The organism is Flavobacterium sp., from assembly GCF_027483985.1.
Taxonomy (GTDB): domain Bacteria; phylum Bacteroidota; class Bacteroidia; order Flavobacteriales; family Flavobacteriaceae; genus Flavobacterium.
On sequence record NZ_JAIXTJ010000056.1, the window covers coordinates 173,015 to 225,685 of the forward strand.

Here is a 52,671-nt window from a genome sequence, read left to right on the forward strand (position 1 = left end):
TGAATAGTAATTAGTAAATAGTAATTAGTTGTGAGATTTATCGAAAAAATAACTTTTGTATCTTTATAAAAAAATAAAATGTCTGAATTCATCACTATTGCCACATTCAATTTTGCACACGAAATCATCGTTTTAAAATCTATTTTAGAAAATGAAGGCGTTCCTTATTTATTTCAAAATGAAAATTTAATTTCAATTGATCCACTAGCAAGTTACGCTTACGGCGGAATTGATTTAAAAGTACATCCAAACGATTTTGAAAAAGTAAAAGAAATTTTAGATAACTTAAATACAAGATTAACGATTGTTGATTAACGAATTTTGAAGAAAGAAAGAAATTCAAAAATCAAATTTCGTTAATCTTAAATCAAAAATCTAAAGAGTTTTCAACACATATAAAAAACAATAAAAAGAAAATTTAAATTTAAATTAATTTATGATGGTTATTATAGCGTGTTAATTTGTACAATAACTTTAAATTTTAAAAGTTGATTTTCAAGTTATACTTTTTTATACCGATTTATTAACATACTTTTAAGAAAGTAATTCGTTCATTTTTAAGCTCTTTTTAGAAACAATCAACAGTTGTTAACAACTAAAAAAACAAACATTTTGTAAATAACTTTGATTGTTAATTTCTGTTGAAAAAGTAGTTTTTTGTATTGATAACTTTTCTAAAAATTCACCAAACTAAATTTGGATTTTAAATACCAATTTTTGATTACAATTAATTTACATACGGCCAAGAAAAACTTCTAATTTTCTATTCAAAGTTGTTAACAATTGGTGTTAACTTAACGTTAACTGATTATCAACGAATTACAAATCGCTATTAACAATGTAAAATTTTAACATTTGAATTAAATAAAATGTAATGATTTACAGCTACTTATAAATATATCTTATTAACAATATTTCCTTAACGCAAGCAAATCAGAGAGTTATATTTTTATAAAAATCAAATGGAAATACAAATAAGATTAACTAAATTTGTTTCCACAACTACAACTCAAATTAATATGAAAATCTCAATCGGAAACGATCACGCCGGACCAGACTATAAAAAAGCAATTGTTGATTATTTAGTTTCAAAAGGACACGAAATTTTAAACCACGGAACTAATACTTTTGATAGTGTTGATTATCCAGATTTTGGTCATCCAGTTGCTACCGATGTTGAATCAGGAAAAGCCGATTTAGGAATAGTAATTTGTGGAAGCGGAAACGGAATCGCAATGACTGCCAACAAACATCAAGGAATTAGAGCTGCTCTTTGTTGGACCAAAGAAATTTCGGCGCTTGCGCGCCAACATAATGATGCAAATGTGGTAAGTATTCCGGCGCGATTTACTTCTATCCAACAAGCGATTGAAATTGTAGATACTTTTTTAACTACCGATTTTGAAGGAGGAAGACACGCAACAAGAGTTAATAAAATAAGCTGTTAAAAATTTGAACCTAAACGAAACATTACATAAGGATATAAATTTTGGAAGAAAAGTTTCTCTTTTCACTTTTTTAGTGGCAACATTACTTATGGTAATATTTTACGTGACAGAGTTTAAAGGAACTATCTATTTTGTTTTTTTATATTTTTTCACAGCTTTGGGTTTTAATAGCTATATCTTTTTGAAATTAGCCGTTTCCTTTTTTAAAGAAGTCGAAAAAAGAAGCACCATACTTTTTACTTTATTTCTTCTGTTAATAAACATTCCTCTTGGAATTCTTTACACCGATTTAGGATTTAAAATTTATAATTCTATAATGTCAAATTACTAAATTCATATTAATTCCGTCAACCAACTGACCGAATTAATGTTTTTTATCATAATATAGATTGATAATTGATATATTTGACTAAACATAAAAACCATAAATCTTTCGATAAACATAAAAACCACTGCATTAAATTAAGCATAAAATGACGAACATAAATTTCATTCAAAGCCAAGTAAACACGACTCCAAAAAACATTGAAGCAACTTTAAAATTGCTTTCTGAAGATTGTACCATTCCTTTTATTTCTCGTTATCGAAAAGACCAAACCGGAAATCTTGATGAGGTTCAAGTAGAGAATATTGCCAAACTATCGAAGCAATACGACGAAATTGTAAAACGAAAAGAAAGCATCCTTAAAACTATTGAAGAACAAGGACAGCTTACGCCAGATTTAAAATCTAAAATTGAAAAGTCATTCGATTTACAAGAAATAGAAGACTTGTATTTACCTTATAAAAAGAAGAAAAAAACGCGTGCTGATGTTGCTCGTGAAAATGGATTAGAACCATTAGCAACATTAATTTTAGCTCAAAAAAATGATGATGTAGATTTTCTTTCAACACAATATATCAATGAAAATGTTGAAAACGAAGAAGAGGCGTTGCAAGGCGCAAGAGATATCGTTGCCGAATGGATAAACGAAAATATTGCCGTGCGTCAAGGTTTGCGTCGTTTGTATAACAGAAAAGCAGTTGTTGAAACTAAAGTTGTAAAAAAGAAAGCGGAAGAAGAAGACGCACAAAAATTCAAACAATATTTTGATTGGTCAGAACCTTTGTCAAAAGCACCTTCACACAGATTATTAGCAATGCTTCGTGCTGAAAACGAAGGTTTTATTAAACTAAAAATCGAAACCGATATTGATGAAACTTACGATTTGATTGATGAAATCATAATCAAAAACGGAAATAGTCCATCGATTAATCACGTTCAATTAGCAATCGAAGACAGTTTCAAAAGATTACTTCATCCAGCTATATCAAACGAAACATTACAAGAAGCCAAAGCCAAAGCAGATATAAAAGCGATTGACGTTTTTGCAGGAAATTTGAGCCAGCTTTTACTTGCGCCACCATTGGGAGAAAAACGAATTTTAGCCATCGATCCAGGTTACAGAAGTGGTTGCAAAATAGTTTGTTTAGATGAAAAAGGCGATTTATTATACAACGAAACCATATATCCACATCAGCCGCAAAATGAAACAGCAATGGCGATGAAAAAGATAAAATCAATGGTAAACGCTTACAACATCGAAGCCATTTCTATCGGAAACGGAACGGCATCTCGTGAAACCGAATTTTTTATCAAGAAAATAGCCTTCGATAAACCAGTTCAGGTTTTTGTAGTTTCAGAAGCTGGAGCATCCATTTATTCAGCAAGTAAAATTGCGCGAGACGAATTTCCAAATTATGATGTAACGGTTCGTGGTTCGGTTTCTATCGGAAGACGACTTTCAGATCCATTGGCTGAATTGGTAAAAATTGATGCAAAATCAATAGGAGTAGGGCAATACCAACACGATGTGGATCAAACAAAATTGAAAGAAGAATTGGATAATACCGTAATTAGATGTGTGAATTCAGTTGGGATTAACATCAATACCGCAAGTAAATCTTTGTTGAGTTATGTGAGTGGAATAGGAGAGAAGATGGCCGAAAATATTATTGCTTATCGTCAAGAAAATGGCCCGTTTGAAGATAGAAAACAAATTAAAAAAGTGCCAAGATTAGGTGAAAAAGCGTATCAACAAGCTGCAGCTTTCGTTAGAATTCACAACGGAAAAAATCCGTTAGATAATTCGGCGGTGCATCCAGAAGCTTATCCAATTGTGGAGAAAATGGCAAAAGATTTAAAAATTTCGGTAAACGAATTAATAGCCAACAAAGAAAAAATTGCTTTAATAAAACCAGAAAATTACACCAACGAAACCATAGGAATTCTTGGTATAAAAGACATTCTGAAAGAATTAGAAAAACCAGGATTAGATCCAAGAAAAGCTGCCAAAGTTTTTGAATTTGATCCAAATGTAAAAACCATAAAAGACATTCGCACCGGAATGATTTTACCTGGAATTGTTAATAACATCACCGCTTTTGGATGTTTTGTAGATATTGGAGTAAAAGAAAGTGGTTTGGTTCACATTTCCCAACTAAAAGCTGGCTTTGTTTCGGATGTAAATGAAGTTGTTAAATTGCACCAACACGTTCAAGTAAAAGTTGTTGAGGTTGATGAAGACAGGAAGCGAATACAACTTACAATGATTCTATAAAAATAAAATCCCAAACTCTAAGACAATATAGAATTTGGGATTTTTTTATTTTAAAATTAAAAAGATTACTCTTTAGTTTCTTCTTTTTTAGAATCAGCAGGTTGTTCTTCACCTTTTGAAGCTTTTTTAAATTCATTTATTCCAGAACCTAAACCTTTCATCAGTTCAGGAATTTTTTTACCTCCAAAAAGCAATAAAACTACTACTATGATAAGTATCCATTCTGATCCTCCAGGCATAAACCCTAAAAATATAGTTAAAAAATTCATTTTTTTATTTATTAAAAATTAAATTCAGTTATTTACAAGATGCAAATGTAAAAATAAAATGGTCGAGTTGTAGTAATACTAAAATTATTTATATTTATTTTATGTTAAATAGCCTGTTTATGACGGTTTTTTTATTGTAAACCTGCAGTCTTATGAAATAAAGCAATAGAACAAATTTTCTATATTTGTATTATATTTAAAAGTATGTCAAAAAAGCGCCTCAAAAAACAAAAACTAAAGAAACATCTTTTCACTAAAAACCGTTTGGTAATTCTCAATGATGAGACTTTTGAAGAAGTTTTTTCATTGCGATTGACCTTGATGAACGTTTTTGTTTTCGCAACACTTGGTGCTATTTTAATCATTTTTGTAACTACTTTGATTATCGCATTCACACCATTAAGAGAATACATTCCGGGATATCCATCAGGAAAACTTAAAAGAGAAGCTACAGAATTAGCGCTAAAATCAGATTCGCTAGAGTTTGCAATCAAGAAAAACGAAGCTTACTTAGAATCCATCAAGAAAGTGTTAACAGGAAATCTTGACTATGCCAAAGTAAATAAAGATTCTATTTTGGCAATATCTGTTGATACTTTACCCGATTTGCAATTAACTGCAACCGAAGCTGAGTTAGAGTTGAGAAAACGAGTTGCGGAGGAAGAGAAGAAAGAAAATAGAAGAAACAAAACAGAAGAAAGAAAATAGAGAAATGGAAATTACAAGTGAATTTTTGGAGTTGCCATTGTTGTTTGGAATAGTTTCTCTTGTAGCAGGATTGGTACTATATTTTTTTCCACCAAAGAAAATCAATGTAATTTATAGGTATAAAACTTTTAATTCTATGAAATCGCCATTAACAACAAGTTTGTTGCAAACAAACACCTATTAAATAAAAGGCGATACCATATATGACCTCTAACAATTCAAATTTTACATATATGAAAACTCAAGAAAGATGGGATTTTGCTCAAAAATATTCTTCAACTCAAATGATAATAACTGCCTTAAAATTAGTTGTTCTTTCAATGATTTTACCTTGGTTTAATTCAAATTTTAAAACCTATCTGTTTCTTCAAATAGCGCTAATAATTGCAGCTTTAGCGTTTATGTTTTATAAAGTAGAAAAAGCAATAAAAATTAATTTTCCGACCGAATAAGTATGTCAATAAAATCAATTGCAGCCAAAATATTTGCCAAATCCATTCATAAAAAAACTCAAAAATGGGCTTTAAATCCTGTTGAAACGCAACAAAAAGTTTTCAATGAATTAATCCGTCAAGCGAAAGAAACGCAGTTTGGAAAAGATCATAAATTTAATGCTATTCAAACGTATGAAGATTTTGCAAAACAAGTTCCGATAAGAGATTATGAACAATTAAAACCTTATGTTGACCGCGTTGTTAAAGGCGAAGAAAATATTCTTTGGAAAGGAAAACCTCTTTATTTTGCCAAAACATCAGGTACAACTTCGGGTGCAAAATACATTCCGTTGACCAAAGAATCGATGCCTTTTCACATTCAAGCTGCGCGAAATGCCATTTTAAGTTACATTCACGAAACTGGAAACGCTGATTTTGTTGATGGCAAAATGATTTTTCTGCAAGGAAGTCCGATTTTAGAAGAAAAAAACGGAATTAAATTAGGTCGTCTTTCTGGAATCGTAGCACATTTTGTTCCAAAATATTTGCAAAAAAACCGAATGCCAAGTTGGGAAACCAATTGCATTGACGATTGGGAAACAAAAGTTGACGCTATTGTTGAGGAAACTTTCAATCAAGATATGGCGGTGATTTCAGGAATTCCTTCTTGGGTTCAAATGTATTTTGAAAAATTACACCAAAAAGCACAGAAACCCGTTGGAGAATTGTTTAAAAACTTCAATTTATTTATTTATGGCGGTGTAAACTATGAACCTTACAGAGCTAAATTTGAAAATCTAATCGGACGAAAAGTAGATTCCATAGAATTATTTCCGGCTTCCGAAGGATTTTTTGCTTACCAAGATTCTCAAAAAGAGAAAGGAATGTTGTTGCTCTTAAATTCGGGAATTTTCTACGAATTTGTAAAAGCCGATGAATTTTTCACAGAAAATCCTAAACGATATACGATTGGCGAAGTGGAATTGAATATAAATTACGTTTTAATTCTTTCAACCAACGCCGGACTTTGGGCATATAATATCGGTGACACCATTCAATTTACAAGTTTAAAACCTTATCGTGTTATCGTTTCGGGCCGAATTAAACATTATATTTCTGCATTTGGTGAACACGTAATTGGCAAAGAAGTCGAACACGCTTTGCAAGAAGCTATGGAAAACACTGAGATACGAGTAAATGAGTTTACTGTCGCGCCACAAATTGCACCAGAAACAGGACTACCTTATCACGAATGGTTTATCGAATTTGAGAATGAACCCAATAATCTCGATGAATTTGCGTTAAAAATAGACAATGCAATGCGCAAACAAAATGTGTATTACGATGATTTAATTGTTGGAAAAGTGTTGCGAACTTTAGTAATTACAAAAGTTTCTAAAAATGGATTTCAAGAATATATGAAATCTATTGGAAAATTAGGTGGTCAAAACAAGTTACCAAGACTTTCTAACGATAGAAAAATAGCTGATTTTTTTCAGAAATACTATTAAAATGACAGAAAGAATACAGGTTTGGGTTTTACTTTTACTTTCACAATTTACTTTTACTCAAATAAAAGGCGTTGTTGTTGACGAAAACAACAAACCCATTTCGTATGTGAACATTTGGATAGAAAACGAAAATAGTGGCACAACGTCCGAGCAGGACGGAAGCTTTACTTTAGACATCAAGAATCAGGACAAAAATTTGATTTTTTCAGCAATTGGTTACAAAAAAGCACTAACACCATTCAAGGAAAAAATCGTGTTAGAAAAAGAAGTTTATCAACTTGATGAGGTATTAGTTTCTAGCTTAAAGCAAACACAAGAACTCGAAATTGGATACTATGAATCTAATGGTTTTAGATACAGTATGGGATATTTTATTGACGCTATTTATTTCAAGCCTTTGTTAGATGAAAGAGAAAAGTATCCGTTTTTGAAAGAAATTAAATTTAAGACAAAATCAAAAAATAAAAATGCTAAAGTCAGAATATATCTTGTTGAAGTAAATAAAGATGGTTCGCCTAGCGAAAATTTACTTTCAGAAGAACTGTTTTTAGAAGTAAAAAAAGGAAACAGTAAAAACGTAATTGATCTATCAAAATTTAAAATATCAATTCCAGAAAATGGATTTTTTATTGTTTTTGAAAAGTTAAAAATAGAACAAAACAAACATTTTGAGGAGTATTATTTCAAAGATAAAAACGGAAAGAAGAAGTTTTCTAGCGGACTTTCTTATCAACCAGAAATTCCGCTAGTTCCAATTGATGAGCAAATAGGTTGGAATAAAAGAATCAATAACAAATGGGAAAAATCAGAAAAAACTACTATTCAAAATCCTAATAGTTTTGAAAATTTCTTGATGAAAAAATACCACAATAAATATTTGGTACCATCTGTAAACATAACGCTTACCAACTGATGAAATATTTTAAAATAGTTTTCTTTCTTTTTTCTATTTCTCTTTCAGCTCAAATAAAAGGCGTTGTAAAAGACAGCTTGACCGGAAATCCAATTCCTTATGTAAACATTTGGGTCGAAGGCGAAAATATTGGAACTACATCTGAAGAAAACGGGATATTTGAAATAAAGACATCAAAAGAAAAAAAACTTGTTTTTTCGGCGATTGGATTTCAAACTAAGATTTGTAGAGTATCTGAAACATCCGAAATTATTCTAAATTCAATTGTATATCAATTAGAAAATGTAGAAATATCAAAACTTAAATACACTAAAGAATTAGAAATTGGCGATTCTAAAAAAATTCACCACAAACATTTATCTGGAGATAAGCCTTGGATTTATGGCAAGTTATTCACATACGAACCAAACTATGCCGAAACACCTTTTTTAAAAGAAATAGTATTTTTGTCAGACAGTGAGAAAAAAGATGCCAAATTAAAAATCAGAATATTTCAACTAAAAGATTCTTTACCCGATGAAGATATGTTGTTCGAAGACGTCTTTGTTTCGGTTAAAAAAGGAATGAGAAAAAACGTGGTAGACATTTCAAAATATAAAATAAAAATGCCTAACAACGGCGTCGTTATTGGTTTGGAATGGCTTATCATTGAAGAAAATAAATATCTTTACGAATACACCTATAACAAAATAAAACAAAGTGCTATAAATTATGCTCCATCTTTGGTAGTCAATTATTCAGAAGTAGAAAATTCCTTTCGATATACTGGAGGAAAATGGAAAAAATCAAAAATTAATAAAATCAAGGTTAAAGAAAAAAATCCGTGGGATAATAAAGTTATGGTGCCTGCAATAAATATTATATTAACAAACTAATGAAAAAAATTACTATTCTATTTCTCTTATTTTCTATTTCTTTTTCAGCTCAAATAAAAGGAGTTGTAAAAGATAGCTTAACCGGAAATCCACTTCCTTTTGTGAACATTTGGGTAGAAGGTGAAAATAGCGGAGCAACATCTGAAGAGAATGGCACCTTTGAAATAAAAATATCTGAGAAAAGTAAAAACCTGATTTTTTCGGCTATCGGATTTGAAAAGAAAACCATAAAAATAGCCGAAGCTAAAGAAGTTCGATTGAAGTCTATCGAATATTTACTTGACGAAGTAGTGCTTTCAAACAGTAAAGAAACGAAGCAAATTGAAATAGGAAAAACCAAAAATGCAATTTCTCAAGCCTTTGATAATGGGCCAAAAATTGTGGTTAAGTTTTTTCCATATAAAACTTCTTATAAAGCAACCAAATACATAAAAAAAGTTACTGTTTTAACAGACAGTAAAATAGAAAATGCCACGATAAAACTTCATTTTTATGCTGTTGATTCTTTGGGATTTCCATCAAAAGAGTTATTAAAAAAAGATTTAATTTTAACAGTGACCAAAGGCGTTGTCAAACACACATTTGACATTTCAGAATTTAATTTAACAGTACCAAAATCAGGACTTTTTGTAGGATTTGAAAAACTTTTAATCGAAAGAAATAAGCTTGAAAAGGAAGTAACAGATTTAAATTCAAACACAAAAAAAATTCAGAAAACCTATTTTCCTTTTTTACTTTACAACTTTGTTGAAAGAGATTTTCAATTTGAATATTCTGGCGGAAAATGGAACAAAGAACAACGCTATACTATTGATGGTACGTTAAGTAAAATGAGGGTTAACGAACCAGCAATTAACCTTATCCTAACCAACTAAACTATAAAATCCTTATATTTGCAGGTTAGAAAACAAAATTTAATGAAAGAAATTAAAAACATTTCGCGCTCAAGAGCGCAAGAATCGTCGGCAGCTATCGAACGATTGTACATTACGATGAGACATTTATTTAACAGAGGTTTTTACAAACCAATGGGTGTTTCAGGAGAAACTTTAAGAGAAGCATTATTAGAACTTCGACCAGAAATATACGGAAGTATCGCAGAAGAAAAAGTAGAACTAAATGGTTTACTTTATGTTATCGAACGACTTCCTGTAGGAATTGAAGAATGCCGATACATCAACTTAACTTCAGATGAAGGGTATTCAAAATCGCATTTTCAAGCCATTGTTCCGCCAAAACGTAGAAGAAATTGCTACCGTATTGATGAAGAGCAAATGAACGTAGAAATCACTCGCGGAAGATCAGATATTTATGATATTTTGACGCATTTGACTTTTATTTTTATCGAATCTCACAAAATTAAAGACAGAGTTTTAATCGATGAAGAAGGAAGAATTTCGCGCGATTGGCAAAAACTAGAGCAAGCCGCTTTACAAACTAAAAAGCTAACGCAGATTGAAAAAGAGAAAGCGATTTCTCATGCAGCTAATGTGTTAGGAAGAACTTTTGTTGAGGTTTTAGATATTTATGATTCTTTTGCAACAAAAGAAAAACCAGATAGATTCCTTCACGTAATTTATTGGTTAGGAAAATTAGCTATTGAAGAGGTAGTTGACAATAATAAAAGAACAATTACTTTCAGTCCGATTTTAAGAGAGCGACTTGGACATCACATTCACGGTGAAATTTGGGCAAACAACATCAAAGAAGTTTTAAAAGAAAATAACTTATTGGTAAGACCAATTCATATTATTAGTGCGAATATGCACAGTGTTATGAATTCAATTTTTGCAACCCACGTTTTAGGACCAAAATTTAAAGGAAAATCAGATTTCGATATTTTCGAAGAATTGAGTCGTCAAGGTGCGCATGACGTTCGTGACAAAGTAGAAGAGTTTGCTTTAAAACACGGAATGATCTCACTTCCAGATCAATCAGGAACCAATATTGATGTGCAAATATTTGATACAGCAAAAATTGATTGGGTAAAATCGGCGTTTCCTAACGCTAAAATTGGCAAAGACAATCCGGTGATTATTGTAATGGATTATGCTTTTGGCGAGCAAGCATATGAAACCATCGACGAATTATTGAAACCTTACAAAAACGGAAAAGAGAAAGTTTTACTTAACGTAGAATCGGTTTCTATTATGGGTAAAGCCGGAATTCTTGAAGGTGGAAAAGGTGATATAATGATTCCGAATGCACATATTAACGAAGGAACAGCTGATAATTATTTCTTTGAAAATGAACTAACAGCCGAAATGCTTGCAGGCAACGGAATACCGGTTTTTGCTGGTCCAATGATTACGGTATTAGGAACATCGCTTCAAAATAAAGATTTACTAAAATTCTTTCACGAGTCAACTTGGGGTGTAATTGGTCTAGAAATGGAGGGCGCTTATTATCAAAAAGCAATTCAATCGGCTTCTAAAATTAGAAAAAGTATCAATCCCAATATAAAAGTGCGTTATGCTTATTATGCTTCAGACAACCCATTAGAAACAGGTAGCACTTTAGCTTCTGGTGGTTTAGGAACAACAGGAGTAAAGCCAACTTATTTGATTACAATCAAAATATTAGAACAAATTTTCAACGTAAAATAATTTTTGCATGAGTACAACACCCCAAAATAATGACAATCAAGAAATTGATTTATCTCAAATTTCTAACGGTATTGGTAAACTGTATGAAAAGATATTGACATCAATTTTTAACGTAATTCAATTTATTAAGAATAGAATAATTTGGCTTGGCTTATTGTTTATTTTAGGCGCAGGTTTGGGATTTTATTTAGATAGTGAACGCGTTTATGACAGTCAAATAATTGTTTCACCAGCTGGTGGTGGTGTTGATTATCTTTATTCAAAAATTGATCTATTAAGTTCCAAATTGGTTGAGAATGATCAGGCGTTTATTAAAGGTATAGGCATAAAAAATTCAAGTCAAATTCAAAGTATTAAGATAGAGCCAATTATTGACCTTTATAACTTTGTTAATAATAATACCGCTATAGCATCAAATGCTCAGAACACCCAAAATTTTGAGGTTATTAAATTATTAGCAGAAAGCAATGATATCAATTCTGTAATCAAAGATGAATTAACTAGTAAGAATTATCCTTATCACTCGTTAGTAATTACTTCAAAAGATAAAATCAGTCAAGATGAAATTATTAAACCCATCTTAAAATACTTGAATACTGACGATTATTTAAATCAAATTACAAAGATTACTAAAGAGAATATTTTAATTCAATTAGAAAAAAATAAAAACGAAATTGTTCAAGTTGATTCCCTAATAAACACCATATCTAGAAATATTGGCAAGAACGATAAAGGATCTAATTTAATTTATAATAACGAGAACAATCAATTAACCGGACTATTTGATTTAAAAAACAGATTAGTTGGTGAAATTGCTTCTGGTAAAATTCAATTGGTTAAAATAGATACATTTATTAAAGACGTTAGTATAACACCTAATGTAATAAATTCTAAAGGCTTAAACGGAAAACTGAAGTTAGTTTTGCCTTTTCTTTTTTGCTTTATGTTTATTTTTATATCCGTTTTTATCTCTTTTTACAGAAATCAAGCAGCTAAACAAAAATTATAAAAATTATTCCAAATACCAATAACTAATTATGAAAGGAATTATTTTAGCCGGTGGCTCAGGTACAAGGCTTCATCCATTAACATTGGCAGTAAGTAAGCAATTAATGCCTATTTATGACAAACCAATGATTTACTATCCACTTTCAACACTTATGTGGGCAGGAATTAATGAAATTTTAATTATTTCAACGCCTCATGACTTACCATTATTCCAACAACTTTTAGGTGATGGCTCTAAGTTAGGATGTAGATTTGAATATGCAGTTCAAGAAAACCCAAACGGTTTGGCCGAAGCTTTCATTATTGGAAAAGATTTTGTTGGAGATGATAAAGTGGCCCTTATTCTAGGAGACAACATTTTTTATGGTACAGGACTAGCCGAATTACTACAAGCCAATAACAATCCTAACGGAGGAGTTATTTATGCATATCACGTGCATGATCCTGAGCGATATGGTGTAGTTGATTTTGATAAAGAAGGAAATGTTCTTTCAATTGAAGAAAAACCAGAGCATCCTAAATCTAATTATGCTGTTCCAGGAATTTATTTTTATGATAATTCAGTTGTTGATATTGCTGCTAATATTGCACCAAGTCATCGAGGCGAACTTGAAATTACTGATGTAAACAAAGAATATCTTAACCGTGGAAATCTTAAAGTAAGTATTTTAGATCGTGGTACAGCTTGGTTAGACACAGGAACTTTTCAATCATTAATGCAAGCAGGTCAATTTGTGCAAGTTATTGAAGAACGTCAAGGATTAAAAATTGGAGCCATTGAAGAAGCTGCTTATAAAATGGGCTTTATCGACGCAGAACAGTTAAAAACACTAGCAACTCCTTTATTAAAAAGTGGTTACGGAGTACATTTAATGAGTTTATTGCAATAATCAGATTAATATGATAATTTTATAGCATGAGTAAATATTCTAAGTTTTTTAGTATTTTAAGCTATAAAATTATCTACTTTAATTTTAAGTATCTCCCATTTAATCAAGCGATTAAATTTCCGTTTTTTATTTCTAAAAATGTATATTTTAGAAGTTTAAAAGGAAAAATTACAATTGATAGTCCAATTTCGTCAGGAATGATAAAAATTGGATTTGGCGATGTAGGAATATTTGATGATAGACGATCACGAAGTATATTAGATATTAATGGTAGTTTAATTTTTAAAGGTTCGGCTAACATTGGTCACGGTTCCAAGATTTCGGTTTCTGAAAAGGGCACACTTACTTTAGGTGACAATTTTACAATTACAGCCGAAAGTTCTATAGTAGCTCATTTAAACATCGAATTTGGAAAAGATTGCCTTCTTTCTTGGGATACTTTAATAATGGATACCGATTTGCATAAAATCCACAATGAACTTGGTGAAAGAATTAATGAGGAACAACCAATTAAAATCGGCAATAATGTTTGGATAGGATGCAGAAATTTGGTTTTAAAAGGAGCTGTTATTCCTGACAATGCTGTTCTCGGCGCAAACTCAGTAGTTTCTAAAAAATTAGAAGTTGAGAATGCAATTTATGTAGGTAATCCTGTGAGATGCGTAAAAGAAAATATAAACTGGAAACTATAAAATTTATAATATAATACAATGGTATTTACTGAAACCAAACTTAAAGGTTGTTATATAATTGAACCAAAAATAATCAATGACGAACGAGGTTATTTTATGGAAAGTTTTAATGAACAAACTTTTGAAAAAGGAGTAGGACAAAGAGTTCATTTTGTTCAAGATAACCAATCGTATTCTTCAAAAGGTGTTTTAAGAGGATTACATTACCAAACAGGTGAACACGCTCAAGCTAAATTAGTAAGAGTTTTAAGTGGTGAAGTATTAGATGTTGCTGTTGATATTCGTCCTGAATCTGAAACTTATGGTCAGCATATTTCAGTTTTACTTTCAGCTGAAAATCAAAAACAGTTTTACATTCCAAGAGGATTTGCTCATGGATTTTTAGTTCTTAGCGATAAAGCTACTTTCTTTTACAAATGTGATAATTTTTACAATAAAGAAAGCGAAGGTGGTTTAATATATAACGATGTTGACTTAGCTATCGACTGGCAATTTCAAACGGATCAATTGATAATTTCAGAAAAAGATCAATTGCTTCCCAACTTAAAATCGGCTAAAAAAGTATGGTAGTTTTAGTAACAGGAAGCAACGGACAACTCGGACAAAGTTTACAATATATTGCTGCAAATTATCCAGAAATTAAGTTTATTTTTTGTTCATCAGCCGATCTTGATATCACGTCAATTGAAAGTTGCGAAGTTATTTTTGATAAATATAAACCTAATTATTGTATTAACGCCGCAGCTTATACAGCTGTTGACAAAGCAGAATCAGAACCAGAAAAAGCACATTTAATTAACGTTATTGGCGCAAAAAATTTAGCTGAAGTTTGTAAAAAATTTGAAACAGTTTTATTACATATTTCAACCGATTTTGTCTTTGATGGCACTGCTAACAATATCAGTTTGACCAAAGGATATACAGAGGAAGACGCACCAAACCCAACAGGTGTTTATGGACAAACAAAATTAGATGGCGAAAGAGCAATTCAAGAAACTTTTGAAAATTATTTTATCATAAGAACTTCGTGGGTTTATTCACAATTTGCAAATAATTTTATGAAAACAATGCTCCGATTAGCATCTGAAAGAGATAGTCTATCGGTAGTAAACGATCAAATAGGAACACCAACAAACGCAGTTGATTTAGCTGAAGTTTTGATTTCAATTATCACTCAAACCTACAACGCACAACCTACAACCTATAACAATTTCGGAATCTACAACTTCTCCAATGAAGGCCAATGTTCTTGGTATGACTTTGCTAAAAAAATATTCGAAATAAATAAGGTAAAAATAAATTTAAGCGCCATACCAACCACAAGTTTTCCGACGCCAGCAAAACGACCTGCTTATAGCGTTCTAGATAAAACCAAATTAAAATCAGTATTTAACGTTGAGGTCAAAGATTGGGAGGAAAGTTTAAAAACCGTTAAATATAGTTTAGACACACAATAAACGACGATAAAATCTCAAATGATAGAGCATTTAAAAAATTAGATTTTTTTTATGACATTATCAAATGATTAAATATAATTTTACCAAAAAAATTATCACTTTTGAGAACGAAATTAATAGTACTGGGTTTACTTTTTATAAATATAATAACTGCCTTTGCTCAAAAAGCAAGCACGATTGTTATAGAAAACTCCGATTTTTCAGATATTAATCAGTTTGAAATACCTGATGCGGTACTTTTAACCGGAAATGTTAGGCTTAGACACGATGGTGCGACAATGACCTGCAACAAAGCTTACTATTATCAAAAAGAAAATTATATCAAAGCTTTTGGTGATGTTCAAATGGTGCAAGGTGACACACTTTACCTAAACAGCAAATATGCTGAATATAACGGAAATATTAAAAAAGCATTTGCCTCTGGAAACGTAGTAATGACTTCGCCAGAGTCAACAATGACAACGGATACCATTCATTTTGATAGAAATACTCAAGAAGCTTATTTTAATTCTAATGGAACTATTGTGAATAAAAACAATACGTTAAAAAGCAAGGCAGGACGTTATTATTTAAAAGAAAAAAAATACCAATTTTTATCTGCAGTAGAGTTAAAAAATCCAGAATATACTATAAAGACAAATCATTTAGACTATAAAACAACCCAGGGTAATTCTGACTTAAAAGGACCATCGACAATTGTTAGTAAAGAAACATTTATCTACACCGAAAACGGACACTATAACAGCAAGAACAATACGGGTTATTTTTTGCAAAAGTCATATATAAAGTACAAGGATCGATTAATCGAAGGTGATAGTTTGTATTATGATAGAAAAATCGAATATGCCTCTGGAACTAATAATGTTAAAATTACAGATTCCATAAATAAAGCCATCATCAAAGGTCACTATGGCGAAGTTTTTAAACAAAAGGATTCTGTTTATATGACCAAACACGCCTCAATTCGATATAAGGTAGAAAACGATTCAATGTTTGTTCACGCTAAAAAATTATTTTTAACAGGAAAGACAGGAGAAAGAATTGTAAGAGGACAAAAAAATGTACGATTTTTTAAAACCGATTTAAGCGGCAAATGTGATTCCATTCATTCCGATCAAAAAAGAGGTTTAACACAATTGATTAACAAACCAATTCTTTGGAACTTTGAAAACCAACTTACTGGTGATGTTATGCATTTGATAGGTAATAATAAAACCGAAAAACTCGATTCCTTAAAAGTTTTAAATAACGCTTTTATAATATCCAAAGACACTATTGGAACTGGCTATAATCAAGTAAAAGGGTTGAATTTATATGGCAAATTTAGAGACAGTAAACTTTATGAAGTTGATGTTGTAAAAAATACCGAAGTCATTTATTTCATGCGAAATGACAAACAAGAGCTCATCGGAATCAACAAAAACAAAAGCAGTAGCATTAACATGACAATGGAGGATAATGTGGTAAACACCATTACTTTTTTTAAAGAAGTTGATGGCGACATTTATCCCGAAAAAGATTTACCGGAAAACACACGAAAACTTCGCGGATTTGTGTGGCGAGGCGATGAACGAATTAAAACAAAAGAAGATATTTTTCCAGAAGATGAGGTGGAGTTAGACAAAAAGATTGTTGAAGAGAGTAGGGAGAAGTATAAAAAAGAAAATTCAAATGTAAACGAAATATTAAATAAAGAAAGCGAAGAACTCGCTAAATATAAGGTTTTAGATTATGTTTTAGACACCAATTTTAAACCAAATTATTCTAATACAAATAATAAAATAACTTTAGATCTTGTTGTTCAAAATGATGATCAGTTTCAATTATTTTATACTAATGACAATACATTTAATTTTTCAGAAGGAAATTCGGAAAAAATCAATATCGTAGGAAATACTGCCGAACAAAAGGTTATATTTTATCTGCCAGAAAATTTAAGTATTACCAATTTAAGGCTTGACTTAGGAGAAAATCCTAATCAAAAAGAAATCAATATAAAAAGTATTACAATTGAAAAAAATGACAAGAAAATCAATATTTCTAGAAAAGAAATATTAGACTATTTTGTTATAAATAATGATTTGTTTTATAATGAAAGAAATCAAACTTTTATTCATAAAAGCAAGGATAAGTCAAAAAAAATTGACCCTAATTTAAATTGCAGTTTGAAGTTAGTGAAAGCTTTAAAAATTTTAAAAAAATAATTAAGGTAAAGTTAGCAGTCGAAATAGCATTTTTTGAGAAAAAATTAAATTTAGAAAGTAATGAAAATAGTTATAACAGGTGGAGCAGGATTTGTTGGTTCAACACTTTGTATTCAACTTAAAAAAAAATATCCGAGTTATGAAATCGTCGCTTTTGATAATTTAAAGCGAAGAGGTTCTGAATTAAATTTAATTGATTTTCAAAAACAAGGGATAGCCTTTATACACGGAGATATCCGTAACAATGAAGATATCCTTGCCATTGGAAATTTTGATGTTTTAATTGAGGCATCAGCTGAACCATCGGTTACAGCGGGTTTAGATTCTGATCCGACTTATGTTATTAATAACAATCTTTATGGTTCAATAAATTGTTTCAACGCATGCGTAAAATACAAAGCCAAACTTATTTTTCTTTCTACAAGTAGAGTTTATCCGATTGAAGTAATTGAAGAAGCAGCTTTTACTGAAAACGATACTCGATTTGTATTTAATGAAAATCAAAAAAGTGATGGAATTTCTCCAAAAGGAATTTCCGAAAAATTATCGTTAGAAGGTGCACGTTCTTTTTATGGCACAACAAAACTTTCTTCAGAATTATTTATTCAAGAATATGCTGCTTTTTATGGTTTAAAAGCCTCTATTACAAGATTTGGCGTTATTGCTGGTCCAAGACAAATGGGCAAAACCGATCAAGGAGTTGTAACTCTCTGGATGGCAAAACATTATTGGAATCAATCATTGAAATATATTGGATATGGCGGAACAGGAAAACAAGTTCGTGATATTTTGCACGTTGATGATTTAGTAGATTTAGTAGATTTACAAATCCATAATATAGAAAAATTTGAAGGTAAAACCTACAACGTTGGTGGTGGATTAGAAAATAGTGCTTCATTAAAAGAAATGACCGTTATTTGCGAAAAAATATCTGGAAACTCAATTCAAATTGATGAAATTCCCGAAACACGAACTGCCGATTTAAGAATTTTTGTAACAGATAATTCTAAAATTGAGTCTGAAATTGGCTGGAAACCAAAAAAATCGGTTGAAACAACATTTCAAGATATTTATAATTGGATTAAAGAAAACGAAAAACAATTAGAAACAATATTGAAATAGAAAATGGAAACAATTAAAAAAGCATTTTTAAATAATAGTTCTGTTTTTATTTATATCATTTTATCGCTTCTTGTAGCAACACTTTTATTTCCTAATAGTTTCGAAATGAAAGTTATGCCACTTGATATTTCAACTCATTTATCTTCATCTTTAGATATCTCTTGGGCTGTTGCTCAGAATTATGCAAATTTTCATAATCTTATTTGGGGTAAAGAGTTTGTTTTTACTTTTGGACCTTTGGCACCGCTGGCAATTAGAATAACTTGGGGAGAATCTAAAATAGCTTTTATTTTATATGATTTATTTTATTTTATAAATATTTTTCTAATAACTTTTTTCAGTTTAAAGGCCGCAAAGAATAAAATTTTTGTTGTTTTAAGTATTATATCATTCCTTATACTTTTCCCACCAAACCTTGGAGGTTCCTATGCAGTTGTTTATTTTTTTATTCTTATTTTTTGGATTTTTAAAAGTATTGAATCGCCAAGTAAGTTGTCATTTTTAATGCAATTTATTATTCTATTAATATTATTTTACACAAAATTTAATACCGGATTAATTTCATTTTTAATTTACTATTTAGCTATTTTTTTAATGTTGTTTGATAAAAAAATAAATTTTAAAAAAGCAATAGTGTTAATAATAATTCCAATTATTTTAGTCGTTGTTTCGTCTTTTTATTTAAATGTAGAATTATTAAAATACATATATTATGGATCAGAAATGGTCTCAGGATATAATGAAACAATGTATATGAGAGCTGAAAGTTTTTCTAATGAATTAGAGAAAGTTTTGATTTTTGTTTCGATAATAATTGTTTATTTTATTTGGAAATTATTTAGGGAAAAAAATATAAGAATCAATATCAAAAATTTGATCCTGATGGCAATTTTTTCAATTGCAATTTTTGTTTTGTACAAGCAAGCTTTTGTTAGAGCAGATATTGGTCATATGAATGGTTTTTTTATGTATGCTACTTTTTTAATATTTTGCACCGGCAGTATGTTTGATAATAAACTAAAAGAGATTTCTAATATATTATTGATTCCGTTAATCACACTTCCTGTTTTTTTTAGTTCAACTGATGTAATGTCAAACGTTAACTCACTTTCGCTTTCTAAAAAAGAATATTTTAACGGATTGAATAATTCTAACTATGATTTTGCAACAACTTTATTTCCAAATTCTAATAGTCTACCAGCATCTGTACTGAATGAGATAGGAAAGCAATCAGTAGATGTTTACCCTTGGGATATAATGATGCTTTTAGAAAATGATTTGAATTATGCTCCTAGGCCAATAATTCAATCCTATTCTGCTTATACAAAAGAACTTGAAAATTTAAATTTTGATTTTTATAATTCGAAGGATGCACCCAAATACATTATTTATGATTACGAAACAATAGATAACAGATATCCATTATTTGACGAATCAAAGGTTAACTTAGCAATACAACTGAATTATCATCCAGTTGAAAAATTTAAATTCTCAAATAAGGAATTAATTTTGTTTGAACAAAATTCAAATTTCAAGCCAATAAAATTGGAATTAATTGATCAATACGCCATAGTAATTAATTCAGGAATTGCACCCAAGAAAAATGTGTTTTATGAAGTTGAACTATATAATACGTTATCTGGCAAATTATACTCTATTTTAGCCAATGCTCCCGAAGTCAACATAAAAATAAAAACTAAAAACAACAAAATAATTGATCATAAAACATCAAATTCTCTTTTAAAATCAGGTATTTTTTCTGAAACCTATTTCAAAACTACAAACGATATTTTTGATAGCTATTTTGACAAAAACATTGATCCCGATTTTTTAATAAAAGAATACCAATTTGTTCCAGTTTCTTCAAATTATTTTGAAGATAAAATTAAAATTACAGAATATAAAATAACACAATAATATGAACATTTGTATAATTACCGGCTCATCAGGTTTGATAGGTAGCGAATCGGTTGCTTTTTTTGCTGATAAATTTGATAAAATCATTGGAATTGATAACAATATGCGCGAAGTGTTTTTTGGTGCTAATGCGTCAACCCAATGGAATACTCAAAAATTAGTAAGCGAAGTAGCTAATTTTGAACACCACGCTATTGATATTAGAAATGTTCAAGAACTTGAAAATTTGTTTTCAAAGTATAATTCAGACATAAAATTAATTGTTCATACTGCGGCGCAACCAAGTCACGATTGGGCTGCACGTGAACCATTAACCGATTTTACCGTAAATGCAAATGGAACATTAAACATGTTAGAAATGACACGTTTATATGCGCCTAAAGCCACTTTTATTTTTACATCAACCAACAAAGTTTATGGTGATACTCCAAATTATTTACCTTTAGTTGAGTTAGATAATCGTTGGGAAATTGATGAATCGCATCCATATTTTAAAAATGGAATCGATGAAAATATGAGTATTGATCAAACTAAACATTCTTTATTCGGTGCGTCAAAGGTTGCTGCTGATATCTTAGTACAAGAATATGGAAAATATTTTGGAATGAATACAGGTGTTTTTCGTGGCGGATGTTTAACAGGACCGAATCATTCAGGTACTCAGCTTCACGGTTTTCTTTCTTATTTAATGAAATGTGCAATTACTGGAGATAAATATACTGTATTTGGGTACCAAGGAAAACAAGTTCGTGATAATATTCATAGTTGGGATTTAGTAAATATGTTTTGGCATTTTTATCAAAATCCGCGACAAGGTGAGGTTTATAATGCTGGTGGCGGAAGGCATTCTAATTGCTCGATGGCAGAAGCAATAGCTATGTGTGAACAAATTACTGGCAAACCAATGAACTACGAATATACAGAAGTAAACCGAGTGGGTGATCATATTTGGTGGATTAGCGATGTTTCTAAATTTAAAGAACACTACCCAGAATGGACATGGAAGTATAATATTAATGACATTCTATCTCAAATATATATAGCAACAATTGAAAAAAATTAATGAAGTTAAGTATCGTAATTCCAGCCTATAACGAAGAAGAATCAATTACTGAAACGATTGATCAAATTGAAGAAGCATTTTCCAAAGTCAATATAGATCACGAAATTTTTATTGTTAATGACAATTCAAAAGATGGTACACTAAAAGTGCTTGAAACTTTAGCACAAAAATATCCTTCGTTGAAATATGAAACTAATTTTGGACCTAATGGTTTTGGATATGCGGTGCGTTATGGTTTAGAACGATTTTCAGGTGATTGTGTTGCGGTAATGATGGCAGATTTATCCGATTCACCCTACGATTTAATTCGTTATTATACCACAATGGTTGAAGGAAATTATGACTGTGTATTTGGAAGTCGATTTATTAAAGGTGGGAAAGTAGTAGATTATCCTTGGGTAAAAAAAATCATAAATCGAGTAGCAAATTTCATTATTAGAACAGTAATGAGAATCAAGTATAACGATACAACAAACGCTTTCAAATTATATAAAAGAGAAGTAATTGATGGCATAAAACCAATACTTTCTCCACATTTTAATCTCACAATTGAATTGCCATTGAAAGCTATTATAAGAGGATTCTCTTACACGGTAGTTCCAAATTCATGGACTAACAGAAAGTATGGCGAGTCTAAATTAAAAATTAAAGAAATGGGAAGTCGTTATTTCTTTATTTTAGTTTATTGCTTTGTAGAAAAGTATTTTTCAAGAGGAGATTTTAAAAAAGCTAACAACAAATAAATAATTTTAAATAATTTGTTTTTATAAATCCAAATAATAGATATTTATAAAAATCGTTATATTTGCCAAAAACTTTAAAAAATGAAAGCACAAATTGCATTTTTATTAATTAGTTTGTCACTAATTAGTTGTAAAAACGACAAATCAGTTGATGATTTAAAAGTTGTAGAAACTAAAATAGAAAAAAGTAAGGTTACCCTAGAACTAGACATGATTGTACCTGAAGATGATACTTTTCAAATTTATTACACAGAAGACGGCCTACCTAATTGTACAGAAGAAAATTCAGTAAAAGCAGAAGTAAAAGGAAGCTCAACTAGCCAAAAAATACTTTTTGAAATACCAGAAGATAAAGCTATTAATTATATCCGAATTGATATCGGTAGAAATCCAAAACAAGGAGAATTAAAAGTAAATCGTTTTGTTTATACTTATTTTGATAAAAAACTTGACTTAAAAGGCAATGCTTTTTTTCAATATTATTCTCCCAATCAGTTTTTTACTCTAGATTTTCCTAATTCAACACTAATTCCATCTAAAGATAAAAAGGATTATGATCCTATACTTTATGCATTAGAACCGCTATCTCCAGCACTGGAGAAGATGTTGACAAAAAAATAATTTAAATAAAAAGTTACCAATTAAAAGGTAGCTTTTTTTGTTAAAGGCAAATGAAAATTAAAGAAGAAAATCCTTTTATCGTTGTTATTTTTAGAAGTTGCGATATTGTTAACGCTGTTAATAATGCGCCAAGACCATTTGACTTAGACAAAAAAACAATGATTAAAATTTGTTTTAAAAGTTTATGGAATGCTCTTCAAGGATATAATTACAAAATAATAGTTCTTGGTGATAATCTGTCGCAAGAAATGAAAGATTTCTTTGCTAAATTTGATATCGAACTTCAAGAAGGAATTTTTGGTAACGATAAATCAATTAGAGAGACTATTAAAATAGCACAACAATTTAACGATACCGATTGGGTATATTTTTGTGAAGACGATTATTTACACAAACCCAATAGTTTTGAAAAAATTGTTGCGCTAATTAAGGAAAAAGAAACTATTTATCCCGGTACAATAAAATGGAAACAATTACTAAGAAAAAGGCATCTAACTCTTTTGTCTATTCCAAGATTTTTTTCTAAACCAGGATTAGTAATTCATCCTTGTGATTACCCAGATCGTTATGAAGAACAGTATTCTGAGAAAAATTTTATCTTCCATACCAGCAATTCACATTGGAGACAAATTTCCGACACTACTTTTACTTTTTTAATGCAGGTGAAAGATGTTAAAGACAAAAGACGAATATTAGTAAAATCCTCTTTCAGGGCTAATGATAGGTATTTAAGTACAACATTATACGGAAAATCTTTTTTCTTTAAAAAAATGCTCTGTGTCTCACCAATTCCAACCTTGACATCGCATATGCATACCCAAACTTTATCTCCTTTCTTTGACCATTTAGAGTTAATTACTCAATTAAAAAAAGAGATTTAAATATAAAAAATGCTTAAAAAAATATTTCTTGATAAAAAAATCATCAATGACATTTTAAAAAGAGGTGGAATTACATTTCTTTTTAGAATGATCGCTATGGCATTAAGTTTTATAACAATGTCTTATATAACTAATTTTTTTGGAAAAGATATTTTTGGAAACTATTCGCTGACATTAACGGTTCTTCAAATTGTAGTAATGGTTTTCGCTATCGGCACGCCATATGCTTTTATATCATTTACTGGAGGCTTTGAAAACAATGAAAAAGCAAAAGGCTTGTTGTTTAAAGTTTCTAAAATTGTATTGGTATTATCAATTCTTCCTGTAATTGTGTTTTTTTTTGGCGCCCAATTTTTAGCTGAATTTGTGTTTAATAAAGCAGAATTAACAGATTATTTCTTAATAATTTCTGCCAGTATTCCTTTTATGATTTTACACGAATTACTATGTTATTATTTCGTTTCAATCAAAAAGACATTGTTCTATTCGCTAATAACATTTATTTTTCCTAATGTTCTGTTTTTGATATTTTTAGTCATTGTTTTTTATTTTAAGTTGCCAACTAGTTTAGTGCTAGCGTGCTACACATTGGCTTATTTAATTTCTGTTTTAATTGGTTTTATAAATGTTTTTTCTGGAAAGAAAGCCATTTATCCCATATTGTCAACTAGAGCAATTATAAAAAAATCATTCCCAATGATGGTTAGTGGAATATTTTTAATCTTACTAAATTGGACCGACATATTAATGCTTGGAAAATTAGAAACATCTTCTAATATAGGAATTTATAATGCAGCATTCAAAGTAGGTTATCTTGCCTTATTTTTTGTGGTGTCGATGAATGTTGTTATTATGCCCAAGATATCTGAATTATTTCATCAAAAAGACCATTTAGAATTAAAAAAAGTAGTAAATCGATCCACTCAAATAGTGATAATTTTAACGATTCCTGCAGCTTTAATATTAATATTTTTTAGTAAATCTATATTGCAGTTATTTGGCGAAGGATTCGAGGTTGGTAGTACAACATTAATATTGATTACATTAGGTGCGCTTTTTAATGCGATGACAGGTAATGTTGACCAAATTTTAAACATGACGGATAATCAAAATATCGTGAAAAATATTTTTTTTATCGGATTTATTTTAAACGTTGTTCTAAATTTATACTTAATTCCAAATTATGGTATAGAAGGTGCTGCTACTTCAAGTTTGATTACCAATATTTTTGTAAACAGCATTTTTGTCATTATCATTAAAAGAAAGCTCGGTTTCTATACTTTTATGTAATTTTGTGATTCTTAAATAGCAACAAATGCAACCAGAACTTTCGGTAATTATTGTGAATTATAACGGATTAATTTATCTAAAAGATTGTTTAGATTCATTAGATGATAAATTAAAAGGAATTTCTAGTGAAATTATTATCATTGACAATAATTCAAAAGACGAAAGCTGCAATTATATAAGAGTTAATTATCCCAACGTAAGGCTTATTGATTCTAAAATAAATTATGGTTTTGGAAAAGGAAATAATGAAGCAGTAAAAATAGCTCAAGGTCATTATCTACTTTTGATTAATAACGATACAATTGTACTAGATAATCTTAAACCAGTTCTTGATTATCTTAAAGAAGATGAAACCATTGGAGCTGTAGGTATAAATATGCTGAATGGTAAAAAGGAATACCTTCCTGTTGCTGGAGTATTTCCAAATGCTTCGAATATGTTTCAAATGAAAAAACTGCTAGAAATTAATGACGAATTTAAGTCGGGCGTTTTTTCAAAACATGATTATTACGTTGATTGGCTGAGTGGTTCTTTTTTAATGTTGAAAAAAGAAACTTATCAAAAGATAAATGGTTTTGATGAAGCGTATTTTCTTTATGTTGAAGATGTTGATTTTTGTAAACGAATCGCTGGTATTGGTCTAAAAAGAGTTTTTTTACCCAATTTTAACTACATCCATTTCGTTGGCTTTAATACCTCTAAAAATCCATTATTGGTTAAAGGATACGAAATTTATATTTCAAAACATTTTAATGGAATTAACAAATTAATAGTTACTGCAGCATTGCAAGTAAATAAAGTTGTAAAAAAAGTCAAAAGCCTACTTAAACTAGATTAATTCCATTATTTTTGAAAAATAAATTGGAACCCTTGAATGAAAATTAATAAATCAAAATTTTACAATTTTATTTTTGCAGCCGTTCTGCTTTTACAAATATTTCTTCCTTCATTCAGAACTAATATTTTATTGCAAGTAGGTGTTTTAGCTTTTTTCTTTTTACAAGAAAGAGTTTTTTTTACCAGAGCATCTTTAAAAATTATTCTACCAATTGTTATCCTTTTTTTGATGGGTTTTTTGGGTTTTTTAATCCATAGATTTAGTTTTTTTAATGCATTAAAAGATATTTTTCATTCTATAAAACCCATATTAGGATTGCTAATTGGGTATCTCTTTTTTAAGAAAATAGACGATTTTAAACTTTTCGTAAAAACAATTGTCATTTGTGGCTTAATTTCAGCAACCATTCACTTTTCAGTGCTCTTTATTTCAGGAGATATTTTTTCAGGTTCTATAAATGATATTAGAGATTTTAATAAAGATAGTTTTTTAGAATTATTTTCACTATTCCTATTGTTCTACTACAAAAAATTTGAACAAAAAAATTTATTTGATTCTGCATTAAACTACAGACTTGCTTTATTTTTTCTACTCTTTTCTTGTGTTTTGTATTTTTCAAGAACAATGATAGTTACAGCAATAATCTTATTTTTTTCGATAAAAGGATATACTCTAATAACTGCCAAAAGCATTAAAGTTATTGTTTCATTACTTGTTTTTGTAGCATTATTTTATGTCTTTTTATTTTCAATTAAGATTGAAAGAAATAAACCAGGATTAGAAACTTTATTGTTTAAAATAAAAATCGCACCAAGCGAAATTTTGAAAACAAAAGTCGACAGAGAAAACCATAAAGATTTATGGGATCATTGGCGAGGATATGAAGCCAAACAAGCATTTGAATTAATGAATAATAATCCAAGTAGCTACGTTTTTGGTTGTGGTCACGGTTCTTTAGTTAATTTAAAATTCTTTGCTCCATTGAGTGGTCCAAAAAGTAAGGGAATGAAATTCATTTCAGAACTTCATAATGGCTATCCTTATATTTTATATAAAACGGGAATTCTTGGAATGATTTTGTACTTAATATTTCTTTTTAGATTATATAAATATGCCTATAAAACAAGAACATTAAATAATATTCTTATTTCATCCATTGGATTGTTCTTCTTTTTTTCGACCTTAACCATTACTGGAATATATAATTTTGGCGATATAGTTATTTTCATACTTGGAGGCGCATTGGCATCTTCAGAAAAGAATTATGTTAATTTAATTTCTAAACCAGTATAGCATATGAATCCGTCCAATCCATTATTTTCAATTATAATATTTGCAATAGCTTTCGCAACGGCATATAGTATCAATTTGAAATTTAAGATGGTTGCTACTTCTGGACGATATGAAAATATTGATGGATTAAGAGGCTTTCTTGCACTAGGTGTGTTTATTCACCACGCTAATATTTGGTATCAATATATAAATGATGGAGTTTGGAAAGAACCTAATTCAAATTTATACAACCAGTTTGGACAAACAAGTGTAGCTTTGTTTTTTATGATTACAAGTTTTTTATTTGTTACAAAGCTTTTAGATACTATTGATAAACCATATAATTGGAATAGATTTTTTATTTCAAGAATTTTTAGATTGGCACCAATGTATTTTTTTTCACTGTTACTAATGATTTTTTTTATCATGATAATCAGCAACTGGAAAATTAACGTTGGTATATCTGATTTTTTTATATCAATTTTTCACTGGTTAGCCTTTACAATTACTACAACCAAATTTATAAATGATAATCCTTTGACCGTTATTATAAATGCGAATGTAAATTGGTCGTTACCATTTGAGTGGTTATTCTATTTTGCACTGCCATTAATTTCGCTACTTATATTAAAAATAAAACCAGCTAAAATATATTTAATAATTAGCTTTGGTTTTGTTGCTCTTTTTATTTTAGTTCATGGTTTAGAAATGCATCACATAAGTTCATTTATTGGTGGTGCTATTGCGCCGATAGTAATAAAGTACACTTCTTTTAAAAAGAATGCAAATACGCTATTACTAAGCATTGTGGTTCTTGTGTGTGCGTCGTCTATTCTGTTTTTTAGAACATCTGAAAGTATTTTGTGCAAACTATTAATATCAATTATTTTTACCATCATTGCCTTAGGAAATTCTATGTTTGGATTATTAAGAAATTCTGTCCTCAAATTTTTGGGTGAGATATGCTACAGTACTTATTTGCTGCATGGAATAATACTATTCACCACATTTTATTTCGGATTTGGAATAGATAAAGCTAAACAGTTATCAGAATCTCAATACTGTTTAATTATTTTTTCTATTACACCAATAGTTGTTGTTGCAAGCTTTTTAGGATATAGATTTATAGAGAAACCTTTTATGGATTTATCTAAGAAAATTAAAATTTAATCTATAGTATTTTTGCACTTAAATCGTATTTTTAACTTTATGAAAACAGTAAATATTCTTGTCGATTGCCACGTTTTTGATCAATCACTTCAAGGCACAACAACCTATTTAAAAGGGATATACCTTGAATTAATTAAAGATAAGACAAAGACTTTTTATTTTGTTTCGCACAAATACAATCTTGAAGAAATTTTCGGTAAACAAGAAAATATCAAGTACATAAACTACAAGTCAAAAAACAAATTTTATCGTCTTTTAATTGAGCTGCCACAAATAATTAAAAAACACAAAATTGATTACGCACATTTTCAATATATTGTTCCGCCAATAAAAAATTGCAAGTATATTGTTACTTTACACGATGTTTTATTTTTAGATTATCCAAGTTATTTTCCTTTGTTATATAAAGTTTCTAAGAAATTTTTATACAAATTCAGTGCAAAATATTCGGATGTTGTTTTAACTGTTTCTCAATTTTCCAAACAAAGAATTGAACATCATTTTAAAATTAAAAATATCTATATAACACCAAATGCTGTCGAAGAATCTTTTTTTGAATCCTATAAAAAGGATGAAGTTCAGCGATATGTTTTAGAAAAATTTGGAATAAAAAATTATTTTCTATTCGTAAGTAGATGGGAACCAAGAAAAAACCACCATTCTTTACTTAAAGTCTTTGTTGAAAATCAATATTACAAAAACTACAGTTTAGTGTTTTTAGGTGATGAAGCTATTCAAAACAAAGAGTATAACAACTATTATCTAGATTTATCAAACGATATAAAAAGTAAGATTTTTAAATTAAACAAAATTGATTTTAATGATTTAGTTCAAATAAATAGAGCTGCAGAAGTTTCTATTTATCCATCAATTGCAGAAGGTTTTGGAATACCACCTCTTGAATCAATAGCTTGTGAAACACCAACAGTTTGCTCAAATACAACTGCTATGGCTGATTTTGATTTCATGTCTGATTGCTTGTTCAATCCTCTTGATACAATTGATTTAAATAGTAAAATTCAAAAAGCTTTATCAGAAACTAATATTAAAGAAAAAAAAGAGAAGGTTTTTAAAAAATATAAATGGAGTTTGGCAGCAAAGCAAGTTCAAATAGCTATTTCAGAAAACGAGACAAATAATAATTAATTCCAACAAATTTATTTATTTTTGCACTCCTAAATGAATTAAATCTCTATGAAAATAGCCATTCTCGGAACACGTGGAATTCCTAATTATTACGGAGGTTTTGAACAATTTGCCGAATTTTTTTCGGTATATCTTGTAGAGCAAGGTCACGAAGTATATTGCTACAACTCGCACAACCACAAATTTCAAGAAAAAACATTTCACGGAGTAAACATCATTCATCAAAATGATCCCGAGCACAAATTTGGAACTTTCGGACAGTTTATTTACGACTACAATTGCATCATCGATTCTCGAAAACGAAATTTTGATATAATTCTTCAATTAGGTTATACAAGCAACTCTGTTTGGTTTTTTCTTTTACCCAAAAAGCCAATAATCATCACCAATATGGATGGTTTGGAATGGAAAAGAACTAAATATTCTAAACCGGTGCAACAATTTTTAAAATTTGCCGAAAGACTCGCAGCCATTTCAAGTGATTATTTAGTATCAGACTCTATCGGAATTGAAAAGTTTTTAAAAGAAAAATACAATAAAGAGTCGACCTATATTGCTTACGGAGCTTATCCTTTTAATTCACCTAACGAAGATTTTCTAAAAGAATATAATGTTGAAAAGCAAAATTTCAATATGATTATGGCTCGTTTTGAACCTGAAAATAACCTTGATATGGTTCTAGAAGGTGTTGCTCAATCAATCGATAAAACACCAATTTTAGTCATAGGAAAACACGAAACAAAATATGGTGACTATTTAAAAAACAAATTTAAAAATTACGATAACATTAGATTTCTAGGCGGAATTTATAATTTAGAACATTTAAACAATCTTCGTTATTTTTCAAAATTATATTTCCACGGACATTCTGTAGGAGGAACAAATCCATCACTTTTAGAAGCAATGGCTTCGCAGGCACTTGTTATTGCTCACAATAATGACTTTAATAAAGGTATTTTAAAAGATAACGGAATCTACTTTTCTAACCCTACTGAGGTGAAAAATATTTTAGAATCTGTTAAAAAAAGTGATAACTTGCAACGTGTTCAAAACAACTACAACGCCATAGTTAACGAGTTTAATTGGAAGAAAATTAATGGTCAATATTTACAATTATTTGAAGAGTGTTTTTCAAAACATAAAACAAGAAAGCGATAATAGTTCCTTTATTTTCATAGCACTTTTATTAGCAACTATTCCATTATCGTTGGCTGTAAATAATACTGTTTTAATACTTTTAATTTTATCAGTTTTAGTAAATTTTAAAAAGACTAATTTTCAAATAAATTGGGTTCTTATACTGCCAATACTCGTGTTTTTATTAATGTCAATTTCCTATTTTTGGAGTATTGATAAAACTCAAACGTTAAAATCTATTCCGAAAGAACTTGGATTTTTACTGCTTCCATTACTGTTTATGAAAGTACAAATTTCTAAAACAGATAAAGAAAAACTATTGAAATATTATAGCTTTTCAATGGTAATTCTGGTTGTTTTTTTTCTTTCAAGAGCAATAATTAGATTCTCAATAAACCAAGATACACGCGCTTTTTTCTATCACGGAGAAAACGATGATGATTTTGGATTGGTGCCTAAATTGTTAAATGCAATTCACGTTTCAGTTTTTGTTGCTGTAGCATTTTTTTATTTTTTCACAAAAGAGTTGAAATCAAAAGTTGATATTTTTCTGTCGCTTTTGCTTGTAGGTTTTCTGATTTTACTCTCTTCTAAAAATATAATTTTAGTGTTCATAATTTTAGTTTTAGGATATTATTTGTACAACACTAAATCATCCAACAAAATTAGAATAAGAAATCTAATGATTTTTATCGTTGTTATTGCAGTCGGACTTTCGTTTGGTAAGATTAGAAATCGATTTCAAGAAGAGTTTAGAAATAATTTAAGTTCAAAAACTTCTGCAACTTTGCAAAACGGAGTTCACAATATCAGTATTTATGAAGCTTGGAATAATGAAACTTTTTCTCCAAACGATTATTTTCCAGGAACTGCATTCAGAGTTTATCAAATAAGAATGTTTTTTGAACTGTTAAAAGAAGAACCGATTTTACTCAAAGGATTTGGCTTAAATGCCTCGGAAAAAAAATTACTTGAAAAAGAAAAAAAGTATAATCTGTACAATGGTTATGGATCATTTAATTTTCACAATCAATATATTCAGTTTTTCGCCGAACTTGGAGTAATCGGATTATCGCTTTTACTGCTTATTTTGGCAAAAAACATTAAAAACGCAATTAATAACAAAGATTTTATACATTTTTCTTTTGCAGTTCTAATGATAAGTTTATTTTTGACAGAGTCATTTTTATCACGACAAAGAGGAATAGTCTTTTTTGTAACAATGTATTGCATTTTTAATGCTAGAGTTGATTCAATTAATTCTAAAAGTTAACCAAAACAAACTATGAAAAGAATATTAATAACAGGAGCGGCGGGATTTTTAGGGTCACATCTTTGTGATCGTTTTATCAAAGAAGGATATTTCGTTATCGGAATGGATAACTTGATTACAGGAGATTTAAAAAACATTGAGCATTTGTTCAAGCTAGAAAATTTCGAATTTTATCACCATGATGTAACTAAGTTTGTACATATTCCTGGAAATTTAGATTATATTCTCCATTTTGCTTCGCCAGCATCACCTATAGATTATTTAAAAATTCCTATTCAAACCTTGAAAGTTGGATCTTTAGGAACACACAATTTGTTAGGTTTGGCTCGTGTTAAAAAAGCTAGAATTCTAATTGCATCAACTTCTGAAATTTATGGCGATCCTTTGGTTCATCCACAAACGGAAGAATATTACGGAAACGTAAACACTATTGGTCCAAGAGGAGTTTATGATGAGGCCAAACGTTTTCAGGAATCCATAACAATGGCTTACCATACTTTTCATAACGTAGAAACAAGAATTGTTAGAATTTTTAATACTTATGGACCAAGAATGCGACTAAATGACGGTCGTGTTATTCCGGCTTTTATCGGTCAAGCATTACGTGGTGAGGATTTAACTATTTTTGGAGATGGTAGTCAAACACGTTCTTTTTGTTATGTTACAGATCAAGTGGAAGGAATTTTTAGATTGTTACATTCTGATTATGTTTATCCTGTAAATATTGGAAATCCTGATGAAATCACAATTAAAGATTTTGCAGAAGAAATAATCAAACTTACAGGAACCAACCAAAAAGTGGTTTATCATCCTTTGCCAGTTAATGACCCAATGCAGCGCCAACCTGATACTACCAAGGCAAAAGAACTTCTTGGATGGGAAGCCAAAGTTAAGCGTGACGAAGGAATGAAATTGACCTATGATTATTTTAAATCTCTTTCGTTAGACGAACTTTTAAAAGAAGAACATAAAGATTTTAAAGGTTACATCCATTAATATATGGTTGCTCAGCAAACAGGCCGATATTCCAAATACATTAGACCATTAAGCACTGTCCTAGATGTTTTGGTCCTAACCATTCTAAGTTTATATTTCTTTAGAGATTTAAACTTAGAAATGGTCTATTTTGTGGTATACCAGTCTTTAGCTTGGATTTTAATTGCTTTTCTAGTAAAGTTTTATGAAGTTTTTAGATTTACTACTCCAGTTGAAATTATATCTAAACTTTTTAGACAATTTAGTATATTTCTTTTAGTCATAATAGCTTTCTTTCCTTTTGCTAAAACAGCGATATTTAGCGGAAAAGCAATTGCAATTATGATGATTATTAGTTTTATTTTAATTGCAGGAATAAAATATTTTTTATTTTTTTACTTAAAGAAATATAGAATTACCACTAAAAATAATTTTAGAAACGCGATCATAATTGGTTTTACACCAGAAGCAATTCGTTTAAAAGAAGTATTTGATAACCGACAAGATTATGGTTATCGTTTTCAAGGTTATTTTTCAGATAAGAAGCAAAATCCAGAAATAAAAGGAAAAGTTGATGATATCAAAGACTTTGTAGTAGTTAACAAAATCGATGAAATTTATTGTTCTTTAAACGAAATTTCTAACGAAAAACTAAAGGACTTAGTGGAATTTGCGGATGAAAATAATAAAACAATAAAATTCATTCCAGACACCAAAGAGATATTTTCTAAAAATATGAAAATTGATTATTACGAACTTTTTCCAGTTTTATCTCTTCAAAAAACACAATTGCACAACCCAACAATAAAAGGAATTAAGAGAGGTTTCGACGTGATTTTTTCACTATTTGTAATCATCGTCGTTTTATCTTGGTTGATGCCATTAATTGCTATTCTTATTAAATTAGAATCTAAAGGACCTATTTTTTTTAAACAAGGAAGGCCAGGTTTAGACGAACACGAATTTTTTTGCTACAAATTTCGTTCGATGCAAGTCAATGAAACCACTGAAAAAGAAGCTTCTAAAAATGATCCTAGAGTTACCAAAATGGGTAAATTTATGCGTAAGACGAGTATCGACGAACTACCTCAATTTTTTAATGTTTTACTAGGTGATATGTCAGTTGTTGGTCCAAGACCTCACTTATGGTCACAAAACAAATCTTATGCTAGCAAGATTAAACGCTATATGGTGCGTCATTATGTTAAGCCAGGAATCACAGGTTTAGCACAAGTAAAAGGTTATAGAGGTGAAATTGAAACCGATGAAGATATGATAAACAGAATCAAATTTGATGTTTTCTATATCGAAAATTGGTCCATCGTTATGGATATAAAAATCATTATTCAGACGGTTGTAAACATTTTTAAAGGCGAAGATAAAGCCTATTAAAAAACGTCTTTTTTAATTAAATCACTCATTTGATTGTCTAAATTAAAGACTAGTTGCGATTGAGTGAAAATGTCATTTTTCATTTTAAACAAGTCCGATTTATTGAGTTTAGAGATTTCTTTTACTTTATCATTTAAATCCGTATAGTCACCAACTGCTGCAACCCAACCCATTTTATTTTCATAAACAATAGTTTCGCCTTCACCGCCACCAAAGTATAAAATAGGAAATCCAAGTGCACCATATTCAAATATCTTTGAAGGAACCGAACCATAAATCCTAACTTTCAGCGGAACAATGGCAATATCAAATGATTTTAATTTTTCGTGTAAATGGTTACGTTCCATCATGCCGTGAAAAAAGATATTTTTACCTTTTTCACTTGAAATTAAAGCTTCTATTTGACTTTTTTCAGCACCATCACCAAACAGATGTAATTCAATGTTTAAGCCATTTAAATTTATTTTTTCACACAAATCATAAACACCTTGTGCAATTCCTAAAAGTCCGGCATAAAATATTTTAATAGGTTGATTTTCCTCAAATTTTAAATCAAAATTTTCGACTTTATGATCTGGAAAATTACGATATAAATAACATTCTTTTCGAGGAAATAACGAAGTTACGTGAGTGATAATTTCATTAGATTGACCTATAATTATAGTTGCTTTTTTATAAATAAATCGTTCTAAAAACAAAGAGAATTTATGTGAAAAAGAGTTTTCTTTCAAAGCGTTCAATTCAATCGCAGCCAATGGCCAAAGATCTGAAATGTTGAGAATTATCTTTTTATTTTTTAATGAAAGTACAAAAACAGAGATAAAAGAAAGCAATAATGGAGGTGATTGAACCACTACTTTTTGAGGCGTTTTTTTAAACAACAAATAGAAAAACAAACTCAATGAAAATGACAGAACAGAAATAATTCTAACAATCAAATTTTTGCTCACACTAGGATAAATCCAAAGACGCTTTACTGTAATATTATCACGATTTTCAGTAACCGAAAATTTACCTTTATACTCAGGAAACAATTCACCTTTAGGATAATTACCTAACGGACAAATTACAGAAACCTTGTAATCATTTTGATGCAATTTCAAGGCCAACTGCTCAATTCTATTGGCTGCAGCGCCTTTTTCCGGCGGATAATAATTGGATATTATTAGGATTTCTTTCATTTATGCTGAACTTGTTTACACTGAATTTATTTCAGGGTTTCAGTATCTGTTTTACACGAATATTTATTTTCACACGAATTTCACCAATTTACACGAATTCTTAATGTTTATTTATCAAAAAATTCGTGAAATCTTAGTAGTCAGAATTCGTGCTAATTCGTGAAATTCGTGTCGCTTTTTTTTAATAAAATATCAATAATTCTCTCAGATGCTTTTCCATCCCAAAGCTCAGGTATTCCAGCTTCTTTCGCACCATTTTGAAGAAACTCTCCAAATAAATTCTCCAGATTTTCAATAGAAATTCCAACTAAATTATTAGTTCCAATTTCAATAGTCTCAGGTCTTTCGGTTGTGGTTCGCATAGTAAAACACGGAATTCCTAAAACCGTAGTTTCCTCAGAAATTCCTCCAGAATCTGTAATAACTGCAAAACTATTTTTTATCAAATACATAAAATTCAAATAGCCTTGTGGCTCTACAAATAATATGTTTTTCAAATTCAAATTGGTTTCACCTAAAATAGCTTTCGTGCGCGGATGAATTGGAAAGATTATTTTTTTATCTCCAACCATTTTATCAATTCCTTCCAATAAATTGATTAACGATTGTTCTTCATCAACATTGGATGGTCGATGCAAAGTCAAAATGATATAATTTCCAGTTTCTAAACCATATTCAGTCCAAAAACTCGGAGCGGAAATTCGATTTAAATTCTGATGTAAAGTATCTATCATCACATTACCAACAAAATGAACATTTGAGGAATCAACGCCATTTTTCAACAAATTTTCTGATGCAGATGTTGACGTTGTGAAGAAATAATCCGTGATGCTATCGGTAACGATTCGGTTAATTTCTTCTGGCATTGTCATATCTCCTGATCGAATTCCGGCTTCAACGTGAGTTACTTTTATGTTCATTTTCTTAGCTACAATAGCACAAGCCATTGTCGAATTAACATCGCCAACAACCAAAACCATATCACACGGATTTTGAAGTAATTCTTTTTCAAAAGCAACCATTATTGCACCAGTTTGCTCAGCTTGTGAGCCACTTTTTACTTCCAAGTTAGCATCAGGATGCGGAATATTTAATTCTTCAAAAAAAGTATCACTCAGGTTTTTATCATAATGTTGACCTGTATGAACCAATCTAAATGAGAGATTTTCTTCTTCAATTTGTCGTTTTTCAATCGCTTTTATGATTGGTGCAATTTTTATAAAATTAGGTCTTGCTCCTGCAATTATGGTTATTTTCATTTATACTGAACTCGTTTCAGTATCTTTTGAATTTAAAGATACCATTGTTATGTTAATTATTTTTTATAACCAATTTTTGTTCTTGGCTTTGTATTCTCTTTTTTATCAGTTAATTCATCCAAATAACTAAAAACCAACTCAATATTCTTCTCGTGATTTTCAAGTTTTTTCTGAATTTGGATAATATCAATTTTCAAATCGGTTGTATCCAAAAGCATTTGACGCACTTTGGTAAATATCCTCATAATTTGAATATTGGTTTGAATAGCTTTGTCACTATTCAAAACACTTGATAACATTAGAACGCCGTGTTCTGTGAAAACTGAAGGCAGATATTTTTGGTGTTGACCTCGTCCTTTCTTTAAGGTCGCAATTTGCGACCTTAAAGAATTGTATTCAATTTCGGTTAATTCAAACATAAAATCCTCAGGAAATCTTGAGATATTTCGTTTAACTTGCTCTTTTAATCTTTTAGTTTCAATGCCATAAAGCGTTGCTAAGTCGCTATCAAGCATCACTTTTTGATTTCGGATAAAGTAAATTTTATCTGAAATCGTTTCTTCTGAAATAATTAAATTTTGGCTCATATAGTTTTTTAATGGTTTATATTTTATTTCATCATCGAAACAAACTGCTTCAATTTTCCGCTTTTACTGCGTTGTAATTTTTCTTTTCTTGTAAATGTAAACGTCAAACCACTTTCTAAATAAGTTGTAATTGCTTTTTCAATAGTTAAAATTTGACTTTCGGTTAATGCATTTTCACTTACATATTCCACTTCAAAAGTATCGATTTTTGTTTGTTTAATTACAAATTCTTTTACATTTCCGTCGTCTTCAATAATGCTTTTGGTTACGTAGTAAAACGTCAATCCTGGTGCTTTTTTTCCGCTTGGAAGAATGGCAATATCGTTGGTTCTTCCAATTAATTTTTTCAAAATTGGCTTTTTGATAGTGCTTTTTTCGTCAAGAATTCCAACATCGCCAATATCATATCTTATAAACGGATGCGCTTTGTTGTACAACGAAGTAATCACAATTCGGCCTTCTTTTCCGTTGGGAAGAACGTTGTTATTTTCATCTAAAATTTCTACAAATATGGTTTCCGAATTCACTTGCCATTCATCATTTGGATTTTGAAAAGCAATCAAATCCAATTCGGAAGCACCATATTCATTGATAACTGGAACTCCAAATTGTTTTTCCATCAATAGTTTATCTTCTTCAAATAACATTTCGGAAGTAACGACACAACATTTCAACGTTGGACAAACAGAAGTTAAAACAATGTTTTTCTTTTGAAGAAATTTGGCAAATAAAACGATGGAGGAAGTATAACCATTTATGTAATCGAACTTTTTATTCTGAAATTTTAGCAACACTTTTTCAAGAATTTCATCCGATAAATCAAAAATGGTAAATCGATAACTGTTTTTCAAAACGTCTTTTAATCGTTCTTTTTTATTTCCAATAAAATCTAGTGGAATTCCGTAAAATCTTGCTTGTTTAGACGAATTAAAATCAATGTTAAACCATCCAAATTTTGTGATAATATTTGCCCAAGTCAAGGCGTGACAAAATTTATCTTTCGCAAAAACAAACGGATCACCACTTGAGCCCGAAGTTTTATTGACATAAACGTTTTTAATTGTAAATCCGGTAGAAAGTCTTTCTGATAAAGGCTTCTGAAATTCTTTTTTAGTCATTATCGGAAGTTCATTCCAATTTTCTATTTCAGATTTTCCAACAAATTCTTGATAGGATTTATTGTTTTTTAAATGGTAGTCAACAATTTCTTTTCGTTTTAAATCGATATAATTTTCATATTCAGCATCAGAAATGGCCTGAATTTTTTCAAATTCAGCAGTTGCTTCCTTCATCGGAAAACCATTTGCCTTGAGCGATAAATTGAAAAGGTTGAACACAAAAAATCTATTTTGTTCAAAAATACTAAAAACAAAAACTTTTCGGTCAATTAGCTTTAAATTCTTTTGAAAAGAAACTATTTTTGCACAACAACTAAACAGAACAAGTTTTAGAAAAGATTTCTTTATAACAAAAACAATCAGTTTAAGTTAAGAAGAGATTCTGAAACAAGTTCAGAATATACAACACAATGACAATTTTACTACTTGGTTCTGGCGGACGCGAACACGCATTGGCTTGGAAAATGCTGCAATCTTCAAAATGTTCTAAATTATTTGTTGCTCCAGGAAATGCTGGAACATCGCAAATTGCAATAAACGTTTCTTTAAATATTTTAGATTTTGATGCCATAAAAACATTTGCTTTGGCAGAAAAAGTGGATATGGTTGTTGTTGGCCCAGAAGATCCATTGGTTCACGGAATTTATGATTTCTTCAAAAACGATACTGCTTTAAATCATATTCCAGTAATTGGTCCGTCAAAAGTTGGTGCGCAATTAGAAGGAAGCAAGGAATTTGCCAAAGAATTTTTAGTAAAAAATAATATTCCGACTGCTGCTTACGACAGTTTTACAAAAGAAACGGTAGAAGAAGGATGTAAGTTTTTAGAAACATTACAACAGCCATACGTTTTAAAAGCCGATGGTTTGGCTGCTGGGAAAGGCGTGTTGATAATTCAAGATTTGGATGAAGCTAAATCAGAATTAAGAAATATGTTGGTACACGAAAAATTCGGAACAGCTAGTTCTAAAGTAGTTATCGAAGAATTTCTTGACGGAATTGAATTAAGTTGTTTCGTTTTAACCGACGGAAAAAACTACAAAATTCTTCCAACAGCAAAAGATTATAAACGAATTGGCGAAGGTGATACCGGTTTAAATACTGGCGGAATGGGCGCAGTTTCTCCAGTTCCATTTGCAGATGCAGTTTTGTTGGAAAAAATTGAAACCCGAATTGTAAAACCAACAATTGCAGGTTTGCAAAGCGACGGAATTGAATATAAAGGTTTCGTTTTTATCGGATTAATAAACGTGAAAGGCGAACCAATTGTTATTGAATACAACGTAAGAATGGGCGATCCTGAAACGGAAGTTGTAATTCCGAGGTTGAAAAGTGATTTGGTAGAACTTTTTCAAGCGGTTGGAAATCAAACATTAGACCAAGTTTCTTTAGAAATTGACGAAAGAAGTGCTACAACAATTATGGTAGTGTCTGGCGGATATCCAGAAGATTACGGCAAAGGTTTTGAAATTTCTGGCCTAGAAAGCATCGAAGATTCAATTGTTTTTCACGCTGGAACAAAGTTAGAAAACGGAAAAGTGGTTACCAATGGTGGTCGTGTTATTGCCATTACATCATTTGGCGAAAGCTTTCAAGAAGCCATAAAAAAATCTTACCAAAATATAGATAAACTAAATTTTGATAAGATGTATTTTAGAAAAGATATTGGTTTCGACTTATTTTAAGAACGAATGTGCCGTTGTATCTTGGTTTTCGGTTCCTGCTTCGTCAAAAATACGCAATTGCTTAATCCAATAAATCATAAAGTAACCGCAAATTCCCATAAAAATCCAGTTGATAGCATTAGCTCCAAACCATGAAGTAAGCTCTAGTTCTCTTAGAAAATCTTGTGGTACAAATAAAAAATCTACAAATAGTGTCTGTATTCCTTCAAAAAATGCTTTCATTTTTAAACAAGTATTATATTTACATCCACAAAAGTATAAAATATCCTTATGATAACAAGCGTTTTTAAAAAATCTACACCAATTAATTACTCTTTTGTAGGGATTTTGATTGTTTTTTTCTTTTTTACCTATCAATTGCAGGATACAAAATGGACAAATTCATTATTTGAAATAATGATTAAGGTAGGTTTATTGTTGATCTTGATAGCTTCTTTTTTTATTTCTAACTTTATTGTAAAAAAAAACGGATTGACTAAAGACAGTGCTTACACTATATTTTTTCTTCTGATTTTTTTTATGTTTTTCCCTAATGTTTTAAACAATTATAAACTAATTCTATCCAATTTTTTTATTTTACTGGCGATAAGAAGATTAGTGTCTCTGCAAACTTTGAAAGCCCCTAAAGAAAAAATATTCGACGCATCACTTTGGATTTTCATCGCTAGTCTTTTTCATTTTTGGTCAATTTTGTTTGTATTATTGGTTTATGTCTCGATAGTTTTTCACGTTTCAAGAGATTATAGAAATTGGTTAATTCCTTTTGTAGCTTTTTTTACCACGGTAATTATTTTCATTTTTTATGCCTTATTACTAGATAAAAATGCGATTGAGGTTTATTTACAATCCGAGGTCATTAATTTGCAAGTGGATTATTTTACCAATACCTATCAAAATATTGCTTTTTCTATTTATTCGGTATTTGCCATTTTCTTTGTACTACCGTATTTAGTTACGTTAACTAATAAGCCGCTGAATTTGCAAGCATCTTACAAGAAAGTGTTGTTATCCGTTTTTATTGGAATCGTTATTTTCTTTATTTCTGCCAATAAAAGCAATGAAGTGTTGATTTTTACTTTTTTACCATTAGCAATAATTGCAACTAATACAATAGAATATTTACAAAATAAAATACAGCAAGAACTTATTTTATTTGTGTCAATTATTTGCGCTATTTTTTGTTTCTTTTCGCAGTTATAATTTGCTTCCGTAAGCTAAATCTCCAGCATCTCCTAGACCTGGAATAATGTAATTTTTTTCGTTTAGTTTTTCATCTAAAGCAGCAACCCATAAATGACAATTTTGAGGAAGATGTTTTTGTAAATATGCAATTCCTTCTGGCGCGGCAATAACTACTGCAATATGAATTTCTTTAGGAGTTTGTTCGGTCATTAATTTATTAAAAACGGCTACAATTGATTGACCTGTTGCCAACATTGGATCAATTAAAATCAGATTTTTGTTTTCAAAAGATGGCGCAGCTTGATATTCGACAAGAATTTCAAAAAAATCATCTTGGTTCGGATGATGTCTATAAGCAGAAACAAAGCCGTTTTCAGCATTATCAAACATAGTCATAAAACCGGTATGCAAAGCTAATCCAGCTCTAAGAATTGAGCATAAAACCACGTTATCAGCAATAGTTGTCGTGTGTTTTATTCCTAATGGTGTTTGCACATCAATTGCTTTATATTCTAAAGTTTTACTCAGTTCATAAGCCATTATTTCTCCAATTCGCTCAATATTTTTTCTAAAACGCATGCTGTCTTTTTGAATAGTAACATCGCGAATTTGAGCTAAAAAATGATTGAGAATACTATTATTTTCAGAAATATAATGAATTTGCATTTTTTTGTTGATTTTGAATTACTAGTTCTAAGTTTTAACCTTTAAACTTTTTTAAACCTTTAAACTATTTTCAAAAGTATAAAAACTATCTTTGCAAATAAAATTATTAATTATGTTTTCAAAATTTGCCTATTCTATATTTGAACAAAGTATCAAGGATTATCACGTTTACGATAATGTAAACCAACCGATTAACAATCCTTATCCAAAGGAAAAAATCGAGCATTTATTATATTTTAAAAATTGGATTGATACTGTGCAATGGCATTATGAAGACATTATTCGTGATCCAAATATTGATCCGGTTGCGGCATTAACTTTGAAAAGAAAAATTGATGCTTCTAATCAAGAACGCACGGATATGGTTGAGTATATTGACAGTTATTTTCTTCAAAAATATGGTAATGTTGAAGTAAAACCAACCGCTAAAATCAATTCAGAATCACCTGCTTGGACTATTGATAGATTGTCAATTTTGGCCTTAAAAATTTATCATATGAGTGAAGAAGCAACCCGTGCTGAAGCTTCGCAAGAACACAGAGATAAATGTCAAGAGAAATTAAATGTGCTTCTTGAACAAAGAACTGATTTATCAACTGCAATTGACGATTTATTATCTGATATTGAAAATGGCGACAAATTCATGAAAGTGTACAAACAAATGAAAATGTACAACGATGATGACTTAAACCCTGTTTTGTATCAGAATAAAAAATAAAATTTCACATTTCGAACTATTAAGGTATTAAGAAAAATTAAGAAAAGACTTAATGAAACTTAATACCTTAATGGTTTAAAAAATTAATTAATTGTCAAAAAAGATTCAACATATCGCCGTGATTCGTCTTTCAGCAATGGGCGATGTTGCTATGACAGCTCCTGTTATTAGAGCTTTTGTTGAGCAAAACAAAAACGTAAAAATCACTATAGTTTCGCGTCCGTTTTTTAAACCTTTTTTTGACGGAATTGATAATGTAAATTTCTTTGCAGTTGATGTAAAAGAACGTCACAAGGGTTTTATAGGATTATTGAAATTATACTCCGATTTGAAACAATTGAATATCGATGCTGTAGCTGATTTGCACAATGTTTTGCGTTCTAAAGTTGTCAGAACATTATTTGCCTTGAGCGGAAAAAAAGTGGCTTTTACAGACAAAGGAAGAAAAGAAAAAAAGCAATTAACTAGCACCGAAAATAAGATTTTTAAACCATTAAAGTCAATGTTTGAAAGACACGTTCAAACTTTCACAAAACTTGGTTTTGCTATTGATTTGTCCTCACCTAATTTTCCAAAAAAAGCTGTTTTGTCGAGTGAAATTTTAAAAAACTTTGTTGACAATGGCAAGATTTCCGATTTCTTGGGAATTAAAATAGGAATTGCGCCTTTTGCACAATACGAAAGTAAAGTGTATCCAAAAGATTTAATGCAACAAGTGATTGATAAATTAGCAGCTGATAACAATAATAAAATCTTCCTTTTTGGTGGTGGAAACAGAGAAATTGAAATCCTAAATCAATTTGCTTCAACTAAAAAAAATGTAATTGTTGTAGCCGGAAAATTAAATTTAAAGCAAGAATTGCAACTCATTTCGAATCTGAACGTAATGCTATCAATGGATTCTGGAAATGCTCATATCGCAGCAATGTTAGGAATAAAAGTCATCTCACTTTGGGGCGCAACGCATCCGTTTGCTGGTTTTTCACCATTTAATCAACCTATAGAAAATTGCTTGGTTTCTGATAGAGAAAAATACCCATTACTACCAACTTCGGTTTATGGAAATAAAAAAGTTGAAGGTTATGAAGATGTAATGCGAAGTATTTCTGTGGAAAGTGTTGTTGAGAAAATTGATTTGAAATAATTAACATTCATTTTTCTAATGAGTTATTAGAAAAATGAATTAAGGAATAAATCTTAAACTGATTATTATAAAACTGTTTTAGAATAGTTTAATTAACTTCTAAAAAAACATCATCTGCACGGAATTCTTTATCTCCAATTTTGTATATTATATTTTTAAAATTAATTTGATCACCCTCTTTTAAAGTTAGTAACTCGTCTCTAACATTATTTGGAATATTTGTACTATTGCTTGTAAATTGTACTATTCCATCAATTGTTTTTATTGTAATATCACATTTGAATGAAGTGTCGGAAAAATCAGAACAGATTAAATCTGGAAAATAAATATAAACACTATGAATTTTTAATAAGTCAGATTTTGAAACAATATTTTGTTTAGTTTCTATTGACGGAAAAGATAAGACTGGCTTAATATCTTTGACTTTAAATATCTTTTCAAATATTTTTAGTTTTTTTTTAAAAACCATTATTTTTAAATTACCGATAACTTTTGGGCTAACGATAATTCGGTCATCTCTCAAAGTTAGTATACTTCCATTGTCTGTTTCAAATCTAAGCTTTTTTAAATCCTTACTACTTACGGTCAAATAATTTGGAAATCCGTTAATTAGTTCAGATTTAGAACTTGAAATATCGATTTCTTGCCCAAATGATTGAACAAGAATTAGAAAAGGAACTATCTTTAGAAGAAATTTTATCATATAGATTTGCTCGATTTTACAAATATATCTGATTATCTCTACAAATTTCTAAAATATAACTCTTTAAATTTGAAATAGTGGCTTGATAGTTTGGTGCTTCGTAGCCAAAACGCTCGTGTTCCATTTGCTCTTTTTCTACAGCATTGCAACCTTTAAGAACCTCCTTAATCATATCGAGCAAGATTAATTCTTTGTTTTTGTTTTTCTCAAATTTGAAATCCACCAACTCATCTTCTAACTTTTCACAATACTCTAAAAGCTCTTGAACTTCTGGTTCATCCAAAAGATCTTGAACTTTTTTAAATATTTCGAGTTTGTTTCGCATTTTAAGTTTTCGAGTTTCGGGTTTCGAGTTTCGGGTTAATCGTAGCTACAAAAACTCGCAACTTTCAACCCGAAACTCGCAACTAATTAAACATCATCAAAATCAACAAATATCTCACTACTAGTTGGATGCGCTTGACAAGTTAAAATCAATCCTTCAGCAACTTCTTTATCGGTTAAAATAGAGTTCTTTTTCATTTCGGCCGTTCCTTTTGAAATTCGTGCTAAACAGCTACTGCAAATTCCGCCTTGGCAAGAATATGGAGCGTCGATGCCTTGTTTTAAAGCAGCTTCAAGCAAAGTTTGCTTCTGACTCATTTCAAATGTTGCTTCGTCACCATCAACTAAAACGGTGATTTTGGTATGACCATTTTCTGAAGTTGCAATTTCTTTCTCTGCAGAAGTTGATGTTGAAAACAATTCAAATTTGATATTTTTATCGGCAACATTATGTTCTTTTAAAACATTGGTAACCAAATTAATCATTTCTTCTGGACCACATAAATAAAATTTAGAAAACTCTTTTTCTTTGTGTTTGTTGTTTAAAACAAAGTTTACGTTGGCTTTGTCTATTCTTCCAAAAAGTTCATTTTCAACTTTAATTTGCGTGTAAGCATAATGCACAAAAAGTCTTCCTACATATTGTTGTTGCAAATCGTGTAATTCTTGATGAAATATAGTTTCGACGTTATTTTTATTTCCATAAACTAACACAAAAGTGCTGTCTTTTTCGTTGTGTAAAACCGATTTTAAAATTGACATCACTGGAGTAATTCCACTTCCAGCAACGAAAGCTGCGTAATTTCTTTGTCTGTCAATTTGTGGTTCAAAAGTAAACTTACCTTCAGGTTGACCAACTTCAATGATATCGCCAACTTTCAAGTTTTCGTTAGCGAATTTTGAAAAATGTCCGTTTTTAACCGATTTAATTGCAATACGTAATTCACCACTTTCTGGCGAAGAACAAATAGAATAAGCACGGCGAATTTCTTGTCCGTCAAGCGTAAGTTTTAGATTAATATATTGACCAGCAATAAATTGATAAGCAGATTGTAATTCAGAAGGAACATTAAAAACGACAGAAACAGCACTTGGCGTTTCACGTTTTACTTCTTTGATTTGTAATTTATAGAATTGTGACATCGTAAGTAATTTTTACAAAGGTAATAAATAGCGATTAGTTACATTTATTCTATGTTTGAAAAAATTTGTAACATTTTTTTAAATTTAACATCTAATAAGTTCAACCAAAACAATCAACTATGTTCAAACATTTTATAATGCTCGAATGGAAGGCATTTCTTCGTTCAGCATCTTTAGGAACTAATATTGCAATGAAAATCTTTATAGGTTTTTTTGCAATTTATTTTATGGTGATTTTTATTGCTGCTGGCGTTGGAGCCTTCTTTATTTTAAAAGAATCTGGATTGGAACCACTTTCAACAGTAAATAAATTTATGATTTATTACTTAGTATTAGATTTAGTTATAAGGTATTTTCTTCAAAAAATGCCTGTGATGAACATTCGACCATTATTGACTTTGCCTATTAAAAGAAATACGATTGTTCATTTTACCTTGGGGAAAACCGCTTTATCTTTTTTCAATTGGTCGCATTCTTTGTTTTTCATTCCGTTTTCTATTGTTTTAATGGTTAATGGTTATTCCGTTTTAAATGTAATTCTTTGGCATTTAGGAATTATGGCGCTGTTTTATTTTAATAATTTTGTGAATGTTTTAATCAATAATAAAGACAGTGTTTTCTACTCGGTTTTGGCTATTGTTGCAGGTTTAGGATTAGCGCATTATTACCAATTATTTGATATTACACTATATACGCAGCCATTTTTTCAAGGAATGTACGAAACGGTTTTTGTGTTTTTGATTCCGATACTTTTGGTTATTGCGACCTATTATTTTGCTTTCAACTATTTTAAAAGTAATTTGAATTTAGACGAAGGTTTAGCAAAGAAAAGTGAAATTGCAAAGACACAAAACTTTTCTTTCCTCGACCAATTTGGAACTCTAGGAACGTTTTTGAAAAATGATCTTAGATTGTTGTTAAGAAACAAGCGTTCTAAAACTACGCTCACAATGAGTTTCTTATTCATTTTTTATGGATTATTGTTTTTTACCAATTCGATAGAAGTTTACAGAAGTCCGATGTTCCAGATTTTTGCCGGAATTTTTGTCTCTGGTGGATTTCTTTTCACTTTCGGACAATTTGTACCAAGTTGGGATAGCGCTTATTATCAATTGATGATGAGTCAAAACATCCAATATAGAGAATACATCAGTTCAAAATGGTGGTTGATGGTTATCGGAACTTTAATCTCAACAATTTTAGCATCGTTTTATTTATTCTTTGGCGTTCATACCTATTTATTAATTGTGGTTGGTGCGATTTTCAATATCGGAGTAAACTCTCATTTGGTAATGCTTGGCGGCGCATTTGTGAAAACACCAATCGATTTATCTACAGGAAAAGGAGCTTTTGGTGATAAACAAGCGTTCAATTTTAAAACAATGTTAATTACCATTCCAAAAATGCTTGTTCCAATGGCGCTTTATGCAATAGGAAATTACTTTTTCTCTGCTAATATTGGTTTAGTACTAGTTGCTGTGGCAGGAATTATCGGATTTGCTTTTAGAAATTATGTTTTTAATCAAATCGAAAAAATCTACAAAAAAGAGAAATATGCAACCATTGCAGCATACAAACAAAAAAACTAGTTTTAGACTACTTACTATTTACTAATGACTAATCACTAAAAAAATGATACAAGTAAACAATCTTTCAAAAACATATAACAACGGAGTAAAAGTATTAAATATCACTAATCTTGAAATTCCAAAAGGACAAAGCTTTGGATTAGTAGGAAATAATGGCGCAGGAAAAACTACTTTTTTCAGTTTGCTGTTAGATTTAATTCAACCTTCAACAGGATTTATAAAAAACAATTCGATTCAAGTAAACACAAGTGAAGCTTGGAAACCTTTCACAGCGGCATTTATTGACGAAAGTTTCCTTATCGGATATTTAACGGCTGAGGAATATTTCTATTTTATTGGCGATTTGCGTGGTCAAAATAAAGCCGATGTCGATGCACTTTTAGCAAAACACGAAGAGTTTTTTAACGGAGAAATTCTTCAAAGAAAAAAATACTTGCGCGATTTATCGAAAGGAAACATGAAAAAAGTCGGAATCATTGCCACTTTAATCGGAAATCCTGAAGTGGTAATTCTTGACGAACCATTTGCCAATCTTGATCCAACAACTGTAAATAGATTAAAGAAAATTATCAAAGAATTGTCTGATAATCCTGAAGTTACGGTTTTGGTTTCCTCACACGATTTGGTTCATACCGTTGAAGTTTGTAACCGAATTGTAGCTTTAAATAAAGGTGAAATTGTAAAAGATATTGAAACTTCACCAGAAACATTAAGAGAATTAGAAGCATTTTTCGCAGTATAATTTGCTATTTTTTTTGATAAGAATCCGTAAAACATTAAGTTGTTTTGCGGATTTCTTTTTTAAAAAATCATCAATTTATTTTCACTTATCAAAAAGAAACGTATTTTTACCAGTTAGTTATACTAAAATTAACCTTTTAGAGTTACTTATTAAAACGTTTTACATTGAAATCAAATACTATAAAACATCTTTTTCTGCTTGGCGCTGTTATTTTTTTTGTAGCATGTTCTACAAAGAAAAACACCTTTTTGGCTAGAAATTCTCACGCATTGAGTACAGAATTTAATATACTTTATAACGGTGGAATTGCTCTTGATAAAGGAATAGCAGATTTAAAATCACAATATAAAGACAATTTTTGGGAAACGTTACCTGTAGAGCGTATGCAAATCACTCAAGATCAAATGCTTCCCGGACAAGCAAAGAATGCTAATTTTGAAAGAGCAGAAACCAAAGCAACGAAGGCAATTCAAAAACATTCTATGAACATTGAAGGCGGAGAAAAAAATCCGCAGATGGATGAAGCGCACTTAATGTTAGGAAAAGCGCGTTATTATGACCAACGATTTGTTCCAGCTTTAGAAGCGTTTAATTATGTTTTATATAAATATCCTAAAAGTGATAAAATTTATGAAGTAAAAATTTGGCGTGAAAAAACCAACATGCGAATGGATAATGATGCCTTAGCGGTAATCAATCTTAGAAAACTTCTTAAAGAAATTAAATTTAAAGATCAAATTTTTGCCGATGCTAATGCAACTTTAGCCCAAGCTTTTCTTAATTTAAAAGAACAAGATAGTGCTGTTGCCAAATTAAAATTAGCCACAGAATTTACAAAATCTCAAGAAGAAAAAGCTAGATACCAATTTATTCTTGGTCAAGTTTATGAGCAAATGGGTTACAAAGACAGTGCTTTTGTTAAATATCAAAACGTGATTGATATGAAAAGGAAAGCTGCTCGTCAATATGTTATTCAAGCACATGCAAGACAAGCGCAACAATTTGATTTCAAAAAAGGAGATACTTTAGAGTTTATAAAAAAATATAAAAGCCTTCTAAAAGATAGAGAAAACCGTCCGTATCTAGATGTACTTAATCATCAAATGGCTTTGTTTTATGATAAATCGAACCAACCTGAAACAGCTAAAAAATATTATAATAAATCATTGAAGTCAAGATCTCAAGACGAATATTTGATAGCTTCAAATTACAGAAATCTAGCCGAAATTAATTTTAATAAAGCTAAGTATGTAACTGCTGGTAAATATTATGATAGCACATTAACGGTTTTAAACCCAAGAACACGTGAGTTTAAATTGATTACCAAAAAGAGAGAAAATCTTGAAGACGTAATTAAATTTGAAGGTATTGCTCAACGTAATGATAGTATTTTAAAGGTAGCATCAATGTCTTCATCTGATAGAGAAAGTTACTATAAAAATTATATTGACAATCTTAAAAAAGAAGAGAAAAAACAACAAGAGTTAGCTGCAAAAGAAGCTAAAATTAAAGAATTAAATGCTTTAAACTCCGCTGATGGAGATGTTTTAGGAAAAAGTGGCGCTAAGGAAATAGCCCAACTTGACGACGTTGTTTCTAAACAAGTCCAACCTAAAGCAATTACGCCAACTCCTTCTATTTCAAGTTCGGGCGGAAATACGTTCTATTTTTATAATCCTTCAACTGTGGCTTTTGGAAAAGTTGAATTCAAGAAAAAATGGGGAAACAGACCGCAAGTTGAAAATTGGCGATGGTCAAAAGATATCGCTAAAGATGACAAAAATCCTGAGGATGCTAATGATTTAGCAGACAATGGAGATAAAAGCGAAGCAGTTGATGAGCGTTACACCACTGATTTTTATTTAAAACAAATTCCTTCATCAGAAAAAGATTTGGATAGTATTGCCAAAGAAAGAAATTTCGCCTATTATCAACTTGGTGCTATCTACAAAGAAAAATTCAAGGAATACAAACGCGCGGCAGAAAAACTAGAAACGTTACTTCAAAACAAACCAGAAGAGCGATTGATTTTGCCATCAATGTATAATTTGTATAAAATTTATCAAATTATTGATCCAAGTAAAGCATTGGCGATGAAATCTAAAATTACTGCTCTGTATCCAGATTCGCGTTATGCTCAAATTATTAATAACATAAATAATTCAGGGCAAATAAGTTCAACTCCCGAAGTTGCCTACGACTTGCTTTACAAAGACTATGATAAAGGCTTGTTTAGAGAAGTCCTTCCTAAGGTTGAATTAGCTATTGAGCAATTTACAGGAGAAGAAATGGTGTCTAAATTTGAATTATTAAAAGCCAATCTTCTAGGAAAACTTAAAGGATTAACTGAATTTAAAAAAGCATTAAATTATGTTGCTCTAACTTATCCAAATAGTGAAGAAGGAAAATCAACAGAGGTATTTTTAGCCAAAAAAATGCCTTATCTGGAGTCGCTTTCATTTAATTCTGAATTTCCTTTATCGTGGAATATACTATACAAAGCTGATAATTTAGAAGATAAGAATACCAAAACATTGTTAGAAAAATTAAACAAATTTGCGGCAGAACGCACTATTGAAAAACTAACTATTTCAATAGATATTTATACAATTGACAAAAACTTTATAGCCATTCACGGAATTAAATCTTTAGATAATGCAAAAGGAATTGCTCAAGTGTTGAAAGAATTTAAAGAATATAAAATTACTGAACCAGCTATAGTTATCTCTAGCGAAAATTATAAAGTAGTTCAAATCAAAAAAAATATTGAAGAATATAGTGCTGGAGATTGGTTGAACAAAGAAATTGTTCCGATTCAAAGAACTCTCGAGATAGAACAACCTAAAGAACAGATTGCTAAAAAACCTACAGAGTTAACCAAAGATGAAGTTCTTACAAAACTAAATCAAACTCCAGAAAAAGGAAAATCAGCTCCAAATCAAAAAACAACTAATCCAATTGAAACTGAGGATGCAGCACCAAAAGGGATGATGCCACCAACACCTGAATTGCCAAGAAAACCATAAAGTTATGTTCGATAAAAAACCAAAATCATATACAGATCTTTTAGGAAAAACCAACAGAATTGTTGAAGGAACTATTATTAAAGGTGATATTTCTTCGCCAGCTGATTTTCGGTTAGACGGACATTTGATTGGAAATTTTGAATGTAAAGGAAAATTGGTAATTGGTCCAGCCGGAAGTGTTAAAGGAGATGTCGTTTGCAAAAACTGCGATATTGAAGGAAAATTTGACGGTAAAATTCAAGTGGTAGAAATGCTTAATTTAAAATCAAAAGCTGTTATTCACGGTGAAGTTATTTGTGGAAAATTAGCTGTCGAACCAGGTGCTGAATTTACAGCAACTTGTGTAATGAAACCTCAAGTAAAAAATCTTCAAAATAATGGACAACCAGTCGAAGAAAAAACAGCGTAACAAATGGCTGGCGCTAATCAATATTCCAATTCAAATGGGTATGGTTATCTTTTTATTTGCCTACTTAGGAAGATGGTTGGATGATAAATTTGTTAATGAAAACAACATTTATGTGAAGATCTTTGTGCTAATCGGCGTAGCATTGGCATTCTATAATTTGAATAGACAGTTAAAACAGATCAACGAATCGGAAGAAAAATAACTTAATGAAACGTTCAATATTCAAACCATTACTATCTGTTTTAGGTTTTTCAATTCTTTGCTTTTTCGTTCATTACTGTATTCTTATTTATTTAATAGGACAAGAGGCACTTTCTAATTTTTATTTTTCACTAAGACAGATTTACGTTTTCTTCACCATATCTTCATTTTTAATAATCACTACATTAATTTTTGTCCGAAAAAGAAATCTAGATATTGTAGGTTATTTTTATATGGTATTGACTATTCTTAAAATGGGCGTTGCTTATTTTTTTCTGCATCAAATAAATAAAAACCCTCACGATTTTTTATCCTACGAAAAGAATAGTTTTTTTCTGTCATTTATTCTTTATTTAGCAATAGAGACGTTAATAACTGTCAGAATATTAAATAAAAATCAGTAAATCTAAAAAATATCTGTAAAATCGATTATTTTTTTTTCTTATCCACTTGGAATATTAATAAAAATTGTACTTTTGCACCAAATTTTAGAAACCTTAAAATTTAAGAAAAATAAAGTTATGGTGATTTCAAAAAAA

At 30.1% G+C, this 52,671-nt stretch carries 51 protein-coding genes; 41 read left to right on the forward strand and 10 right to left on the reverse strand.

Going from position 1 to position 52,671, the window contains the following annotated elements:
- Positions 1-78: 78 nt before the first annotated feature.
- The 3 genes from Q0050_RS14640 (at position 79) to Q0050_RS14650 (ending at position 4,048) form a co-directional block, all read left to right on the forward strand.
- Entirely contained in the window at positions 79-315 is a 237-nt protein-coding gene (locus tag Q0050_RS14640) for a DUF2007 domain-containing protein (protein ID WP_298397515.1), read from the forward strand.
- Positions 316-1,019: 704 nt separating this feature from the next.
- Positions 1,020-1,448, forward strand: coding sequence for a ribose 5-phosphate isomerase B (rpiB, locus tag Q0050_RS14645; protein WP_298397632.1), 429 nt, complete (start codon positions 1,020-1,022; stop codon positions 1,446-1,448).
- A 473-nt stretch (positions 1,449-1,921) separates the two neighbouring features.
- Positions 1,922-4,048: a Tex family protein gene (locus tag Q0050_RS14650; protein ID WP_298397518.1), complete on the forward strand. Its 2,127-nt coding sequence runs from the start codon at positions 1,922-1,924 to the stop codon at positions 4,046-4,048.
- A 65-nt stretch (positions 4,049-4,113) separates the two neighbouring features.
- Here Q0050_RS14650 and tatA read toward each other — a convergent pair whose 3' ends face one another.
- A complete protein-coding gene (gene tatA, locus Q0050_RS14655) occupies positions 4,114-4,317 on the reverse strand; it encodes a twin-arginine translocase TatA/TatE family subunit (protein ID WP_298397521.1) in 204 nt (67 codons plus the stop codon).
- Between the two features lie 204 nt (positions 4,318-4,521).
- On the opposite strand from tatA, the gene Q0050_RS14660 reads away from it, so the two are divergent.
- The 29 genes from Q0050_RS14660 (at position 4,522) to Q0050_RS14800 (ending at position 34,455) form a co-directional block, all read left to right on the forward strand.
- Entirely contained in the window at positions 4,522-5,025 is a 504-nt protein-coding gene (locus Q0050_RS14660; RefSeq protein WP_298397523.1) for a peptidase, read from the forward strand.
- Between the two features lie 4 nt (positions 5,026-5,029).
- Positions 5,030-5,209, forward strand: coding sequence for a hypothetical protein (locus Q0050_RS14665; RefSeq protein ID WP_298397526.1), 180 nt, complete (start codon positions 5,030-5,032; stop codon positions 5,207-5,209).
- A 49-nt stretch (positions 5,210-5,258) separates the two neighbouring features.
- The gene (locus Q0050_RS14670; protein ID WP_298397529.1) at positions 5,259-5,477 is read left to right on the forward strand and encodes a hypothetical protein; all 219 of its coding nucleotides are present in this window, start codon (positions 5,259-5,261) and stop codon (positions 5,475-5,477) included.
- A gap of 2 nt (positions 5,478-5,479) precedes the next feature.
- A complete protein-coding gene (locus Q0050_RS14675) occupies positions 5,480-6,970 on the forward strand; it encodes a GH3 auxin-responsive promoter family protein (protein WP_298397532.1) in 1,491 nt (496 codons plus the stop codon).
- Position 6,971: 1 nt separating this feature from the next.
- The gene (locus Q0050_RS14680; protein ID WP_298397534.1) at positions 6,972-7,883 is read left to right on the forward strand and encodes a carboxypeptidase-like regulatory domain-containing protein; all 912 of its coding nucleotides are present in this window, start codon (positions 6,972-6,974) and stop codon (positions 7,881-7,883) included.
- The gene (locus tag Q0050_RS14685) at positions 7,883-8,758 is read left to right on the forward strand and encodes a carboxypeptidase-like regulatory domain-containing protein (RefSeq protein ID WP_298397537.1); all 876 of its coding nucleotides are present in this window, start codon (positions 7,883-7,885) and stop codon (positions 8,756-8,758) included. Before Q0050_RS14680 ends, Q0050_RS14685 begins: the two co-directional genes overlap by 1 nt.
- Positions 8,758-9,633, forward strand: a complete 876-nt coding sequence (locus Q0050_RS14690; protein WP_298397539.1) for a carboxypeptidase-like regulatory domain-containing protein — start codon at positions 8,758-8,760, stop codon at positions 9,631-9,633. Before Q0050_RS14685 ends, Q0050_RS14690 begins: the two co-directional genes overlap by 1 nt.
- Before the next feature lie 42 nt (positions 9,634-9,675).
- On the forward strand, positions 9,676-11,364 hold the full coding sequence (locus Q0050_RS14695) for a hypothetical protein (protein ID WP_298397541.1): 1,689 nt from the start codon (positions 9,676-9,678) through the stop codon (positions 11,362-11,364).
- Positions 11,365-11,371: 7 nt separating this feature from the next.
- A complete protein-coding gene (locus tag Q0050_RS14700) occupies positions 11,372-12,373 on the forward strand; it encodes a hypothetical protein (RefSeq protein WP_298397543.1) in 1,002 nt (333 codons plus the stop codon).
- Between the two features lie 28 nt (positions 12,374-12,401).
- Positions 12,402-13,262: a glucose-1-phosphate thymidylyltransferase RfbA gene (rfbA, locus tag Q0050_RS14705; RefSeq protein WP_298397545.1), complete on the forward strand. Its 861-nt coding sequence runs from the start codon at positions 12,402-12,404 to the stop codon at positions 13,260-13,262.
- Positions 13,263-13,288: 26 nt separating this feature from the next.
- Positions 13,289-13,954 carry an acyltransferase gene (locus Q0050_RS14710; RefSeq protein WP_298397547.1) on the forward strand — a complete coding sequence of 222 codons (666 nt, stop codon included), beginning with the start codon at positions 13,289-13,291 and terminating at the stop codon, positions 13,952-13,954.
- Between the two features lie 18 nt (positions 13,955-13,972).
- Entirely contained in the window at positions 13,973-14,524 is a 552-nt protein-coding gene (gene rfbC / locus Q0050_RS14715) for a dTDP-4-dehydrorhamnose 3,5-epimerase (RefSeq protein ID WP_298397549.1), read from the forward strand.
- A complete protein-coding gene (gene rfbD, locus Q0050_RS14720; RefSeq protein ID WP_298397551.1) occupies positions 14,518-15,411 on the forward strand; it encodes a dTDP-4-dehydrorhamnose reductase in 894 nt (297 codons plus the stop codon). The genes rfbC and rfbD overlap by 7 nt, the downstream gene beginning before the upstream one ends.
- A 101-nt stretch (positions 15,412-15,512) precedes the next feature.
- Positions 15,513-17,615, forward strand: a complete 2,103-nt coding sequence (locus Q0050_RS14725) for an OstA-like protein (protein ID WP_367277178.1) — start codon at positions 15,513-15,515, stop codon at positions 17,613-17,615.
- A gap of 60 nt (positions 17,616-17,675) precedes the next feature.
- Positions 17,676-18,737, forward strand: a complete 1,062-nt coding sequence (locus Q0050_RS14730) for an NAD-dependent epimerase/dehydratase family protein (protein WP_298397553.1) — start codon at positions 17,676-17,678, stop codon at positions 18,735-18,737.
- Positions 18,738-18,740: 3 nt separating this feature from the next.
- Positions 18,741-20,654, forward strand: coding sequence for a hypothetical protein (locus Q0050_RS14735; RefSeq protein WP_298397555.1), 1,914 nt, complete (start codon positions 18,741-18,743; stop codon positions 20,652-20,654).
- A 1-nt stretch (position 20,655) separates the two neighbouring features.
- Positions 20,656-21,717, forward strand: a complete 1,062-nt coding sequence (locus Q0050_RS14740; RefSeq protein ID WP_298397557.1) for an NAD-dependent epimerase/dehydratase family protein — start codon at positions 20,656-20,658, stop codon at positions 21,715-21,717.
- Positions 21,717-22,460, forward strand: a complete 744-nt coding sequence (locus Q0050_RS14745; RefSeq protein ID WP_298397559.1) for a glycosyltransferase family 2 protein — start codon at positions 21,717-21,719, stop codon at positions 22,458-22,460. The genes Q0050_RS14740 and Q0050_RS14745 overlap by 1 nt, the downstream gene beginning before the upstream one ends.
- Before the next feature lie 81 nt (positions 22,461-22,541).
- A complete protein-coding gene (locus tag Q0050_RS14750; RefSeq protein WP_298397561.1) occupies positions 22,542-23,081 on the forward strand; it encodes a hypothetical protein in 540 nt (179 codons plus the stop codon).
- Positions 23,082-23,131: 50 nt separating this feature from the next.
- Positions 23,132-23,962, forward strand: coding sequence for a hypothetical protein (locus Q0050_RS14755; RefSeq protein WP_298397563.1), 831 nt, complete (start codon positions 23,132-23,134; stop codon positions 23,960-23,962).
- A 9-nt stretch (positions 23,963-23,971) separates the two neighbouring features.
- Positions 23,972-25,252 (forward strand): flippase, encoded by a 1,281-nt coding sequence (locus Q0050_RS14760; protein WP_298397565.1) that lies wholly within the window; start codon positions 23,972-23,974, stop codon positions 25,250-25,252.
- Positions 25,253-25,277: 25 nt separating this feature from the next.
- Positions 25,278-26,090: a glycosyltransferase family 2 protein gene (locus Q0050_RS14765; RefSeq protein WP_298397566.1), complete on the forward strand. Its 813-nt coding sequence runs from the start codon at positions 25,278-25,280 to the stop codon at positions 26,088-26,090.
- 36 nt (positions 26,091-26,126) lie between these two features.
- Positions 26,127-27,383: an O-antigen ligase family protein gene (locus Q0050_RS14770; RefSeq protein WP_298397568.1), complete on the forward strand. Its 1,257-nt coding sequence runs from the start codon at positions 26,127-26,129 to the stop codon at positions 27,381-27,383.
- A gap of 3 nt (positions 27,384-27,386) precedes the next feature.
- Positions 27,387-28,532 carry an acyltransferase gene (locus Q0050_RS14775; protein WP_298397570.1) on the forward strand — a complete coding sequence of 382 codons (1,146 nt, stop codon included), beginning with the start codon at positions 27,387-27,389 and terminating at the stop codon, positions 28,530-28,532.
- Positions 28,533-28,571: 39 nt separating this feature from the next.
- Positions 28,572-29,678: a glycosyltransferase family 1 protein gene (locus Q0050_RS14780; protein ID WP_298397572.1), complete on the forward strand. Its 1,107-nt coding sequence runs from the start codon at positions 28,572-28,574 to the stop codon at positions 29,676-29,678.
- 48 nt (positions 29,679-29,726) lie between these two features.
- The gene (locus Q0050_RS14785; protein WP_298397574.1) at positions 29,727-30,836 is read left to right on the forward strand and encodes a DUF1972 domain-containing protein; all 1,110 of its coding nucleotides are present in this window, start codon (positions 29,727-29,729) and stop codon (positions 30,834-30,836) included.
- 166 nt (positions 30,837-31,002) lie between these two features.
- Positions 31,003-32,088: an oligosaccharide repeat unit polymerase gene (locus tag Q0050_RS14790; protein ID WP_298397576.1), complete on the forward strand. Its 1,086-nt coding sequence runs from the start codon at positions 31,003-31,005 to the stop codon at positions 32,086-32,088.
- Between the two features lie 12 nt (positions 32,089-32,100).
- Positions 32,101-33,084, forward strand: a complete 984-nt coding sequence (locus Q0050_RS14795) for a UDP-glucuronic acid decarboxylase family protein (protein WP_298397578.1) — start codon at positions 32,101-32,103, stop codon at positions 33,082-33,084.
- 3 nt (positions 33,085-33,087) lie between these two features.
- Positions 33,088-34,455: an undecaprenyl-phosphate glucose phosphotransferase gene (locus Q0050_RS14800; RefSeq protein ID WP_298397580.1), complete on the forward strand. Its 1,368-nt coding sequence runs from the start codon at positions 33,088-33,090 to the stop codon at positions 34,453-34,455.
- Here the strand turns inward: Q0050_RS14800 and Q0050_RS14805 are convergent.
- From Q0050_RS14805 to Q0050_RS14820, 4 genes are all read right to left on the reverse strand, one after another.
- Complete coding sequence (locus Q0050_RS14805) at positions 34,452-35,636, reverse strand: glycosyltransferase family 4 protein (protein WP_298397582.1); 1,185 nt, start codon at positions 35,634-35,636, stop codon at positions 34,452-34,454. The two genes, Q0050_RS14800 and Q0050_RS14805, sit on opposite strands and share 4 nt — an antisense overlap.
- Positions 35,637-35,788: 152 nt before the next feature.
- Positions 35,789-36,895 carry a non-hydrolyzing UDP-N-acetylglucosamine 2-epimerase gene (gene wecB, locus Q0050_RS14810; protein ID WP_298397584.1) on the reverse strand — a complete coding sequence of 369 codons (1,107 nt, stop codon included), beginning with the start codon at positions 36,893-36,895 and terminating at the stop codon, positions 35,789-35,791.
- Positions 36,896-36,951: 56 nt separating this feature from the next.
- A complete protein-coding gene (locus tag Q0050_RS14815) occupies positions 36,952-37,482 on the reverse strand; it encodes an ORF6N domain-containing protein (RefSeq protein WP_298397587.1) in 531 nt (176 codons plus the stop codon).
- A gap of 23 nt (positions 37,483-37,505) precedes the next feature.
- The gene (locus Q0050_RS14820) at positions 37,506-38,819 is read right to left on the reverse strand and encodes a phenylacetate--CoA ligase family protein (protein WP_298397590.1); all 1,314 of its coding nucleotides are present in this window, start codon (positions 38,817-38,819) and stop codon (positions 37,506-37,508) included.
- A 191-nt stretch (positions 38,820-39,010) separates the two neighbouring features.
- On the opposite strand from Q0050_RS14820, the gene purD reads away from it, so the two are divergent.
- The gene (gene purD, locus Q0050_RS14825) at positions 39,011-40,285 is read left to right on the forward strand and encodes a phosphoribosylamine--glycine ligase (protein ID WP_298397593.1); all 1,275 of its coding nucleotides are present in this window, start codon (positions 39,011-39,013) and stop codon (positions 40,283-40,285) included.
- On the opposite strand, the gene Q0050_RS14830 is transcribed toward purD, so the two are convergent.
- Complete coding sequence (locus Q0050_RS14830) at positions 40,277-40,507, reverse strand: uracil phosphoribosyltransferase (RefSeq protein WP_298397596.1); 231 nt, start codon at positions 40,505-40,507, stop codon at positions 40,277-40,279. The two genes, purD and Q0050_RS14830, sit on opposite strands and share 9 nt — an antisense overlap.
- 48 nt (positions 40,508-40,555) lie before the next feature.
- On the opposite strand from Q0050_RS14830, the gene Q0050_RS14835 reads away from it, so the two are divergent.
- Positions 40,556-41,485 (forward strand): DUF6427 family protein, encoded by a 930-nt coding sequence (locus Q0050_RS14835; RefSeq protein ID WP_298397598.1) that lies wholly within the window; start codon positions 40,556-40,558, stop codon positions 41,483-41,485.
- Here Q0050_RS14835 and upp read toward each other — a convergent pair.
- Positions 41,480-42,133 carry a uracil phosphoribosyltransferase gene (upp, locus tag Q0050_RS14840; RefSeq protein WP_298397601.1) on the reverse strand — a complete coding sequence of 218 codons (654 nt, stop codon included), beginning with the start codon at positions 42,131-42,133 and terminating at the stop codon, positions 41,480-41,482. The two genes, Q0050_RS14835 and upp, sit on opposite strands and share 6 nt — an antisense overlap.
- A 112-nt stretch (positions 42,134-42,245) precedes the next feature.
- Between upp and Q0050_RS14845 the strand changes: the two genes are divergently transcribed.
- Together Q0050_RS14845 and Q0050_RS14850 are read left to right on the forward strand one after the other, a co-directional pair.
- Positions 42,246-42,851 carry a DUF4254 domain-containing protein gene (locus Q0050_RS14845; protein WP_298397604.1) on the forward strand — a complete coding sequence of 202 codons (606 nt, stop codon included), beginning with the start codon at positions 42,246-42,248 and terminating at the stop codon, positions 42,849-42,851.
- Between the two features lie 136 nt (positions 42,852-42,987).
- Positions 42,988-43,995: a glycosyltransferase family 9 protein gene (locus tag Q0050_RS14850; RefSeq protein WP_298397635.1), complete on the forward strand. Its 1,008-nt coding sequence runs from the start codon at positions 42,988-42,990 to the stop codon at positions 43,993-43,995.
- Between the two features lie 88 nt (positions 43,996-44,083).
- Here Q0050_RS14850 and Q0050_RS14855 read toward each other — a convergent pair whose 3' ends face one another.
- The 3 genes from Q0050_RS14855 to Q0050_RS14865 form a co-directional block, all read right to left on the reverse strand.
- Positions 44,084-44,698 carry a GldM family protein gene (locus Q0050_RS14855; RefSeq protein ID WP_298397607.1) on the reverse strand — a complete coding sequence of 205 codons (615 nt, stop codon included), beginning with the start codon at positions 44,696-44,698 and terminating at the stop codon, positions 44,084-44,086.
- 16 nt (positions 44,699-44,714) lie between these two features.
- Complete coding sequence (locus Q0050_RS14860) at positions 44,715-45,023, reverse strand: hypothetical protein (RefSeq protein ID WP_298397610.1); 309 nt, start codon at positions 45,021-45,023, stop codon at positions 44,715-44,717.
- Between the two features lie 86 nt (positions 45,024-45,109).
- A complete protein-coding gene (locus Q0050_RS14865; protein WP_298397613.1) occupies positions 45,110-46,165 on the reverse strand; it encodes a ferredoxin--NADP reductase in 1,056 nt (351 codons plus the stop codon).
- A gap of 119 nt (positions 46,166-46,284) precedes the next feature.
- Here Q0050_RS14865 and Q0050_RS14870 point away from each other — a divergent pair, with 119 nt between their 5' ends.
- The 5 genes from Q0050_RS14870 (at position 46,285) to Q0050_RS14890 (ending at position 52,133) form a co-directional block, all read left to right on the forward strand.
- Positions 46,285-47,754 (forward strand): DUF5687 family protein, encoded by a 1,470-nt coding sequence (locus tag Q0050_RS14870; protein ID WP_298397615.1) that lies wholly within the window; start codon positions 46,285-46,287, stop codon positions 47,752-47,754.
- A 43-nt stretch (positions 47,755-47,797) separates the two neighbouring features.
- Positions 47,798-48,496: an ABC transporter ATP-binding protein gene (locus tag Q0050_RS14875; protein ID WP_298397617.1), complete on the forward strand. Its 699-nt coding sequence runs from the start codon at positions 47,798-47,800 to the stop codon at positions 48,494-48,496.
- Between the two features lie 164 nt (positions 48,497-48,660).
- Positions 48,661-51,522, forward strand: coding sequence for a gliding motility protein (locus Q0050_RS14880; RefSeq protein WP_298397620.1), 2,862 nt, complete (start codon positions 48,661-48,663; stop codon positions 51,520-51,522).
- A 4-nt stretch (positions 51,523-51,526) separates the two neighbouring features.
- Positions 51,527-51,931: a polymer-forming cytoskeletal protein gene (locus Q0050_RS14885; protein WP_298397623.1), complete on the forward strand. Its 405-nt coding sequence runs from the start codon at positions 51,527-51,529 to the stop codon at positions 51,929-51,931.
- On the forward strand, positions 51,900-52,133 hold the full coding sequence (locus Q0050_RS14890) for an AtpZ/AtpI family protein (protein ID WP_298397626.1): 234 nt from the start codon (positions 51,900-51,902) through the stop codon (positions 52,131-52,133). Before Q0050_RS14885 ends, Q0050_RS14890 begins: the two co-directional genes overlap by 32 nt.
- Positions 52,134-52,671: the final 538 nt, after the last annotated feature.

Bases quoted from the DNA above. Each gene is read 5' to 3' on its own strand.
- rfbC (WP_298397549.1), top strand. From the start codon at position 13,973: ATGGTATTTACTGAAACCAAACTTAAAGGTTGTTATATAATTGAACCA.
- Q0050_RS14755 (WP_298397563.1), top strand. From the start codon at position 23,132: ATGAAAATTAAAGAAGAAAATCCTTTTATCGTTGTTATTTTTAGAAGT.
- Q0050_RS14830 (WP_298397596.1), bottom strand. From the start codon at position 40,507: ATGAAAGCATTTTTTGAAGGAATACAGACACTATTTGTAGATTTTTTA.
- upp (WP_298397601.1), bottom strand. From the start codon at position 42,133: ATGCAAATTCATTATATTTCTGAAAATAATAGTATTCTCAATCATTTT.
- Q0050_RS14775 (WP_298397570.1), top strand. From the start codon at position 27,387: ATGAATCCGTCCAATCCATTATTTTCAATTATAATATTTGCAATAGCT.
- Q0050_RS14860 (WP_298397610.1), bottom strand. From the start codon at position 45,023: ATGCGAAACAAACTCGAAATATTTAAAAAAGTTCAAGATCTTTTGGAT.
- Q0050_RS14780 (WP_298397572.1), top strand. From the start codon at position 28,572: ATGAAAACAGTAAATATTCTTGTCGATTGCCACGTTTTTGATCAATCA.
- Q0050_RS14740 (WP_298397557.1), top strand. From the start codon at position 20,656: ATGAACATTTGTATAATTACCGGCTCATCAGGTTTGATAGGTAGCGAA.
- Q0050_RS14850 (WP_298397635.1), top strand. From the start codon at position 42,988: ATGGGCGATGTTGCTATGACAGCTCCTGTTATTAGAGCTTTTGTTGAG.
- Q0050_RS14760 (WP_298397565.1), top strand. From the start codon at position 23,972: ATGCTTAAAAAAATATTTCTTGATAAAAAAATCATCAATGACATTTTA.
- Q0050_RS14795 (WP_298397578.1), top strand. From the start codon at position 32,101: ATGAAAAGAATATTAATAACAGGAGCGGCGGGATTTTTAGGGTCACAT.
- rfbD (WP_298397551.1), top strand. From the start codon at position 14,518: ATGGTAGTTTTAGTAACAGGAAGCAACGGACAACTCGGACAAAGTTTA.
- wecB (WP_298397584.1), bottom strand. From the start codon at position 36,895: ATGAAAATAACCATAATTGCAGGAGCAAGACCTAATTTTATAAAAATT.
- Q0050_RS14875 (WP_298397617.1), top strand. From the start codon at position 47,798: ATGATACAAGTAAACAATCTTTCAAAAACATATAACAACGGAGTAAAA.
- Q0050_RS14700 (WP_298397543.1), top strand. From the start codon at position 11,372: ATGAGTACAACACCCCAAAATAATGACAATCAAGAAATTGATTTATCT.
- purD (WP_298397593.1), top strand. From the start codon at position 39,011: ATGACAATTTTACTACTTGGTTCTGGCGGACGCGAACACGCATTGGCT.
- Q0050_RS14785 (WP_298397574.1), top strand. From the start codon at position 29,727: ATGAAAATAGCCATTCTCGGAACACGTGGAATTCCTAATTATTACGGA.
- Q0050_RS14695 (WP_298397541.1), top strand. From the start codon at position 9,676: ATGAAAGAAATTAAAAACATTTCGCGCTCAAGAGCGCAAGAATCGTCG.
- Q0050_RS14685 (WP_298397537.1), top strand. From the start codon at position 7,883: ATGAAATATTTTAAAATAGTTTTCTTTCTTTTTTCTATTTCTCTTTCA.
- Q0050_RS14675 (WP_298397532.1), top strand. From the start codon at position 5,480: ATGTCAATAAAATCAATTGCAGCCAAAATATTTGCCAAATCCATTCAT.
- Q0050_RS14765 (WP_298397566.1), top strand. From the start codon at position 25,278: ATGCAACCAGAACTTTCGGTAATTATTGTGAATTATAACGGATTAATT.
- Q0050_RS14800 (WP_298397580.1), top strand. From the start codon at position 33,088: ATGGTTGCTCAGCAAACAGGCCGATATTCCAAATACATTAGACCATTA.
- Q0050_RS14735 (WP_298397555.1), top strand. From the start codon at position 18,741: ATGGAAACAATTAAAAAAGCATTTTTAAATAATAGTTCTGTTTTTATT.
- Q0050_RS14665 (WP_298397526.1), top strand. From the start codon at position 5,030: ATGGAAATTACAAGTGAATTTTTGGAGTTGCCATTGTTGTTTGGAATA.
- Q0050_RS14750 (WP_298397561.1), top strand. From the start codon at position 22,542: ATGAAAGCACAAATTGCATTTTTATTAATTAGTTTGTCACTAATTAGT.
- Q0050_RS14730 (WP_298397553.1), top strand. From the start codon at position 17,676: ATGAAAATAGTTATAACAGGTGGAGCAGGATTTGTTGGTTCAACACTT.
- Q0050_RS14640 (WP_298397515.1), top strand. From the start codon at position 79: ATGTCTGAATTCATCACTATTGCCACATTCAATTTTGCACACGAAATC.
- Q0050_RS14770 (WP_298397568.1), top strand. From the start codon at position 26,127: ATGAAAATTAATAAATCAAAATTTTACAATTTTATTTTTGCAGCCGTT.
- Q0050_RS14885 (WP_298397623.1), top strand. From the start codon at position 51,527: ATGTTCGATAAAAAACCAAAATCATATACAGATCTTTTAGGAAAAACC.
- Q0050_RS14870 (WP_298397615.1), top strand. From the start codon at position 46,285: ATGTTCAAACATTTTATAATGCTCGAATGGAAGGCATTTCTTCGTTCA.
- Q0050_RS14670 (WP_298397529.1), top strand. From the start codon at position 5,259: ATGAAAACTCAAGAAAGATGGGATTTTGCTCAAAAATATTCTTCAACT.
- Q0050_RS14865 (WP_298397613.1), bottom strand. From the start codon at position 46,165: ATGTCACAATTCTATAAATTACAAATCAAAGAAGTAAAACGTGAAACG.
- Q0050_RS14710 (WP_298397547.1), top strand. From the start codon at position 13,289: ATGAGTAAATATTCTAAGTTTTTTAGTATTTTAAGCTATAAAATTATC.
- Q0050_RS14690 (WP_298397539.1), top strand. From the start codon at position 8,758: ATGAAAAAAATTACTATTCTATTTCTCTTATTTTCTATTTCTTTTTCA.
- Q0050_RS14660 (WP_298397523.1), top strand. From the start codon at position 4,522: ATGTCAAAAAAGCGCCTCAAAAAACAAAAACTAAAGAAACATCTTTTC.
- Q0050_RS14890 (WP_298397626.1), top strand. From the start codon at position 51,900: ATGGACAACCAGTCGAAGAAAAAACAGCGTAACAAATGGCTGGCGCTA.
- Q0050_RS14845 (WP_298397604.1), top strand. From the start codon at position 42,246: ATGTTTTCAAAATTTGCCTATTCTATATTTGAACAAAGTATCAAGGAT.
- Q0050_RS14680 (WP_298397534.1), top strand. From the start codon at position 6,972: ATGACAGAAAGAATACAGGTTTGGGTTTTACTTTTACTTTCACAATTT.
- Q0050_RS14835 (WP_298397598.1), top strand. From the start codon at position 40,556: ATGATAACAAGCGTTTTTAAAAAATCTACACCAATTAATTACTCTTTT.
- Q0050_RS14815 (WP_298397587.1), bottom strand. From the start codon at position 37,482: ATGAGCCAAAATTTAATTATTTCAGAAGAAACGATTTCAGATAAAATT.
- Q0050_RS14745 (WP_298397559.1), top strand. From the start codon at position 21,717: ATGAAGTTAAGTATCGTAATTCCAGCCTATAACGAAGAAGAATCAATT.
- Q0050_RS14650 (WP_298397518.1), top strand. From the start codon at position 1,922: ATGACGAACATAAATTTCATTCAAAGCCAAGTAAACACGACTCCAAAA.
- Q0050_RS14855 (WP_298397607.1), bottom strand. From the start codon at position 44,698: ATGATAAAATTTCTTCTAAAGATAGTTCCTTTTCTAATTCTTGTTCAA.
- Q0050_RS14805 (WP_298397582.1), bottom strand. From the start codon at position 35,636: ATGAAAGAAATCCTAATAATATCCAATTATTATCCGCCGGAAAAAGGC.
- rfbA (WP_298397545.1), top strand. From the start codon at position 12,402: ATGAAAGGAATTATTTTAGCCGGTGGCTCAGGTACAAGGCTTCATCCA.
- Q0050_RS14790 (WP_298397576.1), top strand. From the start codon at position 31,003: ATGTCAATTTCCTATTTTTGGAGTATTGATAAAACTCAAACGTTAAAA.
- rpiB (WP_298397632.1), top strand. From the start codon at position 1,020: ATGAAAATCTCAATCGGAAACGATCACGCCGGACCAGACTATAAAAAA.
- tatA (WP_298397521.1), bottom strand. From the start codon at position 4,317: ATGAATTTTTTAACTATATTTTTAGGGTTTATGCCTGGAGGATCAGAA.